Genomic DNA, 57,463 nt, shown 5'->3' on the forward strand with positions numbered 1-57,463 from the left:
AGCTTCTACCGCGACAGCGAGCCGTGGATCGCCGCGGCCGCGGTGACCAAGTACGGGCACCCGGAGCGCGACCGGGCGCTGCTCGAGGACATCTCCCCGCTCGCCTCGGCGGAGAGCATCGACGTCCCCCTGCTGGTCGTGCACGGCGAGCACGACACCAACGTGCCGATCGGTGAGGCGCACCAGATCGTCGCGGCGCTGCGCGAGCTGGGCCGGCCGGTGGAGTACCTGGAGCTGCCCGGCGAGGGACACGTCTTCCGCCGCGCGTCCTCCCGCAAGGAGCTGGCCGCCGCGATCACCCGCTTCCTGCACGACCGGTTGCGGCTGGGCTGACTCGTCCGCCGCGCCGCGCCGGCCCTACAGAACCACCGCCCGTCCCCCCGCCTCACGCGCGGGCGCGGCGCGGGGCGCTACCTACCACCGGCGCCGAGTTGATGAGGGAGTGCTCGAAAGCTGCGGCCGCATCAGCCGGTCGAGCCCGCGGTCGGAACGGTCCGGACGTTGAGCAGCAGTGTCGTCCCCGGGGAATCCCCGCCCACCACTGTGCCGAGCGCCTGGCCGCCGATCCAGCTCGCCACGGTGCTCGGGCTCGCAGCCGGGTGCGTCTCCAGGTACAGCGCCGCTGCGCCGGCGACGTGCGGGGCGGCCATCGACGTCCCGTCGAGGCTGTGCACCCCACCGTCGAGCCAGGTCGAGGTGATGTCGACACCTGGAGCCACGACGTCCACGCACTCCCCGCGGTTGCTGAAGGTCGCCAGACCGTCGTCGACGTCACTGGCGGCGACGGTGACCGCGGTAGCCACCGAGCTCGGTGACGACCCACATGCATCCGCTTTGCTGTTGCCGGCCGCCACCGCGACGAACATGCCGGCGTCGACGAGCGCGGTGACGGCTTCGTCCAGTGCCGTGGACTTCGGGCCGCCGAGGCTGAGGTTGACCACCGACGGGCTGGAGGCGTTCTTCAGCACGTAGTCAAGGCCGGCGATCACGCCGCTGTAGGAGCCGGAGCCGTTGCAGTCCAGCACCCGGACGCTGCGCAGCTCCACCTGCTTGGCGACCCCGTGGGCGGCCCCACCGATCGTCCCGGCCACGTGCGTGCCGTGGCCGTTGCAGTCCCCGGCCCTGGCCGGCTTGCCGCCGGCGTTGTCGTAGGCGAGCTGCGCTCGGCCACCGAAGTCCGGGTGAGCGACGGAGATCCCGCTGTCGACCACGTACGCAGTGACCCCGATCCCGAGCCCGGGGTAGTGGAAGTGACGATCCAGCGCGGTGGCGTCGTCCGCGTCGATCCGATCCAGGCCCCACAGGGTGCCGTCGGCCGGCAGCACCTGCACCCCGCTCGAGGGTTCCGGCTCTGTGGTGGGCTCGGGGTCGGGTGTCGGCTCGGGCTCGGGTGTCGGCTCGGGCTCGGGTGTTGGCTCGGGCTCGGGCTCGGGCGTCGGCTCCGTCGGCTTGCCGCCGCCGGGCTTGTCCGGCTTCGCCATCGGACCCACGGTGGCGACCCGGTCGGGCTCCACCCCGCGCACCGCCCCGTGACGCCGGAGTGCGTTGACCTGCCCCGCGGTCAGGTCGGCCGCGAACCCGTCGAAGACCTCGTCGTAGACGAAACGGGGTGAGATCGACAGGCCGCGCGCGAGGCCACGCGCATCCGCACCGGGCTCGAGGCGGACGAGGTAGCTCCGCTGACTCGGCTGATCGTCCGGCGGCGCCGCCTGCGCGACTCCCGAGAGCGCGCCGGTCAGCAACCCGGCGCTGAGCACGCCGGCCACCGCGGTCCTGGTCCGTGATCTCACGTCTCCCCCACTCCGGTCGATCGCAGCAGGGACCACCGCGAGTGACGGCAGCGTAACGGTGGGGCGCCATGCGGGCCGGTTGCGACACTGACCGTTCAGCCCGCCGGTCACGAATCCTCGGACGCCTGCCGATGACAGACGGCATGACCAACCAGCCATCCGTCACCGTCGAGGCCGCGCACGCCGCCGCGGCGGCCGCCATCGAGAAGCTGTACGACGAGGCCATGAGCCACATCGACGCGGTGGTCCGCTCCATCGGCCTCCCGGCCGAGGAGTCGCCGGTCACGGCCGAGGAGCAGCCGGTCGAGCCGCAGGAGGACGACGCGACCGCCGAGCCGGCGACCGCGGAGCTCCCCCACCCGACGGAGTCGCCGGTGGCGGCTGCGGCCTGACCGGTGGTCCTCCGACCACCGTTCGACCCCCCACTCCGGCCGAGCCATCCCGAGCGCGTCCGACCGCCGCCGGCTCGCTCACCGGAGCACCCTCAGACGCCGAGGTGCGCCAGCGCCTGCACCACCAGCGTCGCCTGCCCGTTCATCAGCTCGGCGAGCACGGCCGGGTGCCGGGCCTCCAGCGGCGAGAACCAGGTCAGCTCCAGCGCGTCCTGCTGCGGCGCGCAGTCCCCCTCCACCGGCACGACGTAGGCCAGCGACACCGCGTGCTGCCGCGGGTCGTGGAACGGCGTGACCCCCGGCGTCGGGAAGTACTCGGCGACGGTGAACGGCTGCGGCGCCGGCGGCACCCGCGGCAGCGCCAGCGGGCCGAGGTCCTTCTCCATGTGCCGCAGCAGCGCCGCCCGGATCCGCTCGTGGTACAGCACCCGCCCCGAGACCAGCGCCCGCTTGATCTGCCCGTCCTCGCCGGCCCGCAGCAGTAGCCCGACGGCGATCACCGTGCCGTGGTCGTCCACCCGCACCGGCACCACGTCGACGTACACGATGGGCAGCCGCTCGCGCGCGGCGTCCATCTCCTCGCGGGAGAGCATGCCGCCACCGGTCGCCGTCGTCACCTCGGTCATGGGAACTGTCTAGCCGATGCCGCCACTCCCACGGCACCGGATCGGCCGAAAGACGGGGTGGTCCCGGTCACGCCGGCAGCGGCGCGAGCGCCCCCTGCCTTTACCGCCGGCGAGGAGCCGGGCGGGCACCGCTGCTGAGCGGCCGCCCCCCGCGGCAAACGCCGGGTGACGAGAGCGCGACCTGCCGGTGGACGGGGAACGACGTACCGTTCGGGGCGACCGTCGTCACACCGGGGGGACCATGCCGCTGCTCAGCCCGATCACGTGGGCCGGCAGGGCGGCCCGGGGAGCCACGAGCGCGGCGGCGCTCGCCGCCGTTCCCGTGGTGTTCGGCGCCGGCCTGCTGGGCGGGACGGCCGCGGTCACCGCCCAGGCCGCGCGGGCAGGGATCCGGGGTTCGGTGCACCTCGCGCACGACGCCGCCGTCACCGGCACCCGCGCCGTCGGCACGTTGGTCACCGGCGCCGATCCGCTCCCCGGCGGCCACCTGCACGACCTCGTCGACGCCGCACGCGGCATGCTCGAGCCGCCGCTGGCCCGCCACACCCGACGGGTGTGGGGCGACCGCGACCGACTCCAGATCGAGGTCGAGCAGCCCGCCGACGACGACCCCCCGGAGACCCGGCGGGCGCTGCGCAGCCACCTGGAACGCCTCGAGGGCGTCGAGTGGGCCACGGTGAACGACGTCGTCGGCCGGGTGCTGGTCGCCGTCGACGAGCGCCGGGTCACCGTCGAGGACGTCGTCGGCGTGGTCACCGAGATCGAGCAGGCGCGCGGCGGAACGGGCGTCTTCCCGCAGCGCCCCGACCACCCGGCCGACCTCGAGCCGCTGCTGGCGGCCGTCCTCGCCGCCGCCGTCGACACCGCGGCGCTCGGCGTGGCCACCGCCGCGAAGTACCTGCCGATCCCCGCGGTGCACCGGCACGCCACGCTGCTCATGTCGCTGCTGGACACCCAGCAGTGGCTCAAGCGGGCGCTGTCCGACCGCATCGGCCCCGTCGGCACCGACCTGGTCTTCGAGGGCACCGGCGCCCTGCTGCACTCCCTCACCCAGAGCCCCACCGTTCCGGCGCTCAACGCCGCGGCCGCGGCCCAGCGGGCGCTGGAGATGCGCGCCCGCCGCCAGGTCTGGCGCCGCCGCGAACGGGAGCTGTGCCGCCCCGAGCCGGACGACGACCGGGCGCCCGAGCCACCGCCCGGCCCGCGCCCCGGCACGGTGCCGCGCGGCCCGGTCGAGATCTACCGCGACCGCCTGGCCCCCACCGAGCTCGGCGCGGCGCTCGGCCTCCTGGCGCTCACCCGCCGCCCGGGCCGCTCGGCCGACCTGCTCAAGGCGCTCACCCCCAAGGCCGCCGTGCTCGGCCGCGAGTCCTTCGCCGCCACACTCGACCTGCTGCTCTGCCGCTGCGGCATCCTCCCGATGGACGGCTCCGCCTACCGCCGCCTGGACCGGATCGACACCGTCGTCGTCGACGGCGCCGCCCTGTGCACCGGCCCGCCGGTGGTGGTCGAGGCGACCGCGGAGGCCGACGGGTGGGACGACGCCGCCGTCTGGTCCGCCGCCACCCGCCTGCTCACCGGCGACGCCGACGGCCTCCGGCTCGGCCCGCCCCGCAGCACCGGCCACGCCCCCGGCGGCGAGCTGCGCAGCCTCCTCCAGGGCCGCCGCCGGGTCGGCACCGTCACCGTCGCGCCGGAGCTCGACCCGCACGCCGAGGCGTTGCTCACCACGGCCGGCGAGGCCGGGCTGCGGCTGCTGCTCACCCCGCACGTCGGCGCCGGCGAGCTCGCCGGCCTCGCCGACGAGGTCGCCCCGGCCGGCGCGACGCTCGTCGACACCGTCCGGCAGCAGCAGACCGAGGGGCACTGCGTGCTCCTGGTCTCGGCCACCGACGGCCCGGCGCTGCTGGCCGCCGACGTCGCCGTCGCCCCGGTGCTCGACGGCCGGGCTCCGGCGTGGGGCGCCGACCTGGTCACCTCCTCCGGCCTGGCGGACGCCTGCCGGGTGGTCGCCGCCGTTCCCGCCGCGGCCGCGGTCAGCCGCCGCGCCGCCGGCGCCGCGCTCACCGGCAACGTGCTCGGCGCCCTGCTCGCCGCCGTCGGCAGCCCCCGCTACGGCCAGCGCCGCGCGACGACGCCGGGCAAGTGGGCGACCGTGTCCACGATCGTGACCGGGACGGTGGCCGCCGTCCGGGCCGCCCGCCGTCCCGTGCCGGCGGCCACCGCGCACACCCCGTGGCACGCGCTGGACCCCGACGACGTGCTGCGCCGGCTGGCCGACCTGCCGGGCGAGCCCGCGGCCCCACCCCGGCGGACGACGGCGCGCCGCATCGCCGCGCTGCCCGCCGTCCGGGGCCCGGCGCGGTTCGCCCGCACGGTCGCCGCCGAGCTCGCCGATCCGCTCACCCCGGTGCTGGCCACCGGGGCGGCGGCCACCGCGGTGCTCGGCGACGTCACCGACGCGGTGCTGGTCGGCAGCGTCACCGGCATCAACGCCGTCGTCAGCGGGCTGCAGCGGCTGCGCGCCGAGACCGCCCTGGAGACGCTGCTGCTCGAGCAGAGCCGCTGCGCGCGCCGCGAGACCGGCGGCGGTCAGGAGGAGGTGCCGGCCACCGCCCTGCGCGTCGGGGACGTCCTCCTGGTCGGGCCCGGCGACGTCGTCGCCGCCGACGCCCGGCTGCTGGAGGCCGAGGACCTCGAGGTCGACGAGTCCGACCTCACCGGCGAGTCGCTCTCGGTCGCGAAGTCGGTGGCGGCGACGCCGGGAGCCGAGGTCGGCGACCGCACCTGCATGCTCTTCGACGGCACCACGGTGCTGGCCGGCCGCGGCCGCGCCGTCGTCGTCGCCGTCGGGGAGGCGACGCAGGCCGGGCGGGCCGCGCGCGCCGCCGGGGGTGCCGCCCCGCCGGCCGGCGTCCAGGCCCGGCTGGCCGAGCTGACCCGCGCCGTCCTGCCGCTCACCCTCGCCGGCGGCGCGGCCGTCACCGCGCTGGGCGTGCTGTGGGGCCGTCCGCTGCGCGAGTCCGTGGCCGCCGGGGTGGCGATCGCGGTCGCCGCGGTGCCCGAGGGCCTGCCGCTGGTGGCGACGGTGGCCCAGCAGGCGGCGGCCCGGCGGCTGTCGCGGCGGGGCGCGGTGGTGCGCAGCGCGCGGGTGCTGGAGGCGCTCGGCCGGGTGGACACGGTGTGCTTCGACAAGACCGGCACGCTCACGGAGAACCGGCTGCGGGTGGCCCGGCTGCACCCGCTGGAGGGCACCGACGACGAGCTGCTCCGGCTGGCCGCCGCCGGCATGGGCAACGGCGACGACGGCGCGCACGAGACCGACCGGGCCGTGGTGGAGGCGGCCGGGCAGGCGTGGGACGCACCTCCCGACGCCGGCCTGCCCTTCGCCGCCGGTCGCGGGTTCTCCGCCGCCGTCCGGGAGGGCCGCCTGATCGTCAAGGGCGCCCCCGAGGTGGTGCTCCGCCGCTGCGCCGGCCCCCCTGACGTCCGCGACCGGATCCGGCAGCTGGCCGGCGAGGGGCTGCGAGTGCTCGCCGTCGCCGACCGCGCGGTCGACGGCACACCCGACGACCTCGACGAGGCCGCCGCGGACCTCACCCTGCGCGGCCTGGTCGGGCTGGCCGACACCCTGCGGAACTCCTCGGTGCGCGCGGTCGAGCAGCTGCGGGCCGCCGGTGTCCGGGTAGTGGTCGCGACCGGGGACCACCCGCAGACCGCGAGCGCGATCGCCGCCGAGGCCGGGATTCCCGACGCCGACCGGGTGGTCACCGGCGCGCAGCTGGCCCGGGCGTCGGACACCGAGCGCGCCCGCATGGTCGCCGACACCGCGGTGTTCGCGCGGCTCTCCCCCGAGCAGAAGGTCACCCTGGTCTCGGCGCTGCGCCGGGCCGGGGCGACGCTGGCGATGACCGGCGACGGCGTGAACGACGCCGCGGCGATCCGGCTGGCCGACGTCGGCGTCGGCGTCGAGGGCGCCGAGTCACCGGCCGCCCGCACCGCCGCCGACCTGGTGCTCACCGACCTGGACCTCACCCGGCTGGTCGACGCCATCGCCGAGGGCCGGGCCATGTGGTCCCGGGTGCGGGACGCGGTGTCGGTCCTCGTCGGCGGCAACGCCGGCGAGGTGGCGTTCACCGTGCTCGGCACCGCCGTCGGCGGCCGGGCGCCACTGGGCACCCGCCAGCTGCTGCTGGTCAACCTGCTCACCGACATGTTCCCCGCGCTCGCCGTCGCGGTCGCCGCACCCCGGCAGGTGCCGCCCGGGAACGACGACGGGCCGCTGGCCGGTCATCCGCTGGCGGCCGTGCTGCGGGCCGGCCCGCACCGCGGCTTCGCCCGGGAGGTCCGCCGCATGGTGCTCGTCCGGGGCGCGGCGACGACGGCCGGCGCCACCGGCGCCTGGGTCGCCGGCCGGCTGACCGGGCCGCTGCCCGGCCGCGCCAGCACCATGGGCCTGGCCGCGCTCATCACCACCCAGCTCGCCCAGACCGCGTGGTCGGGACGCCGCAGTCCGCTGGTGCTGGCCACCGTGGCCGGCTCCCTCGCCGTCCTCGTGGCGATCGTGCAGACGCCGGGGGTGAGCCGGTTCTTCGGCTGCACGCCGCTGGACCCGGGATCGTGGGCGATGGTGCTCGGCTCGGCCGCCGTCGGCGCCGCGGGCGCCGAGGTCGTCCCCGCGCTGATCGCCCGTCGGACGGCGGCCGGTCGCTAGACCGGGACGCCGGCCGGGGCGAACCGGGCCACCAGCTCCGCAACCGGCTGCGGCCGGCCGTAGAGGTAGCCCTGCGCGAACGGGCAGCCCAGGGTGGTCAGCACCCTCGCCTGCTCCTCGGTCTCCACGCCCTCGGCGATCAGCACCAGGTCCAGGGCGTCGGCCAGCGCCATGACGCTGCGCAGCAGCCGCGCCCGCCGGGTCGAGGTGGTGATCGAGGAGACGAAGGAGCCGTCGAGCTTGAGGTAGTCGGTGGGCAGCGTGTCCAGCCGGGCCAGCGCCGAGTAGCCGGTGCCGAAGTCGTCGATCGCCACCCGCAGCCCGTGCTCGCGCAGCACGTGCAGGGCCGCCACGGAACGGGCCGACTCGGCCTCCACCAGGCTCTCGGTCACCTCCACCACGGTCTGCCCGGCCGGCCAGCCGGTCGCCGCGAGCGTGGCCAGCACCCGGCCGGGGAAGTGGGGGTCGTCCAGCTCCCGCCCCGACACGTTGACCGTGAGGAACAGCCTCCGCCCGGTCGTCTCGGACAGCGTCCGCGCGTCCCGGCACGCCGCCGTCCACACGAAGGCGCCGAGCGGCCCGACCAGGCCCTCCGCCTCGGCGACGGGTACGAACTCCGCCGGCGCCACCGGCCCGCGCTCGGGGTGGTCCCAGCGCACCAGGGCCTCGACGCCGGCGACGGCGCCGTCGGCCGGGGTGACGATCGGCTGGAGGTGCACCGACAGACCGCCGTCGCATCCGCCGGCGAGCGCGGCCGCGAGGTCACGCGCCATCGGGCTGCGCCCGCCGGCGTCGAGCTCGCTGCGCCCGCGGCCGAAGCTCTTCACCCGGTACAGCGCGGCGTCGGCCCGCCGCATCAGGTCGGCCGGTGAGTCGCTCAGCTCGAACTGGGCCACGCCCACCGACGTGCCGATCTCCGGCAGCGCCGCCCGCAGGCCCTCGGCGCAGGCCAGCGCCCGGTCGCCGTCGTGCCCGGGCAGCAGCAGGGAGAACTCGTCACCGCCGTGCCGGGCCAGCACCGCGCCGCGGGGCAGCGACGGACCCCACACGGCCGCAACCGCCCGCAGCATCTCGTCGCCGGCTGCGTGGCCGCGGGTGTCGTTGACCGCCTTGAAGTGGTCGAGGTCGAACAGCGCCGCCGACAGCGGCTCCCCGGTGCGCAGCGCCGTCCGCACCGCGGCGTCGAGCGCCTCGTCGAAGCCCCGCCGGTTCATCAGCCCGGTGAGCGCGTCCTGCGCCGCGCTGGCCGCCCGCCGCGCGAGGACACCGACCGCTCCGGCCGAACCGACGACGAGCAGCCCCAGGACGAGCGCCGGCCCGATCGCGACGTCGCCGCGCAGCACGACGACGACCGCCCCGATGACCAGCAGCTCGGTGAGGAACCCGAGCGCCCACAGGAGCGGGAAGAACAGGAACGCCTCCATCGACGCGCACGTCATCAGCGCCAGTACCGCCACCGCGCCGTGCGCGCTGGGCGAGGCCAACGCGACCAGGCCGATGCCGACGGCGCCGACGACCAGCAGCACCTGGAAGAAGATCCGCGGCACCCGGCAGCCCCAGTGCATCACGGCCAGACCGACCAGCGCGGTGACCGGCCCCATGCCGACGACCGCCGGGTGCATGTCCCGGAGGCCGCCCGGCGTGCCGAGCACCAGGGCGACGGCAGCCAGACCCCCGGTGGCGGTGAGCAGCCCGGCGGTCCGGGCGACCATCCGCGGGGTGGCCACCTCGGGGGCCAGCCGGCTGATCTGCATGGGGAAGACGTCGACCTCTGGTAGGCGGAACTTCAGCGGCCGGGTCGCGGGCGCGCCGGCGCACCCCCGTCGGGGTGAACCGGCGCACCCCGGGGACGACCCGAGCGGCTCAGCCGCCGGCGACGCCGCCCCGCCACAGGACCAGCTCTGCGATCGCGGTCGGTCCAGGGAGGACGGCGCGCCGGGGGCAGGCCCAGGCAGCAGGAAGCCCCGGGCGGCACCGGGCTTCGAGCAGATCCCAGCCGGGATCAGACCGTCGTCGGCGTCCGGTCGGCGGGGCGCCGGCGGACCGAGCGCACCGTGCGGACGGCGGCGCTGCGGGCCAGCTCTCGGATCGGGCCGGTGTCCCACATCTGCCGCGGCTCCTCGACGACGGCCGGCTCGGCCGGGGACTGCTCGACCTGCCGCTCGCGTTCCGCCCGGGCCGCGACCTCGGCCAGCGCCGCCCGGCGCCGCGTGAGGATCGCCTCCTTCTGCCGGTCGACGCGCTCCTTCTCGGCGAGCACCAGCAGCTCCTCCTTCGCCTGCGCCACCGTCCGCCGCGACTCCTGCGCCATCTCCTCGAGGTCGACGTCGCCGGAGTCGCGCAGCGCGGCCAGCCGGTCGTAGGCGGTGGGCGGGCTGAAGTTCAGCAACAGCTTCATCAGCACCGGCAGCACCTCGACGCACATGAACAGCAGCGAGAGCATGAACTGCGCGGCGGCGAGGGTGCCGTTGCGATCACCCAGCCGGTCCAGCGCCTCCAGCCGCAGCAGGATGCCGCCCGAGCCCTCGTTCCGGGCGTCGAAGGCGGCCTGCAGCCGGTCGAGCTCCGCGGTCAGCCGGGTGAGCTCGGCCCGGTCGCCGTCCAACGACGAGCCGGCCAGCTGCGCGCTGCGCCCCTCGGCCGCGCCCACCGCCGCGACGGCGGCGTCGTAGTCCGCGCGGGCCGTAGCGGCGACGGCCGCCTGCGCGTCGGCGGCGGCGCGGGCCTGGGCGTAGGCCTCCCCCGTGCCGGCGTCACCGGTGCCGCAGGTGCCGTCGAGCTCGCACTGGGCCTTCGCGTCGAGCTCCCGCGACAGCGCCGTCGCCGCGTCCAGCGCCGTCTGCTTCTCGGCCGCCGTGCCGCGCAGCACCGCGAGGCCGGCGTCGGCCGCTCCCCCGCTGGCGACGATCGCCTCCTGCGCGGCGATCCGCTCCTCCAGCGCGGGAAGTCCGGCGAACCGGGTGTCGGCCTCCAGGCTCTGCCGGTGCGCGTCGGCGGCCTCGGCCTGCATCGACACGATCTCCGCGTCGATCTCCTTGTGGAACACCTGCAGCGTCAGCGGCGTCGCGACGACGACGCCGAGCACCAGCGCGAGACCGACACGGGGCACGGCCATCGCCAGGTTCCGCTTCAGCGACGCGTCGTGCGCCATCCCGACGAGCAGCATCCGGTCGAGGTTGACCACGACCGCGCCCCAGCCCAGGCCGACGAGCAGGGCCAGCGGCCACCACACGCCCAGCGCCATCGCGACGGCGAACGCGGCCGACACCGCGGCCAGCGCACCGGTGCTCACAAGCACGCCACCCAGCGCCACGAACCGGGGACGTGCCCCGGGCGCGGCCGCCAGCACGTCCGGACGTGCGCCGGCCAGGACGGCCAGTCCGTCGCCGATCCGCCCGCGTCGTCGCTCGCTCATGCAGTGCCCCCCGGGCGGCGGGGATCTGGAGGACCGCCACCCACCACCCCTTATCGGCAGGCCCGGGAGGGCACCGGCACCGTGACCGATCTCGCTACCGGCGCCCGGGGTGTCGGGGGGTCAGCCGACGTCGCCGGTGCCGTCGCCGCCGGAGCCACCGTCCGCGCTGCCGGCGCCCTGGTCCTCGGTGTTGTCCTGCAGGCGGGTGTTCTCGTCCTCGTCGCTGCCGCCGGCGGCCTGGTCCTCCGTTCCGTCGTCGAGGACGGTGTTGTCGTCCTGGTCGATGCCGCCGGTGCCGCGGTCGACGCCGTCGGCGTCCTCCTCGCCGCCGTCGACGGGGTCGGGGCTGCCGACCTCCTCGTCCTCGAAGACGGCGGGGACGCCGCCCTCGTTGACGTCGACCTCGTCGTCGCCGCCGCAGCCGCTGAGCCCCAGGCCCGCGGCCAGCACGGCGCCGGCGACCATCCGTGTGCTGCTGCGCATGTCTCCTCCTCGACGGGTATGTGCTCTCCCCATCGATGCCCGGACGGCGGGGAGGGCCGGGCCGACGGGGGCAGATGACACGGCTTCGACATGTACGCGGCGGCGGCCCGGCTCAGCGAGCGGCGCCACCCCTGGCCGCCGCCGTCCACCCCGACTCCCGCCCGGTCCGGCCGAGCAACCGGTCGAACGCCAGGGCGCCGGCGATGACCGGCGCCGGCTCCGCGGTCGTCGGGCCCAGGGCCACGGTCGTCGTCTCCATGCCACTCGGACCGCCCCGCCGTGTGGAAGTCATCGGCCGGGGCAAGGAGCGGGGGTGAGCGATCCTTTCGACCTGCGCCGGTTCGTCGACGCGCAGGCCCACACCTACGACCAGGCGCTGACCGAGCTGCGCGCCGGCGAGAAGCGCACCCACTGGATGTGGTTCGTCTTCCCGCAGATCGCCGGGCTCGGCCGCAGCGGCATGGCGCAGCGGTTCGCGCTGTCCGGACTCGCGGAGGCCCGGGCCTACCTGGCGCACCCGGTACTGGGCCGCCGGCTGGTCGAGTGCGCCCGGGCGCTCACCGCGCTCGACACCGAGGACCCGGTACGGGTCATGGGGTCGGTCGACGCCCAGAAGCTGCGCTCGTCGATGACGCTCTTCGCGCATGCCGCGCCCGACCAGCCGGTGTTCCGCGAGATCCTCGACCACTACTTCGGGGGCGCCGAGGACGAGGCGACCACCAGCCGCCTCTGACGCGGGCGTGTGAGCCGGTGCCGCACCGGGCAGGCACCACCGGTGACCGAGACCAAGAGCGGCTCCGGCTACGTCGAGGCGGAGTACTCACGCGACTCCCAGTACATCTCCGACCGCATCACCAGCGACGGCTCCGGCCGCTGGCCCGTGGAGCCCGGGCGCTACCGGCTGATCGTCGCCCGGGCCTGCCCGTGGGCCAACCGCGCGGTCATCGTGCGGCGGCTGCTCGGGCTGGAGCCGGTCATCTCGATGGGCATGTGCGGCCCCACCCACGACGAGCGCAGCTGGACCTTCGACCTCGATCCGGGCGGCCGGGACCCGGTGCTGGGCTACGAGCGGCTGCAGGAGGCCTTTCTCGCCCGCGACCCGGAGTACCCGCGCGGCATCACGGTGCCCGCGATGGTCGACGTGCCGAGCGGTGCCGTCGTCACCAACGACTTCCCGCAGATGACGCTGGACTTCTCCACCCAGTGGACCGCCCACCACCGCGAGGGCGCCCCCGACCTCTACCCCGAGCCCCTGCGGGACGAGATGGACGAGGTCATGGAGCGGATCTACACCGAGGTCAACAACGGCGTGTACCGCTGTGGGTTCTCCGGCTCGCAGCGCGCCTACGACAAGGCCTACGACCGGCTGTTCACCGCGCTGGACTGGCTCAGCGAGCGCCTGGAGAACCGGCGCTTCCTGATGGGCGGGCAGATCACCGAGGCCGACGTCCGGCTGTTCACGACGCTGGCGCGGTTCGACACCGTCTACCACGGCCACTTCAAGTGCAACCGGCAGAAGCTGAGCGAGATGCCGGTGCTGTGGGCCTACGCGCGCGACCTGTTCCAGACCCCGGGGTTCGGCGACACGATCGACTTCCCGCAGATCAAGGAGCACTACTACGTCGTGCACGCCGACATCAATCCGACGCAGATCATCCCGCAGGGCCCCGACACCTCCGGCTGGCTGATGCCGCACAACCGCGAGCAGCTCGGCGACCGGCCGTTCGGCGACGGCACTCCGCCCGGCCCGGTCGCCCCCGGCGAGGAGGTCCCCGCCGAGCACGGCCCCGGCGGCATCGGCCACCGCTGACCTGTGGACAACCCGGATCCGCGGTCCGGGACCTGACACGGTGACGGGCATGACGACGCCTCCGCTCACCGACGCCCGTGTCCGCTCCGCCGACGACCTCACCGACCGCTGGTCCGCCGTGCTCGGCTCCGCCGAGTTCGGCGCCCGCAGCCTGTGGCTGACCTGGTTCGGCGCCGACGGCCGCCAGCTGCCGGTGGTGGTCCCCGTCGACGACCTGCCGCTCGCACCGGACCCCGCGCTGCTGGTCGGCCTGCGGGAGGTGCACGGGTCGGTCCTCGGCGACCAGTTCGGCGGAGCCGGCCACCTGGCCCTGGCACTGTGCCGGCCCGGCGGGCCGGCGATCACCGCGGACGACGACGCCTGGGCCGAGGCGCTGCGGTCGGTCCTGGACGACGACCGGGTGGCCGGCACCTGGAGCCTGCACGTCGCGGCGTCGGGAACCGTGGTGCCGCTGGTCGAGGCACCGCCGGTCGGCAGCCGCTGAGCAGGCGGGTCAGATCCGGTGGCGGGCGATCCACTGGGCGGCGATGACGTTGCGCTGGATCTCGTTCGTCCCCTCGGCGAGGATCATCAGCGGCGCGTCGCGGAAGTACCGCTCGACGTCGAACTCCTTCGAGTAGCCGTAGCCGCCGTGCACCCGCATCGCATCCAGCGCCACCTGCATCGCGGCCTCGGAGGCGAACAGCTTCGCCATCCCGGCCTCCAGATCGGCCCGCACGCCGCCATCGAGCTTCTCGGCTGCGTCCGCGGTGAGCAGCCGGGCGGCCTGGACCTTCGTGGCCATGTCGGCGAGCAGGTTGCCCACCGACTGGTGCTTCCAGATCGGCGTGCCGAAGGACTCCCGCTCCTGGGCGTAGCGAGTCGCCGCGGCGAGCGCCGCCTGGGCGACCCCGACCGCCCGCGCGGCGACCTGGATCCGGCCGACCTCCAGGCCGCGCATCATCTGCGCCCAGCCCCGGCCGGGTTCGCCGCCGAGCACGCTCGCGGCCGGAACCCGCATGGCGTCGAAGGTGAGTTCGCAGGCCTCGATGCCGCGGTAGCCGAGCTCGGGGATCTCCTCCGAGACCGTCAGCCCCGGACCGGGCTCGACGAGCAGCACGCTCACCCCGGTGTGCGCCGGCACGGCGTCGCGGTCGGTGCGGCACAGCAGCCCGAACAGCTGCGCGTGCTGGGCGTTGGAGATCCACGTCTTGCTGCCGGAGATCTCGTACTCGTCGCCCACCCGGTGGCGTGCGTGCGCATCGCCTGCAGGTCGCTGCCGCCGCCGGGCTCGGTCAGCGCCATGGTGGCGCGCAGCCCGCCGCCGGCCATCCGGGGCAGGTACCGCTCGCGCTGCTCGGGGGTGCCGACGGTGGCCAGCAGGTAGGCGATCACCGAGTGACCGCCGATCGCCCCGGCGAGGCTCATCCACCTGCGGGCGAGCTCCTCGGTCACCCGCGCGAAGCAGGCGGTGCTGACCGCGCTGCCGCCGTGCTCCTCGGGCACCAGGAGGCCGAAGAAGCCCAGCCGCTCTATCTCCTCGATGAAGTCCTCGGGATAGCGGTCGGCCTCCTCGAACTCGGCGACGCGCGGACGCACCCGCCGGTCGACGCAATTCGCGGTGAGCGCGACGATCTCCCGCTCGTGGTCGGGCAGCGCGGTCACGCCATCGCCTTCAGCTGCTCGATCGCGCGCAGCCGCTGCGCGTGGTCGGCGGCAAGCGGGGAGGCGTTGAGCGTGGTGACGCCGGCGTCGGCGAAGGCGGCGACCCGCTCGGCGACGTACCCGCGCGGGCCGACCAGCGAGATGCCCCGCACGAACTCCTCCGGCAGCGCGGCGGCGGCCTCGTCCTTGCGGCCGGCCAGGTAGAGGTCCTGCACCGCGGCGGCCTGCTCGGCGTACCCGTAGCGGCCGGCGAGGTCGTTGTAGAAGTTCCTGCCGCGGGCGCCCATGCCACCGACGTAGAGCGCCAGCTGCGCCCGCACCCGCTGCAGCGCGACGGCCTGCTCGTCGGCGTCCTCGCTGATCAGCAGCTGGGTGTCGGCGACGATCTGCAGCGGTCCGAGGCCGGCGTCCCGTCGCGCCGCCCCCTCCGCCAGGGCGGAGCCGAACGCCGTCGCACTGCCCTCGGGCAGGAAGAAGGTCGGCTGCCAGCCCTCGAAGAGCTCGGCGGCCAGCGCCACGTTCTTCGGGCCGATCGCGGCGAGCACCATGGGGATCCGGGGTCGCACCGGCTGGTTGATCAGCTTGAGCGGCTTGCCCAGCCCGCTGCCGCCGCGCTCGGGGGTGAGCGGCACGTCGACGTACCTGCCGTGGTGGTCCAGCCGCTCGCGCCGCCAGACGGTGCGGCACACCTCGACGACCTCCCGGGTCATCGCCAGCGGAGCGGTGTACGGAACGCCGTGGAAGCCCTCCACCACCTGCGGGCCCGACGCCCCGATGCCGAGGGTGAAGCGGCCGCCGGAGACGAAGTCGAGACCGGCGGCGGTCATCGCCAGCAGCGCGGGGGTGCGCGAGTAGATGTTGAGGATGCCGGAGGCGATCTCCAGCGTGCTCGTGCGGGCGGCCAGGTAGCCGAGCTGGCTGACGGAGTCGAACGAGTAGGCCTCCGCCACGTAGACGACGTCGAGGCCCACCGCCTCGTACTCGGTGATGACGGCGGTGGTCCGGTCGAACCCCCCGCTGTAGGAGATGGGCATGCCGATGCGCACGGGGGCTCCTGTCGCCGGGAAAGCGGGTCAACCGCAACGTAGGCGAGGCGGCGCTACCGCGGGACGGCGACCCAGCCCTCGGACTCGCGCAGCGGCGTCTTCAGCACCTTGCCGCCTGCGTTGCGCGGCAACGGACCGCCGATGACCCGCACGAACTGCGGGCACTTGAAGTCGGCCAGCCGCTCGCGGGCGAAGGCGCGGAGTGAGGGCACCAGCTCCCCGGCGTCGACCCCCGGCCGGGGCAGGACGACGGCGCCGACCTTCTCCCCCATCACCGTGTCGGGAACGCCGACGACGGCGACCTCCAGCACGTCGGGGTGCTCGGCGAGGGCGTTCTCCACCTCGACGCTGTACACGTTCTCGCCGCCGCGGTTGATCATGTCCTTGGCGCGGTCGACGATCCGCACGATGCCGTCGGTGATCGTCGCGAGGTCACCGGTGTGCAGCCAGCCGTCGACGAAGGTCTCCGCCGTCCGCACCGGGTCGCCCCAGTACCCGGCGACGACGTTGGGGCCGCGCACCAGCAGCTCCCCCACTCCCGTTGCCGGGTCCGGGTCGTCGAGGTGGACCTCGTTCACCGGCGTCGGGAACCCGACGGCGTCGGCGTGGGTCTCGGCGTACTCGTGCGGGAGGAAGGTGGCCAGGGCCGAGGTCTCGCTGAGGCCGAAGCCGTTGCCGAGCCGGGCGTTCGGGAACGCCGTCCGGAGCCGGTGCACCAGCTCCGGGGCGATCGGCGCGCCGCCGTAGCTGAGGGTGCGCACGGTGGAGACGTCGGTGGTGGGCAGTGCCGGGTGGCGCAGCACCAGCTCGTAGATGGTCGGGACGCTGGTGAGCAGCGTGATGCCGTGCTCCGGGATGGCGGCCAGGAACGCGGTGGCGTCGAAGCGGGGCATGAGCACCGAGGTGCCGCCGAGGGCGATCTGGGTGAGGAACTGCGAGTTGCAGCCGGTGACGTGGAAGAGCGGCACCGAGATCAGCGTGGCGTGGGACACCTCCGGGTCGCGGCTGAGCTCGCGGCAGCGGAGAACCGACTCGATGTTGCTGAGGAAGTTCTCGTGCGTGGTCATGGCGCCCTTGGGGCGGCCGGTCGTGCCGCTCGTGTAGAAGAGCGCGGCGACGTCGGTGTGCGCCGGGTCGGGGAGCTCCCCGGGTTCGCCGTCGGGCAGCGGCTCACCGGGGCGGACGACGTGGGCGGCGCCGCAGTCGGCGAGGATGAAGTCCGCCTCGGCCGGGGCCAGGCGGGTGTTCATGGGCACGACGACGGCGCCTGCGAGCTGGGCGCCCCAGAAGGCGAGCACCCAGTCGAGACCGTTGGGCAGCTGGACGGCGACCCGGTCGCCGGTGGTGACGCCGGCGGCCCGGAGGCCGCCGGCGACGCGCCGCGCCCGCTCCCACAGCGCGCCGTAGGTGAGCTGGCCGCCGCCGAGCTCGACGATCGCAGTGCGGTCAGCGCGCGCCACCGCCTGGGCCTGCAGCACCTGGACGATATTGACGGGGAGGCCGGTGTAGCGGCGGATGCCGTCGGCACCGACCTGGATGCCGCTGCTGTCGAAGGGGTGCTCCCCCACCGCCGCGTTGCCCGTGCTCATGCGTCCCCCGTCCGGTCGTCCGACGCTCGGATTGTGCGCCGGTGAGCCCGGTCTCGTCCGAGGGGGCCGTCACCCGATCCGGCGGAACGAGGCCGGTTGTCCACAGCTGCGGAACCGGATTGGCCCGCACCCTGCGTAATCTCCCGCTGTGCGTGATCTCCGCGGGGGCCTGGTCCGGACGACGGTCGCTCTGTTGCTCGGTTCTGCGGTGCTGTCCGGGTGCGCGGAGAAGCAGGAGGCCAGCACCACCCTGCCGACCACCGAGGCGGCTCCGACCTCGGGCCTGCCCGCCCTCGGGCCGGCCGACTTCCCGGTCCCCGACGAGGCCCGCACCAAGGACGCCGCCGGCGCAGAAGCCTTCTTGCGCTACTGGATCGAACTGCTCAACCGCCAGCGAGCCATTCCGTCCGGAGACGCCCTCCGCGACCTGGGGCCAGAGTGTCAGAACTGCCAGCGCATCGCTCACAACTACGACGAAGCTGCGGCTGCGGGTTACCGCTATGAAGGCGGAGACGTGACGATCAATGCGCTCGCAGAACCGGATGTTGAGGGCGATGAGGTCATCATCAGTTTTGGAGCGAGACGCGAACCCGTGACCCTCCTGGAAGCAGACGGATCCGTAATCGACGCGCAATCAGACGTCGCACCCAACCTGGGTTCGGGAATCATCCTGCTCTGGTCGGAGCCTGACCGGTCATGGATGGTCAGGGGGTTCGATCTCGGATGAAGTGGACTATGGTCCGCGCTCTGGCCATTGCCTCATGCGTCGTCATCGCGTTTTTCGCCTGGACGTTTCCGGCGCAAGCTTGCCTGTTCGACTCCTGCCCCGACACAGGCTTGGACGGTGGCGCAGCCACCGTCGGCTACACCGGTATGGCTGTCGCAGGCTTGGTCGCAGGCTCTCCCGACGGAGTCGTTGATTACGCATGGAGACTGCGGCATCTGTGCGTTCTATCGGACGAGCGAGATGGTGGCTGCTCGGCTCAGGACTTCCGAACTTGCCCGCAACAACCGGGCCGGGTCTTTCAGTACCTGGTCGTACAACAGCGACCCCTAGTCCGTGCCGATGGCACTGCAGTCGTGCCCGTACCACCTGGCTCGGCGCCAGGCACCCCTCTGGGCAGCTGGGAGGACGTTCGGCAGGGCTGCATCGACATCACCCCGCTGAACCCGCCGCCATCGCCGGGCGAGGTGTTCAGCTACTTCCAGCGCCTGCCGCTCCCGGAGCTCACCACCCGGCACCAGCCACCCGGCGACGGTCTGACCGGTCTCCCCGTCATCTTCTACACCGACTCGCCCACCACCCAGACCTTCACCGTTGACATCCGCGGCTTCACCGTCGTCATCGAAGCCACCGCCGAGCAGTTCACCTGGCACACGGGCGACGCCGCCGGCTCGATCACCACCACCGACCCCGGCGCGCCCTATCCCGACCAGACCATCGAGCACTCCTACCGGTCCGGCACCTACACCGCCTCCCTCACCGTCACCTGGGGCGCCACCTTCAGCGTCGACGGCAGCGCGGAGACCGACGTCCCCGGCACCACCACCACCAGCGGCCCACCCGTCACCTTGGACGTCCTCCAGGCCCGCACGGTCCTCACCAACCCCTACGACTGACCTGCGAAAACTGTCGGTGGTCAGCTCTACGGTGCAGGTGTGTTCGTCGGCGAGCCACCCCGTGTGCCGGAGGACGGCGTGCCGATCCCGGAGCTGCCGGACGCCGTCGCACCCGGCCTGACCGACCTCGAGCTGGTCGCCGACATCTGGGCCGCTGACGCACGCGAGGCCCGCCACGCCGCCGAGCGCGCCCAGGCGATCGCGGCCCTCGCCCGGCGCCGCTCCATCGAGCGTGACCGCGACTTCGGCCCGCTCGGCGGCCCGGGGCTCGACAGCCGGCTGCGGCGATCGCCGGTGCTCACGCAGGTCAGCGAAACGTTCGTGTCCGAGCTGGCCCTGATCCGGGGCTGCACGGAGGCAGAGGCCGAGTCCCTCGCGGTCGAGTCGATCCTGCTGACCACCCTTCTCGTCGGCACGTGGAGCGCGCTCTACGCCGGCGAGATCGACGTGCGCAAGATGCGCGCCCTCGTCGACCTCCTCGGCACCGCCAAGCCCGCAGTCGTCGCGGAAGTGGAGCGACGGGTGCTGCCCCACGCCGGCCGGCTCACCGTTCCGCAGCTGCGCCACCGGGTGCGTCGGGCTTTGGCCCGCCTGGATGCCGAGGCCCTGGACAGGCGCCGGGAGGAGGCGGCCCGGCGTGCCGACGTCAGCACACGCCCCACCGGCGACGGCATGAGCCAGCTCCTCATCGACCTGCCGATCCACCAGGCCGCCGCCTGCGCCGACGCGGTCGACCAGTACGCGCAGATGCTCCGGGCCGATGGCGACCGACGACCCATCGGCGTCATCCGAGCGTCCGTCGCGGCTGACCTGATCCTCCGGCCCTGGGACACCTCACGCCCCGCGGTGACCGCCCAGCTCGTGGTGCATGCACCGTTGCGGTCGTTCCACGAGCCCGATCCGACGGGCGCGACGTTCCAGCCGGGCGCGGAGGTGGCCGGCGAGGTCGTCACGGCCGCGCAGTGCCGGAAGCTGCTCCGCGAACTGGAGCTGCTCGGGGTCGGCGCCTCGCCCGCCGGTGGCTCCGTGCAGGTGGCCATCGGCGACCCGGTCGAGGGCCGGCTCCTCGCAGTCGTGACCCGCAACGAGCTGCGCCGCGCCGCCGGCAACCCTCGTCGGCGGACCCTGCGCCGCGGCTCGGTTCGGACGAGATCCCGAGCCACCACGAGCGACGACCCCGGTGGAGGCACCACTCCCGGTAGGGGAAGGGGCACGGACACCACCACCGGCACCGGGCTCGACACCGGTGCCGGCCTCGGCCCACCGACTGCCACGGCCGCCTACCGACCGACTCCGTCTCAGACCCGCTTCGTCCGGGTCCGCGATCGGCACTGCCGCATGCCCGGCTGCCGTCGGCGCGCGGCGCGGTGCGACATCGACCACGGGGTCGCGCACGCCGACGGCGGACCGACCGCCTGCTGGAACCTCTGCTGTCTCTGCCGGCGCCACCACCGGATCAAGACCTTCGCCCGCGGGTGGCGCTTCGATCTGCTGGACGACGGCCGGCTCGTCGTCCGCACGCCGAGCGGTGTCTCGCGGGGGACCCGGCCCCCGAGCTGGTGCTACGACCCGGAGCCCGATCCGCCGTGGCTGGACGAGGAGCACCCACCGGACCAGCTGCGCTGCTGAACCTCGAACTCGGCGGAACCGGCGCGTCCGGAACCATTCCCAACCGCGACCGTCGCGAGGACAGTACGGAGAGCGGCGACGCCGTCCATGGCTCGCCTGCTCGCGAGAGGAACCGTCGCATGTACGCGCGTTCGACCACGATCTCCGGCATTCCGGCCAACATCGACAAGGGCGTCGTCTACGTCCGCGACCGCGTCCTCCCCGCCGTCATGGGGATGGACGGCTTCATCGGTCTCTCCATGCTGGCCGACCGGCACTCCGGCCGCTGCATCGTCACCACCGCGTGGGAGGACAGCACCGCTCTGCACAACAGCGCCGACCAGGTGAAGGCGATGCGGGCCCGAGCCGCCGACATCCTCGGCGGCCCGGCCGTCGTGGAGGACTGGTCGATCGCCGTGCTGCACCGCTCGCACCACGCCCCCGAGGGCGCCTGCGCACGGGTCACCTGGACCCGTGGCCGACCCGAACGGCTGGAGCGGATGACGGATGCGTTCCGCATGAGCATCGTTCCACGGCTGGAGGACATCCCCGGCTTCTGCTCCGTCAGCATGCTCGTCGACCCCGCCGAGGGCCGTGCGACGACCACCGTGACGTACGACAGCCGCGAGGCGATGCGCCAGGCTCTGGACCGCGCCACCGAGCTGCGCCAGGAGTTCACCCGGCACATGTCCGCCCAGGTGGTCGAGGTCGCCACCTTCGAGCTGGTCGTCGCCCGCCTCCAGGTGCCCGAGACGGTCTGACATGCGCCGGCACGCACCGGGGCGTCCGCCCCAGCCACCGCACCGGTTTCCCCTCCACCGCGCCCGGGCAGCCCGTCACCATGGCTGAACACGACGCCGTCGTCATCGGCAGCGGCATCAACGGCCTGGTCGCCGCCGCGCTGTTGGCCAAGGACGGCCGGGACGTCGGCGTCTACGAGCGCAACCCCCGGCTCGGTGGCGCCATCCGCACCGAGACCGACACCCCCGCCCCCGGGTGGACGACCGACCTGCTCTCCTGCTGGCACCCGCTGTTCGTGGGCGGCCCCGCCTACCCGCTGCTGCAGGACGACCTGGCCGCCCGGGGCCTCGTCTACCGCAACACCGACCTGCCGGCCGCGGCCGTGCTGGGCGACGGCTCCACCGCCGTCCTGTCCACCGACGCCGACGCGACCGCCGCCGACTTCGACCGGCTCTCCCCTGGTGACGGCGACGCCTGGCGGGCCTTCCTGGAGGACTTCGGCAGCCGAGCCGGCATCGCCTTCGGTGCGCTGGGCACCGAGCTGCTCACCCTCGACGGCCTCAAGCTCGCCGCCCGCGCCGCCTGGCAGCTCGGGCCCAAGGGCCTGCAGCAGTTCGGCGCCGAGGGGCTGGAGTCCGCACGATCCTGGCTGAGCGGCACCTTCCGGTCGCCCGCCGTGCACGGCCTGCTCTCCCCGTGGGTCGGCCACGAGGGCCTCGGCCCCGACGACACCTTCAGCGGCTTCATCAACAAGGTGATCGCGCTGGCCCTCGTCCAGGGCGGCTGCCCCGTTCCCGAGGGTGGCGGGATCCGCCTGGTCGACGCGCTGTCCTCGATCATCACCGACGCCGGTGGCACCGTCCGCACCGGCGCCGACGTCGTCGCCGTCGAGGTGATCGGCGGGCGGGCCCGGGGCGTACGGCTGGCCGACGGCGAACGGATCGGTGCCCGGGAGGCCGTGTTCGCGAGCGTCACCCCGCAGTCGCTCTACCTGGACCTGCTCGACGGCGTCGGCAGCGTCCCGGACCAGGTGCGCGAGACCGCCCGCGGCTACCGGTACGGCCGCGGCGACATGCAGATCCACCTGGCGCTGTCGGAGCCGCCGCGGTGGGCCGACGACGGCGACCGGCTCTCCCGCACCGCCATCGTGCACGTCTCCGACGGCATGGACGCCGTCAGCCGCTCGGTCAACGAGGCCCAGCGCCACCTGCTGCCGGCCCGGCCCACGATCGTCGCCGGGCAGCCGGCCGCCCTCGACCCGACCCGGGTGCCGGACGGCGCGGGCGTGCTGTGGCTGCAGTTGCAGGAGACCCCCGGCCGCCCACAGGGCGACGCCGCCGGGTCCATCGACGTCGGCGACGGCACCTGGACCGATGACCTGCGCGAGCGCTACGCCGACCGGGTCGTCGAGCAGCTCGGCCGGCACGTGACCAACCTCGACGCCGCGCTCGTGGCCCGCCGGGTGCTCTCCCCCGCCGACCTCGAGTCGTGGAACCGGAACCTGGTCGGCGGCGACCCCTACTCCGGCGCCTGCACCCTCGACCAGTTCCTCATCTGGCGGCCCACGGCACGCACCCGCGGCCACCGCACCCCCGTGCCGGGTCTGTGGCACATCGGCGCCTCCACCCACCCGGGCCCGGGGCTCGGCGGGGGCAGCGGGTACCTCGCCGTGCAGCAGCTCGGCAAGCGGTCCCGCCGGCTCCTCAGCCGTCGCTGAGGACCACCGCCGCACAGCCGGGCGACCGACCGTGCGGCGGTAAGACGGTCAGCCGACCCGGGTCAGTGCCGGCCAGAGCCCGTCCGGCCCGTCGGCCAGCAGCCCCGACGCCAGCACCCGCGACCACACCAGCTCGCTGCCGGCCTCGTCCCGCCACGACCACAGCCGCCGGGTCAGGTGGTGCAGCTTGTGCTCCTGGGTGAAGCCGATCGCGCCGTGCACCTGGTGGGCCAGGCGCGCGACGACCTCCACTGCGGCACCGGCACGGACCTTCGCCGCCGCCGCCGCGAGGACGACGTTCTCCCCACGGTCGAGCGCCTGCACCGCGGCGTCGGTCAGCGCCGTCACCGCGGTCACCTCACCGGCCATCTCGGCCAGCTCCATCTGGATCGCCTGGAACTTGCCCAGCGGCCGGCCGAACTGGTGGCGCTCGCCGGCGTACTGCACGGTCCAGGCGAGCACCTGCTCCAGCGCGGCGGCCAGCTGCACCGCCCGCGCCAGCGCGTATCGTGCCCGCACCTCGTCCGCCTGCGCCGGGGTGAGCAGCGCGCCGACGGCACCGGCCTGGTCCAGCACCAGCGTCCCGCGCGGCTCGCCGGCCAGGTTGAAGGCGTCGGTCGCCGGCAGCGACGAGGCATCGACCAGGGCCAGGACCGAGCCCTCCAGACCCGCCGGTGCCGGCGCCAGGACGACGACGGACGAGGCCGCCCCCGCCCACGGGACGTCGGGAACCGTGCCGGAGAGGGTGAACCGGCCGGGGCCGTCGCCGTCGTCGACCGGGTGCACGGTCACCGAGTCGGCGATCGCAAAGGTGGTCGGCTGCTCGGGCGAGGGCAGCTCGAGGTCCGCGGCCACCAGCGCCGGCCCGGCGACCAGGAGCTGCTCGGCCACCGGCACCGCCGCGGCACCGGCGGCCAGCGTCCGGACGATCGCCACCGCGTCGGCCAGCTCCCCGCCCGAGCCACCGGCCTCGTCGGGCAGCCCGACGCCGGTCAGCCCGGCCTCGGCGAGCGCCGTCCACAGCCCCTCGTCCCAACGCCGGTCGGCGGTCAGCACGAACGGCTCGTGCGAGCCGAGGATGTCCCGGACGGTCTCGACCACCAGGTCCTGATCGGTCGCCATCAGCGCAGCCCCAGCCCTCGTGCCACGATCCCGCGCAGGATCTCGTTGGTACCGCCCCGCAGCGTGAAGCCCGGCTGGTGCAGCTGCGCCTCGGCCAGCGCCCGGGCCAGCGGATCGGGCGAGTCCAGCGACGGCGCCACGTCGACGACCTTCCGGATCTCCTCGATCACGTCGGCCTCGAACGTCGTCCCGACGTCCTTGACCAGCGCAGCCGGGATGTTGGGCAGCTCGCCGCGGTCCAGCGCCGCCGCGATGCGCAGCGACATCTGGCGCAGCGCCAGCACCCGCGCCGACAACCGCCCGAGGACGGCGAGCTGCGCGGGGTCACCCGACTCGGCGACCCGGCGGCCGAACTCGGCGACCAGCGGGTACGTCGAGAGGAACCGCTCCGGGCCCGACCGCTCGAACGCGAGCTCGGCGGTCACCTGGTGCCAGCCGTTGCCCTCCTCGCCCAGCAGCATGTCGCCTGGGACGACGACATCGTCGAACACGACTTCGTTGAAGTGGTGCCCGCCGTCGAGGATGCGGATCGGGTTGATCGTGATGCCGGGCAGCGACAGGTCGATCAGCAGCTGCGACATGCCGGCGTGCCGGTTCGCCGAGTCCGACGGGGAGGTTCGCACGAGCACGATCCCGTAGTGGGAGTGGTGCGCGTTCGACGTCCACACCTTCGCGCCGTTGACCACCCAGTCGCCGTCGCCGTTGCGGGTCGCCTTCGTGCGGATCGAGGCGAGGTCCGAGCCGGAGTCCGGCTCGCTCATGCCGATGACGAAGTAGCACTCCCCCGCGACAATGCGCGGCAGGATCTCCTGCCGCTGCTTCTCCGTGCCGTAGGTGAGCAGGTTCGGCCCGGACTGCCGGTCGGCGATCCAGTGCGCGGCCACCGGGGCGCCCGCGGCGAGCAGCTCCTCGGTGACGGCGTAGCGCTCCATCGCCGAACGCTCGTGGCCGCCGTACTTCTTCGGCCAGGTCATCCCGAGCCAGCCGTGCTCACCCAGCTTCTTCGAGAAGTCCGGGTCCACACCGGACAACCAGGTGTCCACGTGCGTGCGGAACGTCCCGGCGGCCAGCTCGGCGGCGAGGAACTCGCGCACCTCCGCCCGCACCTGCTCCGCCGCCTCGGACCGCGGAGCAGGTGCCAGTGTCAACGAGTTGCTCATGCGACTCCCCAGGTGTGGTCGTGCCCACTGCGGTTGTACAGGGCGGAGGAACCGCACCGCCCGCCGGGTGCCGGCGGACCAGGGATCGCGACGTGCTCGCGGCCGCCGTCGAGGTCTGGACCGGCTGCGGCCACGACCACACCCCGTGGAAGGCGACCGCGGGCTCCTGCGACCGGCTGAGCTCAGCCCTCGCGCTCGTCCTCCGGGCCCGGTCCGCGGGTCAGCTGGCGCAGCTCGGTGACCACCTCGGTGGCCACCGTGCCCAGCGACGTCAGGGCATCCGACACCAGCCGGCGCACCCCCGGAACGTCCAGGCCCATCGCCGCACCGATCCCGGAGCCGGTCTCCAGCCCGCCGAGCTCCCCGGTGGCCGGGGCCCGCTCGGCGAGCTCGGGCGACCAGCGCATCGCGTCGCCGGACAACGACCAGTCACCGGTCGCGCCGTCGATCGCGTCGGTGACCGGGTTCGTACGAGCCGACGAGTCCATGACCGCCTCCTGCCGGGGTCGGCTCCATGGTGACCCGAAACGGCAGCGGCCGGAAGCGGTCGCTGCGTCAGACGCGCGTCAGCGCCAGCATCGCGATGTCGTCGGCCCGGTGCACCCCGGTCAGCTCGGCGAGCAGCCGGTCGCACAGCTCCTCCGGATCCGCCGTGCAGGCCCGCGCCGCCACGTCCCTCAGCCGGTCCAGCCCCGCGTCGATGTCGGCGCCGCGGCTCTCCACCAGCCCGTCGGTGAACAGCAGCAGCGTCGCGCCCACGGGCAGCACGCCGCTCCACTCCTGCGCCGGTGCGGGCGGCGCGCCCAGCATGCGGGTCGGCCGAACCGGCAGGTACTCCGCGGTGCCCGCCGTGCACAGCAGCGGCGGGAGGTGCCCGGCCGAGGCGATCTGCAGCTCACCGGTAGCCGGGTCCAGCGTCGCGAACAGCGTCGTCGCCATCCGCTGCAGCTCGAACAGCTCCCAGTTGTGCTGCAGCCGGTCGATCAGCACGGCGGGCGAGGGGCGGTCGGCCGACATCGCCCGGATCACGCTGCGCAGCTGCCCCATCGTCGCCGCGGCGGTGATGTCGTGGCCGACGACGTCGCCCACGACCAGACCGACCCGGTCGCCGGGCAACCGGAGGACGTCGTAGAAGTCACCGCCGACGTCGACGCCCTGGGTCGCCGCGACGTAGCGCACCGCCATGGACAGCGACGGCAGCCGCGGCGGCGACGGCGGCAGCAGGCTGGCCTGCAGCGTGTGGGACGTCCGCTCCTCGAACTCGAACCGCTGGGCCTTGTCGACCACCTGGGCGAGCTGCAGCGCGAGCTGCTCGGCGACGTCCACGTCCGCGGCGGTGAACGGCTTCCGGTGCCGGTCACCGGCGAACGTCACCACGCCCAGCCGGCGCCCCTCGACGACCATCGGCACGCTGACCAACCCGACGATCCCCAGCTGCCGCGCGACGTCCCGGTCCCTGCCGTCGGCGGGCACCGCCTCGAACAGGTCCCGGGCCTCCGCGGCGTCGCACACCCACTGCGTCCGGCCCTCGCGCAGCGCCCGGGCCGCCGGGTGCATCGGGGAGCGCGCCGGGACCTGGCCCTCCCGCACCCGGTCGAGCAGCGGCTGGCGGGCAGGGTCGCGGTGCCGCGCGACGGGGCGGGCCATGCCGTGCTCGGTCACCAGGTCGATCACGCAGACGTCGGCCAGCCCGGACACCACCAGCCCGGCCAGCCGTTCGACGGTCTCGGTGACGTCCGCCGCGTCGGCCATGAGCCGGGACGCCTCGAGCAGGAACGCCGACCGCTCCCCCTGCGAACGGGTCTGCTCGTACAGCCTCACCCGCTCCAGCGCCTGGCCGGCCTGCCGGCCCAGCGTCCACAGCAGGTCGACCTCGGCCGGGGTCAGCGGCTGGTGCTGCCCGGGCTCCTCCAGGCTGATCAGATCGCCGCGGCCCGGCACACCCCGCGCCAGCACCAGCACACCCAGCCGCTTGGAGTCCGCCGACACCGGCACGACCACCAGGTCGGTCAGCCCGTCGGCCGCCATCGCCGCCGCCAGCTCCGGCTGGTCGGCCCGCAGCCGGGGGTCGAGCACGATCGAGCGCAACCCCTGGGCCAGCTCCAGCGCCAGCCGGCTGCCGGCCGCCTCGCGCAGCCGCCGCAGCAGCTCCAGCGACAGGCCCTCGGCCCGCACCGGACGCAGCGCGGGCAGCTCCCGCGGGTCGTCGGCCTCACCGTCGACCATGACCAGCGCCGCACCGGCGGCCCGCATCGCCGCCCGGCCGCGCTGCACGATCACCATCGCGACGTCCTCGGGCGTCATCGCGGCCGCCAGGTCGAACACGACCTTCTGCACCACCCGCGACCGGGCCTCCGACTCCTCGGCCAGCCGCTGCGCCGCCAGCAGCTCGCGCTCGTACCGGCGCCGCGCGGTCGCTTCGAACAGCGTCGCCCGCACCAGCAGCGGCGCCCCGTCGTCGTCCCGCACCTCGACGGCGTTGAGCAGGCACGGCAGCAGGGACCCGTCGATCCGGGTGATGTCCATCGCGATCTCGCGCACCGCGCCCTGCATGCGCAGCAGCGGAACCAGGTGCGTCTCGTAGAAGACCCGCCCGCCGACGTTGAGCAGGTCGTGAATCCGGCTGCCGAGCAGGTCTTGCGGCAGCCGCCCGGTCCAGGCGCAGAACGTCCGGTTGGCCTTCACGATGCGGCCGTCGGGCAGCGTGGACAGGTAGCCCATGGGCGCGTTCTCGTAGAGGTCGGCCGGGTCCTCGTCGAGCAGGCGGTCCAGCCGGCTCGCCGGGTCGCGCGCGTCCTCGGGGCCGGTCATGCCCCACCGTCCCCGGCGGTCACGGCGTCAGGAACGCACGGATGGCGGCCGTCGTCTCCTCCGGCGCGGACAGCTGGGGCACGTGGCCGGTGGCCCGCAGGCGCACCAGCACGCTGCCGGCGACCGCACGGTGCACGAACTCGCCGACCACGTCCGGCGCGATCGCGTCGGCGCTGCACTGGAGCACCAGCGTGGGGACGTCGATGCCGCAGAGGTCGGCGCGGTTGTCCGACAGGAAGGTGACCCGCGCGAACTGCCGCGCGATGTGCGGCGCGGTCCGGCAGAAGCTGTTCGTCAGCTCCTCGGCCAGCTCCGGTCGCTCCGGGTTGCCCATGATCACCGGCGCCATCTGCGTCGACCAGCCCAGGTGGTTGCTGTCCAGCGCATCCAGCAGGCCCACGATGTCGCTGCGGCTGAACCCGCCGACGTAGTCGCCCTCGTCGATGTACCGCGGGCTCGGGCCCACCATCACCAGTGCGCCGAACAGCTCGGGCGCCCGGTGGTAGGCCAGCACCCCGATCATCGCGCTGACCGAGTGCCCCACGAAGACGACGTCGGAGAGCTCGAGCTCGCGGCAGATCTCGACGACGTCGGCCGCGTACCCCTCCAGCGAGTTGTACTTCTCGGGGTCGTAGGCGGACAGGTCCGACTGCCCGGAACCGACGTGGTCGAACAGCACCACCCGGTGGTCGACGGCGAAGTCCGGGGCGACCAGGCGCCACATCGTCTGGTCGCAGCCGAAACCGTGGGCGAAGACGATCGGACGCCCTGCCGACGGCCCACTGAGGCTTATCCGGTTGCGTGCCACAACGCTGCCCACCCAGCCGACCGTAGCCGAACGAGCGCCCGGTGTCGCCGGCCCCCGCGCCGTGCGGAACCGCTTGGCGCAGAAAACGGTCCGGCGCGCGTCCCCGTCGGCGTTCCCGCCGCTGCCGCCGTCCGTTCCCCGTTGTCCCCGTCCCGTCGCGCCGGCTCCCGGCCGGGGGCTCCGTCGCCGTCACGGCGCCCCGGCCGGGCGGCCACCTACCAGCGCGTGCTGCACCCACTGGCGCGCTGGGAGCTGCGCACGCTCGCCGACGTCGTCACGTGGGCGCCCGACGACGACCGTCCCGCCGTCGCCGCCTGGACGACCGCCCCCGGGCTGCTCCTCCGGCGGCTCGGCGGCCGACGGTCAGTAGCGGGACGTGCCGCACTCGCGGCAGCGCTTGCGCGGGGTGACCGCCTGCCCGTGGCAGTTGTCGCAGACCCAGGTGGTCTGCTCCTTCGTCGTGGTCCGGTCCTTCGTCGCCGTGCTCATGGCCGCCCCCTTCGGAGTGTGTGTCCCCGACGGTAGGCAGCCGGAATGTCCGCGAGATGACGGCGGCGTTGACTTTGGGCGGAGGCTCACAGCCCGTCTGCCGTGCCCCCGGAAGCCGCGCGGACGATAGTTGTCCGCCGGAACTCACGACGGAAGCGATGGGCATTGACGACAGCTCGACAGGCGCCGACGCAGGACGCCGAACTCGCGGCGGAGCAGACCTACGTCTCCGGCCTGCACCAGCGGCTCGACGAGGTGCGGGCGCGCACGGTCACCCGCCTCGAGGAGGCGCTGGCCACGGTGCCGCACAACCCGCAGGCGATCGGTGAGCGGGAGGCGGCGGTCGAGCTGCACTCCCAGCGGATCGTCGCCCTCGACGCCGCCGACAGCGGGCTGTGCTTCGGCCGGCTGGACCGGCACGACAGCGAGGTGGCGCGCTACATCGGCCGGATCGGGCTGAACGCCGACGACGGCCGCGAGGAGCCGCTGCTCGTCGACTGGCGCGCCCCGGCGGCCCAGCCGTTCTACACCGCCACGCCGCTGCACGACCTCGGCGTCCGGCGCCGCCGGCACATCCGTACCCGCGGCCGCACGGTCGTGAGCCTGACCGACGAGACCCTCGACCTCACCGATCCCGACCTGGTCCAGCGGTCCGGGCTGGCCGGTGAGTCGGTGCTGCTGGCGGCGCTCAACGCCACCCGCACCGGCCGGATGAACGACATCGTGCGCACCATCCAGGCCGAGCAGGACCGGATCATCCGCGCCGACCACCGCGGGGTCCTCGTCGTGCAGGGCGGTCCCGGCACCGGCAAGACCGCCGTCGCCCTGCACCGCGCCGCGTACCTGCTCTACACGCACCGGGAGCGGCTGGCCCGCAGCGGCCTGCTGATCGTCGGTCCGTCCCCGACCTTCCTGACCTACATCGCCGACGTGCTGCCCTCCCTCGGCGAGACAGGCGTGGTGCTCACCGACCTCGGCGGGCTGCGGCCCGGGCTGCAGGCGCACGCCGCCGAGCGCCCGGAGGTGGCCGTGGTCAAGGGGCGGCTGGCGATGGCCCACGTCGTCACCGCCGCGGTGCGCGACCGGCAGGCCGTGCTCGACAGGCCGGCGGCACTGACGATCGACGGGACTCCCCTGCGCTTCACCAAGGCCGACGCCGCCCGTGCCCGCAGCCGCGCCCGAGCCGCCTCCCGGCTGCACAACGAGGCCCGGCCGGCGTTCGCGCACGCGGTGATCGACCTGGTCGCCCGCAAGTACGCCGACAAGCTGGGCGAGAACGTGCTGGGCGGTGGCAACCTGCTCGAGGAGGGCGACGTCGCCGCGCTCCGCCGGGAGGTGGCCGCCGAGCCCGCCGTCCACTCGCTGATCGACCGGCTGTGGCCCCGGCTCACCGCCGAGCGGCTGCTCCGCGACCTGTTCTCCTCGCGCCAGCGGCTGGAGGCGGCCACCCGCGGGTGGTCCGACGCCGACCGGGCGCTGCTGCTCCGGCCGCCGTCGGCCCCGTGGACCCCGGCCGACGTCCCGCTGCTGGAAGAGGCCGACGAGCTGCTCGGCGTCGACGACAGCGCCGAGCGCACCGCCGCCCGCCGGGAGCGGCAGCGCCGGCTGCGGGACGCGCAGCAGACCCTCGACCTGCTGCACGGCTCCCGCTCCACCGACTGGGAGACCGAGGACGAGTCCGAGGAGCTCTCCGCCGGCGACCTGCTCGACGCGGAGGGCCTGGCGGAACGGCAGGAGGAGCGGGACAGCCGGTCGACGGCCCAGCGGGCCGCGGCCGACCGCACCTGGACCTACGGGCACGTGATCGTCGACGAGGCGCAGGAGCTCTCCGCCATGGCCTGGCGGGTGCTGCTGCGCCGTTGCCCCACCCGGTCGATGACGCTGGTCGGCGACGTGGCGCAGACCGGCTCGGCCGCCGGCGCCTCCAGCTGGGCGGAGGTGCTCGAGCCGGCGCTCGGCCCACGGGACATGCGCGGCTGGCGCATGGAGGAGCTGACCGTCAACTACCGCACGCCCGCGGAGATCATGGACGTCGCCGCGGAGCTCCTCGCCGCGGGCGGGGCGGCTGCGTCGGCGGCCCGGTCGGTGCGCTCGACCGGCGAGCGGCCCTGGGCCCGCCAGGTGGCCGAGGAGGAGCTGGTCGCCGCGGTCGCCGACGCGGCCGCCGAGCTCGACGCCGCGGAGGGCACCCTCGCCGTCGTCGTCCCCCGCAGCCGGCTCGACGCGGTCACCGCCGCCGTCCGAGCGGCCGTCCCGTCGGCGTCGGCCGACGGCGACCTGACCGCCGGGCCCGTGGTGCTCACCCCCGGAGGCAGCAAGGGCCTGGAGTTCGACTCGGTGCTCGTCGCCGACCCCGCCGGGGTCCTCGCCGAGGGGGTCCGCGGGTACAACGACCTGTACGTGGCCCTCACCCGCGCCACCCAGCGGCTCGGGGTGGTCCACCCCGGCGAGCTGCCTCGTGAGCTCAAGGGGCTCGACCCGCGCTGACCCGGCCGGTCAGGTGGTCGTTCTCCGGGACGTCGGAACGGGTCAGGACCCGCCGCGGACGGTCAGCACGACGCCGCTGGCCGGCCGGGCCGGGATGCGATGCAGCGCGATGGTGAGGTCCTGCTCGGGCACCTCGTAGTCGAGCCGGGCCAGCTCTCCCGCGAGCGCCGCCAGCAGCGCGACGGTGATCTGCTCCCCCGGGCAGCGGTGTCCGGTGCGCGGGTCGCCACCGCCCTGGGGCACCAGCTCGAAGGCGCCGATGTCCCGGCCGAGGAACCGCTCCGGTCGGAAGGCGTACGGGTCGCCCCACAGCTGGGGGTCGTGGTTCTGCCCGTAGAGGTCGAGCAGCACCATGGCGTTCGCCGGGATCGTCAGCCCGTCGAACTCCACCTCGTGCGGTGCCCGGCCGCCGATGAACGGCGCGAACGGGTAGAACCGGCGCACCTCGTGCGCCCACGCCTCCGCGAAAGCCGGGTCCCCGCTCGCCAGCCGCTCGCGGTGCTCCGGCCAGCGCACGAGCGCGTGCCCGGAGAAGGCCAGGAACCAGGCGACCGCCGTCGTCGGCCGGATGATGTTCAGCAGCTCCACGGCGGCCACGTGCGGCGGCAGCTGCGTGCCGTCGGCGTCCCGGTGCCGCGACACGACGTCGACCGCCGAGCCCTCCGCGACGACGGCCTGGCCGCTGCGCACGTCGCAGACCAGCTGGGCCAGCCACTTCTCCCGGCGGCCGCGTGCCCGGCGGGCGCGGACGTGCCGCGGCCCACCGGTGGCGAACCCGTCGACCATCGCGACGAGGTCGCGGGCCAGGCCGGCCACCTCGTCGTCGCGCACCGGGATCCCCGCCCACCGGGTCACCGAGCCGGCGATCACCCGGCTCGCCTCGTCGAGGACGACGATCCGCGGCCGGTGCGACCACGCGCGCGCCGCGTCCTCCCAGGCCGCGGTCGCCTGCTTCACCAGGGAGGCGATGCCGTCCTCCCGCATGAGCAGCGCGACGAACGTCGCCTTGCGGACCCGGTGCATCTCGCCGTCCAGGTTCTGCACCGCCCCCTTGCCGAACAACGTGCCCTGCACCGGCTCGGGGATGGCGTGCGACCGGCGCACGTGGTCCTCGTCGTAGAGGAACCGCGCGGCGTCGGGGCCCTGGATGCCGTAGGCCGGCATCCCGCCGAGCCGGGTGGCGACCGTGCGATTCCCCGCGCGCCGCCGCTCGTCGGGGAGCCACGCGTAGCCCTTCGCGAGCAGCTTCAGGCCGTTCTCGAGTCGAGGCATGCGCGTCTGCCTGCCCAGCGGGCGCCCCGGGCAACCGTGCTCAGCCCGGCCGCTGCTCCTGCACCCGTTCGTCGCGGGGCCGGGTGGGGATGTCCGGCGGCGGGGCGTCGCCGTCGGCCGCGGAGCTGCCGTGGCCCAGCCGGCGCAGCAGGCCGGCGACCTCGAGCGCGGCCGTGGACGACGCGTCCTCCGGAAGCGCCTCCGCGACGCACCGCAGCGCGCCGGCGAGCGCCTGCTCCTCGTCGTTGAGCAGACCCCGGTAGGCCGGGTCCAACAGGTAGCCGGTGGGCGGCGTGGACAGGCAGCCGATGAGGTCCAGCAGCACCTCCAGCCGCCGCGCGGCCTCCGCCGGCTCGCCGTCGGCGGGGCACATCGCCACCGTCTCGACGTCCTGCTCCCACAGCCGGGCGCGGGCCACGTCCTCCCGCAGCGCCAGCACCGTGCCGGTGCGCCGGGCGGTGCCCGATCCCTGGGTCTTCAGCGCGGTGCGCACCTGGTGGGCGATCCGGATGAGGTCGTCGTCGAGCATCGAGGTGCCCACGAAGAGCACGTGCCGGGTGAGCAGCAGCGAGTGCAGCACCCCGGCCAGCGCCGCGCCCTGGTTGCCGAACTGCAGGTACTCCTCGCGGGTCAGCACGACGCTCTCCGGGTGCGCGGCGTCGCCGTGCAGCTTCAGCAACCAGGGCGCTCCGGGGCGGGCCTCCTCGTACGGCAGCACCGTCACCTCCCGGCCGACGTCCGTGGCGGCCAGCTCGACCAGCGGGTCGTAGTTGGTGGTCACGAACTCCTGCACCGGAAGGCCGGCGATCAGCGCGTGCGCCAGCGCGTACGAGCCCGGCCCGAAGCGCTCGGCGACGAACGCCGCCATCTCCTCCGGCCCCAGCTCGCGGGACAGCAGCGCCGCGGAGTCCTGCGGCGGCAGCCGGGCCAGCCCCTCGCGCAGGCCGTCGTCCAGGCCCGAGCGGGTGGCCAGCTCGTCGACCAGCTGCGGCCAGGTCGGCAGCCCCGCCGCCGCGCCCACGCCGGCGCCGATGAACAGCGCCAGCTGGCCACGCCGCGCCCGCTCCCCCAGGTCCTCGGCCAGCTCCCGCAGGTTCCCGGGCAGGTTCCAGCTGCCGTCCTCCCCGCGGCGCACCCGCTGGGCGGCGGCCAGGTCGCTCGGCCCGCGCAACACCAGCGCGACGTCGAATTCGTGCTCCTCGGCGGCCTCCCGCAACACCGGCAGGAGCTGCTGCAGCAGCGCCCCGCGCTGACCGGCGGCACCGCCCCAGCCGGTGCCCAGGGCGGGCAGCCCGACCAGCCGCCGCGCCCGCCCGTGCGCGGGCTCGGGCACCTCGCGCCGGGCCACGGCCGCCAGGGCCTCCCGGGCGCCGTCGAGCAGCCAGGGCAGCCCGCGCCCACCGTCGTCGACGGTGTCGACCAGCCAGGCCCGGCGGGAGTCGCCCCCGGGGACCCGCAACACCCGCTCGTCGCCGGACCACGACATGCCGATGCAGTCGCCCTCCGCCTGCCGGTCGGTGATCAGCTCGTCGGGGAACAGCGGGGCCCAGCTGCGGGCCACCCGCAGGGAACGGTCGGTGGGCACCAGGACGTCGTCGCAGGACATCCGCGTGAGGTCGGCGCCGACGACGAAGACGTGTCCGCTCACGCGCCGCCCCTTACCCAGGGCTCCGCGGACATGCGCGAGGCGCCGACCGGCGGGCAGTTCGCCGGCGTCGGGGTCAGGAACCGCAGCCGCCGGCGCCGCAGGCGCAGCCGCCGCAGCCCGAGCGCACCGGCTCCGGGGCGGGAGCGGCGGCGACCGCGCGCAGGTTGACCGCGCCGATGAGCAGCGGGACGCCGAGGACGGCGACGGCCAGGGCGGCCACGACCGTCGCCACGCCGGCGGCACGGTCCCAGTCCTGCGCGAGGCCGGTGACCACCAGGAGCCCGGTGACCAGCACCGACCAGAGGAGCAGCGCCAGGCCGCCGCGCCGGGCGGTGCCCCCGCGGACCAGCAGCCCCGCTGAGGTGGCCAGCAGCAGCACCGGAACGCCCACGAGCAGCACCGTCGCCGCCAGCGACGCCGAGGCGGCCGCCACGCCCAGCCCGGCGGCACCGACCGCGACGGCCCCCGTGCCCAGCGACCGGGCCCGGCCGGCGAGCTCGCCGTCCACCGCCCCCGAGCGCGCACCGCGCAGCAGAACCGCTCCGCGCACGGCGAGGAAGAGCCCGAGCGCACCGAGCAGCAGGCGGGCACCGGCCGCCTCCCACACCACCGCGAGGACCGCGACGGCGACCATCCCGATGCCCAGGGCCAGCCACCGCGGCCACGTCCGCCGTGCCACCTCGGGGGTCGCCATGCCCACCGTGCCGGCCGAGAGGATTCCGGTTCCGTTCGCCACGGAGCCAGTGTCCCTCACCCGCGCCACCGCTCGGGGAGGCACCGGACCGGAGGTCGTGCCACGCTGATCATCTCCGCGCTCCACGCGGCCAGGACCGAGGTCAGGAAGGCACCGGAGATGAGCGTGCAGGGCAGCGCCCGGCCGGCCGCGGGTGCGGCCGGACGGGCCGGGAACAGCGACGGGCTCGAGCAGCTGGCCCGGGTCGGGTTGATCGCCTACGGGCTGGTGCACCTGCTCATCGCCTGGCTGGCGCTGCAGCTCGCGTGGGGCAGCGGCCAGGGCCAGGCCGACCAGTCGGGGGCCCTGGCGACGCTGGCCGACCAGCCGCTGGGCACCCCGCTGCTGTGGGTGCTCGCCGTCGGGTTGCTCGCCCTGGCCGTCTGGCAGGCGGCCGAGGTCCTGCGGTGGCGGCACGGCTGGTCGGCGTCCGGGAAGACCCGGACCAGGGCCCTGGAGAAGACGGCCAAGTCGGTGGCCAAGGCGGTCGTCTACATCGCGCTGGCGGTGCTGGCGATCCGGTACGCCACCGGGGGCGGGCAGTCCGGCGGCGGTTCCCAGCAGCAGGCCGCCGCCGGCGTCCTCGGCTGGCCCGCCGGCCGCTGGCTGGTCGGAGCCGCCGGGCTGGTCGTCGTCGGCGTCGGCGCCTACCACGTCTGGAAGGGCGTCACGAAGCGCTTCCTCAGGGAGATCGACCTCAGCGGCTGCTCCGCCACGGCCACCCGCCTGGTCACCCGGCTGGGGCAGGCCGGCTTCCCCGGCAAGGGCGTCGCCCTGGGTCTCGTCGGCGGTCTGCTGGTCTGGGCGGCGGTGACCTTCGACCCCGCCAAGGCCTCCGGTCTGGACGGCGCCCTGCACACCGTCCTCACCGCGCCCGCCGGGCCGGTGCTGCTGACGCTCATCGCCGTGGGCATCGCCGCCTTCGGTGCCTACTGCTTCGTCCGCGCCCGGTACCCCGAGCGCACGTGAGCCCGCCGGCACCCTCGGCCCGGTCCCTGGCACACCGGCTGCACGACCTCGTCGACCGCATCCGCCGGGTCACCGACTCCCCGGTGCTCACCCACCTCGCCCGCGCCGGCCTTCTCGCCTACGGGGTGATGCACCTGCTCATCGGCGTGCTGGCGCTGCGCATGGCGATGGGCCTGCGGGGAGCCGACGCCGACCAGACCGGTGCGCTGCTCACCGTCGCCGGGGGGCCCGGTGGGCGGCTGCTGCTGGTCGCGATCGGCCTCGGCATGCTCTCCCTGGCCGTCTGGCAGGCCGCGGAGGTGCTGCTGTGGTGGCACGGCTTGCTGGACCCCGCCCACCGGGTGCACACCGCCGTCGTCTGCGCCAAGTGCCTGGCCAAGGGCGCCGTGTACGGGTTCCTGGGGCTCACCGCGCTGCTGTTCGCACTCGGCCTGGAGTACGAGGCCGACGAGCGGCTGCGCGACCTCACCGAGGAGACGCTGCTGATCCCCGGCGGGGCGCTGCTCGTCGGCGCCGTCGCCGCCGGGGTGGTCGCTGTCGGGATCTACACGTTCGTGCGGGGCTGCACCGGCGGCTTCATGCGCGACATCGACCTGCCCGCGGCTCCCGACCGCTGGGAGCCGGTGATCGAGGTGCTCGGGCGGATCGGCTACCTGGCGAAGGGCATCGCCTTCGGGCTCGTCGGCGTCCTGCTGTGGCGCGCGGCCACCTCCTCCGACGTCTCCACCGCCACCGGCCTGAACGGCGCGATGACCGCGATCGCCGGGGTGAGCGCCGGGCCGTGGCTGCTCACCGGGGTCGCGGCCGGGTTCGGCGCGTTCGGGGTCTACGCCCTCGCCCGCGCGCGATACCCCGACCGCGACCCGTCCAGCTAGGCCTTCGGACCGCCGGCGACGTAGATGACCTGGCCGGAGACGAACCCGGCGCCCTCGCTGACGAAGAACGACACGGTGTGCGCGATGTCCTCCGGCTGGCCGGCGCGGGCGACCGGGATCGCCGCCGCGCGCTTGGCCACGTAGGGCTCCCACTCCTCGCCGATCCGCTCGGCGGTCGCCTTCGTCATGTCGGTGGCGATGAACCCGGGTGCGATGCAGTTGGCGGTGACGCCGAACTTGCCCAGCTCGATGGCGAGGGTCTTGGTGAAGCCCTGCAGACCGGCCTTGGCGGTGGCGTAGTTGGCCTGCCCCCGGTTGCCCAGCGCCGAGGTGCTGGACAGGTTGACGATCCGGCCCCACTTCTGGTCGATCATGTGCTTCTGGGCGGCGCGGCTCATGAGGAACGAGCCGCGCAGGTGCACGTGCATGACGATGTCCCAGTCGTCGTCGCTCATCTTGAACAGCATGTTGTCGCGGGTGACGCCGGCGTTGTTCACCAGCACCACCGGCGGGCCCAGCTCCGCGACGATCCGGTCGACGGCCGCCTGCACCTGCTCGGCGTCGCCGACGTCGGCCCCGACGGCCAGCGCCCGGCCGCCGGCGGACTCGATCGCCTCGACGGTGCCGCGGGCGTCGTCCTCCTTGAGATCGAGAACGGCGACGGCGAAGCCGTCGGCGGCCAGCCGCTGGGCGGTGGCGGCACCGATGCCGCGGGCGGCCCCGGTGACGATCGCGACGCGTGCGGTGGGCTCGGACATGCAGAACTCCTCGGATGGAAGGGGACGGGTGGCCCCGTCCGGAGGCTCACCGCGAGGCTGCGGGCGGTGAGTGGGACGGGATCCTTCTTCAGACCCGCTCGAACAGCGCGGCGAGGCCCTGGCCGCCGCCGATGCACATGGTCTCCAGCCCGTATCGGGCTCCGCGGCGGTCCATCTCGCGCAGCAGCGTGGCGAGGATGCGGCCACCGGTCGCGCCGACGGGGTGGCCCAGCGAGATGCCCGAGCCGTTCACGTTGGTCCGCTCCCAGTCGGAGTCGGTGAACCCCCACTCCTTGGCGACGGCGAGCACCTGGCTGGCGAAGGCCTCGTTGAGCTCGATCAGGTCGAGGTCGGCGAGCTTCACGTCGGCCAGCGCGAGCGCCTTCGCCGTCGCCGGGACCGGGCCGATGCCCATGGTCTTCGGCGGCACGCCGCCCACGCCGAAGGACACCAGGCGGGCCAGCGGGCGCAGGCCCAGCTCGGCGGCCTTCTCCGGGTGGGTGACGATCGCGACGGCGGCGCCGTCGTTCTGGCCGGAGGCGTTGCCGGCGGTGACCGTGGCGTCGGGATCGTTCTTGCCCAGGATCGGGCGCAGCTTGGCGAGCGTCTCGACGTTCGAGTCGGGCCGGATGTGCTCGTCGCGGTCGACGACCGTCTCGCCCTTCCGGTGCTTGACCGTCACCGGCACGATCTCGTCGGCGAACCGGCCCTCGGCCGTGGCGGCGGCGGCGCGCTGGTGGCTGCGGACGGCGTACTCGTCCTGCTCCTGGCGGCCGATCCCGTACTCCCGACGAACGTTCTCCGCGGTCTCCAGCATGCCGCCGGGCACCGGGTGGTTCTGCCCGCCGGCGGTGACCCGGCCGCGGGCCAGCCCGTCCTCGAGCAGCACGCCGGGCCCGGGCTTCACCCCCCAGCGCATGGCGGTGGAGTAGAAGGGCGCGTTGCTCATGGACTCCGCGCCACCGGCCAGGACGACGTCGGAGGCGCCGGACTGCACCTGCATAGCCGCGTAGATGACCGCCTGGAGCCCCGAACCGCACCGCCGGTCGACCTGCAGCCCGGACGCGGTCACCGGCAGGCCCGCGTCGAGGGCGGCGACCCGGCCGAGGGCCGGGGCGTCCATGGTCGGGTAGCAGTGGCCGAGCAGCACGTCGTCCACCGACTCCGGCGGCAGGCCGGTGCGCTCCACCAGCGCCCGGATCACCGTGGCCGCGAGCTCCTGGACGGGGACGTCGCGCAGCGAGCCCCCGAACCCGCCGACCGGCGTCCGCAGGGGCTCGCAGATGACCGCATCCCGCACGTGGTCCTCCTCGTTCGTCCGCTCCAGGCGCACGGCCGGCGCCGGCGCAGCACCCCGAGTCTGCCCGCCGGACGCGCGTTCCGCGCCTCCGGGCCCCCCGAGGAACGCCGGCGCGCCCGGGCGGAGGAGCTCAGGAGGCGGTCGCGCCGACCTGCTCGCCGCCGAGCAGGTTCCACAGCCCGGTGATCTGCAGCGGCCGGATCACCGCGCGGGTGGCGGCCAGGACGCGGAGGCGGCCACCGGCGGCCAGCGCTCGCCGGTGCGCGGCGGCCAGGGCGCACAGCCCGGCGGAGTCGAGGAAGGTCACGGCGGTGAGGTCGACGACGACCTCCCGCGGCGCGGCGTCGACCAGCTGGTCGAGGACGGCGCGGACCTGCGGTGCGGAGGTGCAGTCGATCTCCCCAGCCGCGGTCAGCCGCGGCAGGGACGCGGTGCCGGAGATCTCCAGGGAGACCGGCGCGGTCGTGGGGACCTCGAAGCCGGCCGTCGCCGGGGCGGACGGGGTGGTCGAACGGTCGAGCGAGGATGCGGTCACGGGGTGCCTCTCGGGGCGGGTGCCGGACCAGTGAGCCTGCGCACGCGAACGACACGACGACCAGCACTGGCAGAACACGGCTGTGGATCGAACCGCGTCCCCGACCGTAGGGATCCGCGGCTCCGTGCGCAAGGGTCACGGGGCAGGCCCCTCTCCGCCGCCACCTGCGACGGAAGACAGGTGGGGGATGTGACGAGCCTCCTCCGTCCCCCCCTCGACCCCGGCGGATACTGGCGGGCGTGACCGAGTTCCGCCCGTCGTCCCGACGCCCGTCCCCGCTGGTGCTGGTCGCCGTCGTCGTCGGCGCCGCCGTCGCGGTCGGCGCCTTCGTGCTGCTGGACCCGATCGTCGCCGCGGCCGTCGCCATCACGGCGGTCACGGCGGTGGGCGTGGTCGCCGCGGCCAGCAACTGGGACTCGCACGCGACCTTCGAGGAGCGCGAGCTGGCCCGGGCCCGGCGCCGCCAGGAGAAGTGGGAGCGCAACGCCGACGCCCGCGCCAAGGACCGGGCCCGCTGGGAAGCCCACCAGGCGCGCAAGGCCCGGAAGGCCGCCGGCGTGACGGGCACCGACCGCTCCGGCCGCTGATCCGGCGGCCGCCCCTTCCGCACGGCTCCGCCCCGGCCGCCACGTCCGCACCGCGCCGGCACCGACCGCGGCTCCTCAGCCCCCGACCGCGTCTTCGGCCGCCAGGTCGTCGGCGCGGTCGGGGTGCGCGAAGGCCTCCGCGAGCGCCTGGCGCACCGACCAGGCGCCCGCGCGCCAGGCCAGCGCACGGCCGAGGGCACCAGGTGTGCCGTCGACGTGGTCGGCGTCCTCCCCCGGCCACCACACCACCGGTCGGCCGGCCACGGTCAGCGGCTCGTGCACGGCCACCTCGCCGTCGAGGCCGTTCCGGCCGAGCCGGGAAGCGGCCGTCGCGGCGCCGGGCACGTCCCCCCAGCGGAGCCGCCGCACCGGTTCGCTCGTGACCTCCGCCCGCACGAGCTCGGAGGCCAGCGGGAGGTCCAGCAGGTCGGCGACCGGCCCCGGCGCGCCGCCGGCCGGCACCACCGGCAGGTCCAGCAGCGGGATCAGGTGCGGCGCGTCCAGCACCACCCCCCGCGCGACCACCCGTCCCGGGGCGACCCGGACGCGCGCCGGCGGCTCCACGTCCAGCCCGTCCAGGACGGCGGCGAGCCGCGCGTAGACGGTGGCGAGGACGCCGGGGCGCACGGTGCGGGCCGGGTCGCCGAGCCGGTCCAGCAGGTCGACGGCGGCGTCGGGGTCGGCGAGGACGTCGTCCAGCGACGCCGGCGGGCGCAGCAGCCCGAGCAGCGGCTCGGCCAGCGGCGCCGGCTCGTAGAGCCCGGCCAGCTCCGCGCTGCCCGGGTGCGCCAGCCGACCGGGGCGCCGGCCCGCCACCACCGGATGGGTCAGCAGCCACCACCGCAGATAGCCCGGCGCCGACACCCCGCCGACGACGACGTCGGCCCACGCCTCGGCCGGCGCGGCGGCCAGCAGGACCAGCGCTCCCGGCCAGTCGGCCACCAGCTCGAGATCCCGCACGGCCACCAGCGGCGGCCAGACCGGCGGAGGCCCGGGTGGCAGCCGGTCCAGGACGGCGTCGGCCCACTCGTCGGCGCCGTCGACGTCGAGGTCGTCGGGGTCCTCGCCGCGCACCAGCGCGAAGCCGTCCAGCACGCCCACGGCGCGCAGCGCGTCGACGTCGGCGCCGGCCGCGAACCCCGGGTCGAGCAGGCCCAGCGCGCCCTGCTCGAGGACGGCGGCCAGCGGTGACCCCGGCAGCAGCAGCTCACCCGCCGGGGCGAACCCGCCGTCGGCGTCGGGCAGGGCGAGCTCGGCCAGCCACGGCAGCTCCCGGGCCGCCCCGGGCGCGGCGGCGGCCAGCGCGAGCACCGCGTCGGCCAGCTCCTCGGGGTCCGCAGCGAAGGCGTTCCGCTCCTCGGCGGCGTCCAGCGACTCCTCCACCGCGGCCCGCACCGCCGGGTCGCCCAGCACCGCCTCCGCCGTCGCCGGGCGGGCGCCGAGCCGCTCCAGCAGCCGCCGCGCCGCGGATGGCGCCACGGCCGCGGGAGCGACCAGCCGCAGCGGCAGGGCGCCCAGGCGCTGCACCGGGAGCCCGGGGTCGGGCAGCAGGACCCCGGCCGGACCGTGCGCGGTCCGCCCGTCGGCCAGCGGCACCGGCAGGGCGGCGAGCGCCTCGCGGTCGGCGTCGGCGAACGCGGCGTACAGCTCCGCCCACCAGCCCGGCGGGCGGTCCAGCCCGCGCACCGCCTCTTCCACCTCGGCCGGCCCCGCCCGGCCGACCCCGAGCGCGACGAGCGCGGCGCGGCCGTCGCGGCGCGACCAGTCGGCCGGCAGCAGCCCGGGCAGCGCCCCGGTCAGCGCGGCCACCCGGGCCTCGTCGGCGTCGTCGAGGACGACCGCCCGGGCCGGGACCTGCCGGAGCTCCGGCTGCCCGGCGACCGGCAGCCACGCCCTCGTCCGCAGCCGGCCGAGCACCGCCGTCGCCAGGGCGGCGTCGAGCTCGGCGCCGGCCGACCCGATCCGCGGGACGAACGCCAGGAGCGCCGGATCGGCGGGGAGCGCACCGACGAGGTCGACGAGGGTCTCCGCGGCGGCCGCGACCAGGACGTCGGTGACCGGACCGGGTAGCACGTGCCGGCGGTCGGGGCCGAGCGGGAACGGCGCGATGAGGCGCAGCGGCAGCGCGAGGGGCTCGTCGCTGGGCGTCGGGGCGTGCACCACCTGGCGGCCGGGCAGCGGCAGCGGGCGGCCGGGGCACCCGTCCGCGGCGTCGTCCACGGGCACCGCGCAGGTGACCGTCCAGGCCCGGCGGTCGCGCTCCTCGACGGGACGGCCGGCCAGCAGGTGCTCCGGCAGCGTCCCCGACCGTTCCGCCACCGCCCAGCGGGTGACGGCGCCGTCCTCGGTCAGCCGCACCTCCGGCGGGGCTCCGCTGCGCGTGACCTCCCGGCGGACCCCGTCGACGAGCACCTCCAGCGCGCCCAGCCCGGGCAGGGCGAGCAGCAGCTCGGCCGAGAGGTCGCGCAGCGCGGCGGCGACCTCGTCGCACACCCCCGGGCGCAGCGGCAGCACCACCTCGGTGTCGAACCCCTCGGGCGGCTCGCCCCCCGCCGGCCAGGGCAGCCGCAGCACGGGCACCGCGCCGTCCCGGCGGGCCAGCTCACCGGCCAGGGGGCGCAGCGCGTCCACCTCGGTGCGGGTGCCCGCGGCGCTGAAGCGCACACCGCCGGTCCGGGACACCACCACCGGCTCGTCGCTCACCGTCAGCACGGCGGCGAACCCGACCCCGAAGCGGCCGACCGTGCCCGCCTCGTCCCGCTTCGCCGAGGCCCGCAGCGTGGCCAGGCCCAGCACCCCGGCGGCGTCCAGGGGTGCACCGGTGTTGGCCGCGCGCAGGGTGCCGGCGGCCAGCTCCAGCCGCAGCCGCCCCGGCCGGCCGGCCCGCACGGCGGCATCCGCGGCGTTCTGCGCCAGCTCCACGAGCACCCGATCGCGATAGCCGCCGCGGACCAGGTCCTCCTCGGCGTTGGCGTCCTCCCGGAAGCGCGCCGGCGACGCGGCCCACGCGTCGAGCACCCGGCGGCGGAGGTCGGCCGTGCCGAAGGGATCGCCGCCGGCGGTGCTGTCGGCCATGTGCCGGACCTTAGGGCCCCGTCCCCGGGGGCCGGCGCTCCTTCCGGGTGAGGCGAGGGTTCGAGCCGCCGGAGAACGGGCACGGTGCCGCCCAGGGACGGACCGGCGAGCGGTGCCGGCAGGGGAAGGCGGTCGTGGTGGCGCTCTGGCAGTCCGCGCGACCGCCGCACGCCTTCACCGAGGTCTGGTGCCAGCAGCTGAGCTCCCTCGGTGAGCTGGCCGGCCTGCGCGCCCGGCTGCGCGCCTCCATGACGGGCCGGCCCGCGGTGCTGCACCCCGAGCGCGACCACTGGTCCGAGCGCCTGGTGCTGATCGCCGACGAGCTCACCTCCAACGCGCTCCGCCACGGCGGCGCCCCGGTGGCGGCGGTCCTCGGCCGCGCCGGCGACGAGTGGCTCATCGCCGTCCGGGACTCGAAGGCCGACGTCGCGCCCACGCCGGCGCAGGGCCGCGACCCGGGGTTGGGCGGGTTCGGGCTCTACCTCGTCGCCGATCTCTCCGTGGCGCACGGCTGGTTCGCCGATCCGGGGATGAAGACGGCCTGGGCCGTCATCGACGGCCGGGCCGGCACCGCCTGAACCCGTCCGGGCGACCCCCGGCCCGGTGTCTGTGACTCCCCGGTAACGTGCGTTTCCATGTCGCTCGCCGAGCAGATGGACACGGTCACCGACGCCGCGGGCACGGTGGACCGGCACCCCACCACCGAGACCTTCGAGTCGACGGCGCCGGCCACCGGTGCGGTCGTCGGCGTCTTCCCCGTGCACGACGAGGCCGCCGTCGGGGAGACCGTCGCACGGGCCCGGACCGCCGCCGCGCAGTGGGCCGCGCTGGGCTTCGACGGCCGGAAGGAGCGGCTGACGGCCTACCGCGGCTACCTGGCCCGGCGCATGCACGAGCTCGCCGACCTGGTGCACCGGGAGAACGGGAAGCCGCACGCCGACGCCATCCTCGAGATCTCGCTGTCGGTCGACCACCTCGCCTGGGCGGGGAAGCACGCCCGCCCGATCCTCGGGCCGCGCAAGGTCCCCTCCGGCATGCTCGCCGCCGACCACGCCTCCTACCTCGAGTACCAGCCACTGGGCGTGGTCGGTGTCATCGGCCCGTGGAACTACCCGGTGTTCACGCCGATGGGCTCGATCGCCTACGCGCTGGCCGCCGGCAATGCCGTCGTCTTCAAGCCCTCGGAGTTCACCCCGGCCGTCGGCGCCTGGCTGGCCGCCGCCTGGCGGGCCGCCGTCCCCGACGTCGCCGACGCCTTCCAGGTCGTCACCGGCCTCGGCGCCACCGGGGCGGCGCTGTGCCGCGTGCCCGTGGACAAGATCGCCTTCACCGGGTCGGCCACGACCGGCCGGAAGGTGATGGCCGCCTGCGCCGAGACCCTGACCCCGGTGCTCCTGGAGCTCGGGGGCAAGGACGCGATGATCGTCGACGACGACGCCGACGTGGCCGCCGCAGCCGACGCCGCGGTCTGGGGCGCGATGAGCAACGGCGGGCAGACCTGCATCGGCATCGAGCGGGTCTACGCCACGTCAGCGGTCTACGGCCGGTTCGTCGCCGAGGTCACCGCCCAAGTGCAGAAGCTGCGCCCCGGCTCCGACGACGAGGCCGCCTACGGCCCGATGACCATGCCCTCGCAGATCGACGTCGTCCGGCGGCACGTGGCCGATGCGACCGCGGCGGGCGCCCGGGTGGTCACCGGCGGCACCGACGACGACGCCTTTCCCGGCGAGGGCTACGTCGCCCCCACCGTGCTGCTCGACGTCCCCGAGACGTCGGCGGCGGTGCGCCAGGAGACCTTCGGGCCGACGCTGACCATCACGGAGGTGGCCGACGCCGAGGAGGCGCTCGAGCGGGCCAACGCGACCAGCTACGGGCTGGCCGGCGCCGTCTTCTCGACGTCCAGAGGCCGCGCCATGGACCTCGCCCGCCGCATGCGCAGCGGCATGACGTCGATCAACTCGGTGCTCACCTTCGCCTCGGTGCCCGCGCTGCCCTTCGGCGGCGTCGGCGAGTCCGGCTTCGGCCGCATCCACGGCGAGGACGGACTCAAGGAGTTCACCCGCGCCAAGGCGATCACCCGCCGGCGCGTACCGCTGCCGGTCAACCTGATGAGCTTCGGCCGGCCGGCCAACGCCGCCGACGCCCTGGCCCGGGTCATGGGCATGGTCCACGGACGGCACCGGTGAGCGGAGGCACGGGCGTGCGCGAGCTGCGCGACGAGTACGACGTCGTCGTCGTGGGAGCGGGCTCGGCCGGGTGCGCGCTGGCCGGCCGGCTCAGCGAGGACCCGTCACTGCGGGTGCTGCTGCTGGAGGCCGGGGGCTCGGACAAGCTGCTCGAGGTGCAGATCCCGGCCGGGATGTACAAGGTCTGGCGCACCCGCCGCGACTGGAACTACACGACCGACGAGCAGCCGGGCCTCGGCGGCCGGAAGCTGTTCTGGCCGCGCGGCAAGCTGCTCGGCGGCTCGTCGTCCATCAACGCGATGATCTACATCCGCGGGGCGGCCGCCGACTACGACGAGTGGGCCCGGCTGACCGGCGATCCGTCGTGGTCCTACGAGCAGGTGCTCCCGCTGTTCAGGCGCATGGAGGACAACTCCCGCGGCGCGGACGAGTGGCACGGGACCGGCGGTCCGCTGCGGGTCGAGGACCTCCGCTCTCCGCACGAGTGGACGACGGCCGTCGTCGAGTCCGCCGTGGCCACCGGCTACCCGCGCAACGACGACTTCAACGGCGCCGCCCAGGAGGGCGTCGGCCGGTACCAGGTGACCCAGAAGCGCGGCCGCCGCTGGTCCTCGGCCGACGCGTACCTGCACCCGGCGATGAAGCGGCCGAACCTCACCGTCCGCACCGGCGCGCTGACCACCCGGGTGCTGGTCCAGGGCGGCCGGGCCACCGGGGTGGAGTTCCGCTGCGCCGGGAAGCTGCACACCGTCCGGGCCGCCCGCGAGGTCGTCCTCTCCGGCGGTGCGGTGAACTCCCCGCAGCTGCTGCTGCTCTCCGGCATCGGCCCGGCCGACCACCTGCGAGAGGTCGGCGTCGACGTCGTCCACGACCTGCCGGGCGTCGGTGGCGGGCTGCAGGACCACCCCCTCGTCCCGGTCGTCTGGAACGTGCGGTCGGGGAGGTCGCTGACCCACGGGGACTCGCCGTCGGGCTACGCGCGCTGGTTCGGCGCCCGCCGGGGGCCGCTGACCTCCAACCTGGCCGAGGCCGGGCTGTTCACCCGGTCGGCCCCCGGCCTGCCCGGGCCCGACCTGCAGATGCACTTCCTGCCGGTGAAGTTCTGGAAGCAGGCGGCGGTCGACCCCGACGTCGACGCCTTCACCGCCGCCGTCGTGCTGGTGCACGTGCACTCGCGCGGCTCGGTGCGGCTGCGCTCGGCCGACCCCACGTGGGCGCCGGCCATCGACGCCGGCTACCTCACCGACGACCGCGACCTCGACGCGCTGGTCTCCGGCGTCGAGAAGGCCCGGGAGATCGCCGGCGCCGCGCCGCTGGCCGACGTGCTCGCCGACGAGTGGTCGCCGGGGGGCACCGTGCGCGGCCGCGAGGCGCTGCGCCGATCGGTCAGGGGAACCCTCGAGTCGCTGTACCACCCGGTGTCCTCCTGCCGGATGGGCACCGACGAGGAGGCCGTGGTCGACCCGCAGCTGCGGGTGCACGGCGTCGCGGGCCTGCGCGTCGTCGACGCCTCGGTCATGCCGACGCTCGTGCGGGGCAACACCAACGCACCGACGATCATGATCGCCGAGCGCGCGGCCGACCTGATCCTCGACCGCACCCCGGCCGCGCAGCTGACCGCCGCCCGCTGACGCTCACGCGGTGCTGCGACCGACCTCGTAGATGAACCGGCCGGCGCGCTCCTGCGCGTCGAGGTGGTCGGCGACGGCGCGGGCGACGTCCGGCTCCGCCGAGACCGCGAGGAGGTGGGGCGAGTAGACGTCGAACCAGCAGCCGAACCGCTCGAGCTCGTCCTGCAGCTCCTGCACGCGCTCGTCCCGCGCCAGATCGGGCCAGTCGGGGAACCACACCCGGTAGGTGTGCCGGCCGGCGTCGCGCAGCGGGCGGACCGCGACCAGCGGGCCCTCGGCGGTCGCCACCACCTCCACCTCGTCGCCGAGGTTCAGGTCGTAGGCGAACACCGGCACCGCGGCGACCACGGCACGGCCCTCCCCCGACGCGTGCGCGCGCAGGCCCTCCCAGGCCGCCTCGCCCTCCCCGCCGGGATAGACGGCCACCCACACCGTCTGCGGAGCGGTCGCGGCCTCCGGGTGCACCTCGACGGCGCCGTTCCGCCGGCGCGTGACCCTGGCGGGGTGCTCCAGGTAGCTCGTGGACACCGGCCCAGCCTAAGGACGCACCACCCTCAGCCGTGGGCGGCGTCGGCCGCGGCTGCCTCCGGAGCGGTGGGCAGGCTGGTCCCCGGTCGCGGCGAGGGGTTCCGGCGGATCGAGATCGACGCCGCCGCCGCCAGCAGGCACAGCCCCCCGGCGAGGAACCAGGCGAGGTCGTAGGAGCCGGTGACGTCGCGGATCACCCCGCCGCCGAACGCGGCGACCGCCGAACCGATCTGGTGGGAGGCGAACACCCAGCCGAAGACGACCGGGGCACGGGCCCCGAAGTGCTCCCGGCACAGCGCCAGCGTCGGCGGCACGGTGGCCACCCAGTCCAGCCCGTAGAAGACGACGAACGCAACCATGCTGACGTGGAGCTCGGGCCCGAACAGCGGCGGCAGCAGGAACAGCGAGAACCCGCGCAGCCCGTAGTAGGCCAGCAGCAGCACCCGCGGGTCGACCCGGTCGGTGAGCCAGCCGGAGAAGACGGTCCCGGCGATGTCGAAGACCCCGACGACCGCGAGCAGCCCGGCCGCCGTCGTCACCGGCATGCCGTGGTCGTGGGCCGCGGGGATGAAGTGCGGCTGCACCAGCCCGTTGGTCGACATGCCGCAGATGAAGAAGCCCAGCGCCAGCAGCCAGAACGGCCGGGCGCGCGCCGCCTCGCCGAGGCCCCGCAGCGCGACGCGCGCCGCTCCGGCCCGCACCGGCTCGGGGTCGTCGGCCGCCGTTCCGCCGTAGGGGGCGACGTCGAGGTCGCGGGGCCGGTCGCGCAGCAGCCAGGCCACCAGCGGGAGGACCGCCAGCGCGGCCGCCGTCGTCCCGAGGGAGGCCGCCCGCCAGCCCCAGGAGGAGTCGATCCAGGCCACCAGCGGGAGGAAGACCAGCTGCCCGGCCGCCCCGCCGGCGGTCAGCACGCCGGAGACGAGACCGCGCCGGGCCACGAACCACCGGCCGGTCACGGTGGCGACCAGCGACAGCGCCATCGAGCCGCTGCCCAGCCCGACGAGGACGCCCCACAGCAGGACCAACTGCCAGCTCGTCGTCATGAAGACGGTCAGGCCGCTGCCGAGCGCGACCACCAGCAGCGCGCCCATCACGACGCGGCGGATGCCGAAGCGCTCCATCAGGGCCGCCGCGAAGGGCGCGGTCAGCCCGTACAGCGCCATGTTGACCGCGACCGCGGCCGAGATGGTGGAGACCGACCACCCGAACTCCGCCCGCAGGGGATCGATGAGCACGCCCGGCACCGCGCGGAAGGCGGCGGCCCCGACCAGCGCCAGGAACGTCACGGCGGCCACCCACCACGCCGGGTGGACGCGGTGCACACGCGGCGCGGCGGAGACGGTCACGGCGGACAGCATGGCTGACCGGCCGTCGACCGGACGAGCGGCCCGACGGCCGATCCGCCCACGCGCAGACGAGCGGCACCACGACCTCGATGCGCCAGCACCTGCACGCGCCGTCGGGTCGCGCCGCTCGCCTTCCGCCGCACCGACCGAGAGCCGGTCGCTCACCCGATGTGACCTGACACTCCCTCCCGGTGGGACCACACGGCGGCCGGGTCTGGTTGAGTGGGGTGTACCGGCGCCGCCCTCGCTCATCCGGAGCGGCAGGAATCGACGTCGGGCTGAGGCTGCGCCACCTTGGTGCGCCCGGCTGACCGACGTCTCGCCGACGATGCGAGCCCGCCCTGCCTCCGTGCAGGTGCGCCGGCGCTCGCGCTCGCCGAGGTGGTGGTGCGGCCACTCGATCGTCGAAGGACTCCATTGACCTCCACCCAGAACACCCCCGCCGCCTCCGAGGGTGGCGCCCGCCGCCGTCGTGGTGGCCGTGGCCGCGGCACCCGCCCGGCCGGCGAGCAGAACCAGAACCGCCCGGCGCCCGCCGCCGTGCCCGCGCCCGTCGTCGTCCCGGTCGGGGCAGACGCCACCGTGCTGCCGACCGACTCCACCTTCGCCGACCTGGGCGTCCCCGCCCCGATGGTCGAGGTGCTCTCCGCCAGCGGCATCACCGCGCCGTTCCCCATCCAGGTCGCGACCCTGCCCGACAGCCTCGCCGGCCGGGACGTCCTCGGCCGGGGCCGCACGGGCTCGGGCAAGACCCTCGCCTTCTCCATCCCGCTGGTCGCCCGGCTCGCCGCCTCCGACACCCGCCGGCAGGCCCGCAGGCCGCGCGCGCTGGTGCTGGTCCCGACCCGCGAGCTGGCCAACCAGGTCTTCGCCGTCGTCGACCCGCTCGCCCGGGCGCTCGGCATGTCGGCGACGACGATCTTCGGCGGCGTCGGCCAGAACCCGCAGGTGCAGGCGCTGGCCAAGGGCGTCGACATCGTCATCGCCTGCCCCGGCCGGCTCGAGGACCTGATCGGCCAGGGCCACGCCGACCTCGGCTCGATCGAGGTCACCATCCTCGACGAGGCCGACCACATGGCCGACCTGGGTTTCCTGCCCGGCGTCAAGCGGATCATGGACCGCACCCCGGAGGTGGGGCAGCGGATGCTGTTCTCCGCCACCCTCGACAACGGCGTGGACGTGCTGGTCAAGCGCTACCTGACGAACCCGACCACCCACTCGGTGGACCCGGCCGTCGCCCCGGTCAGCACCATGACCCACCACGTCTTCCGCGTGGACGCCGCGGACAAGGGCAGGGTCGTCCAGGAGCTGGCCTCGGGCCTGGGCCGCAGCGTGCTGTTCACCCGGACCAAGCACCAGGCCAAGAAGCTGGCCAAGCAACTCACAGCAGCCGGTGTGCCGGCCGTGGACCTGCACGGCAACCTGAGCCAGAACGCCCGCGAACGCAACCTCGAGGCGTTCAGCAGCGGTGCGTCCCGGGTGCTGTGCGCCACCGACATCGCCGCCCGCGGCATCCACGTCGACGACGTGGCGATCGTCGTGCACGTCGACCCGCCGACCGAGCACAAGGCCTACCTGCACCGCTCGGGCCGCACCGCCCGCGCCGGCGCCGAGGGTGCTGTCGTCACCATCGCCACGCCCGACCAGGCCGGCGAGGTCCGCACCCTGGCGCGGCAGGCCGGGATCACCCCCGAGGTGTCGGCCATCAAGCCCGGCGCCCGGGAGATCACCGCGCTGACCGGTCCGGCCGCTCCCTACGTCGAGCCGGCGCCGGTGGCGGAGCCCCAGCAGCAGGGCGGTGGCGGCGGTCGCCGTCGCAGCGGCGGTGGCTCGGGTCGCGACTCCTCCGGCGGCGCGGCGTCCTCGGGCGGCCGTAGCAGCTCGGGCAGCGGCGGCAAGTCCGGGGGCTCGGGTCGCGCGTCGGGCCCGGCGCGCACCCGCGCGGAGCTCGCGGCGCGCGCCGGCTCGTCGTCGGCCGCGTCGTTCAGCTCCCGGTCGCGCCGGGGCCGCTGACCCTTCCCGGGTCGACGGTTGGCCGGCGGGCCGATGGGCACAGCACTGCCCGTCGGGTCGGTCGTCCCGCCCGCGCGGGCGAGGGACAGCGCCCGCGCCGCCGCACCACACCCGGAGGAGGCCCCGTGTCCCGACCGCCCCACCCCACGTCCCGCCGGCGCCAGGTCGCGACGGCCACCTGCGCCGTCGGGCTGCTCCTGCTGGCCGGCTGCGGGGGGAACGGCTCGTCAGAGGACGCCGTGGTGACCGACGCGGCGCAGACGCTGCCGACCCAGCCCGGCGACTCCGGGGGCGGCGGATCGGCCCCGGCGACCCCGACCGGGGTCGAGGGCGACGTCCTGACCGAGACGGTGACGCTCGAGGACGGGGGCATCATCATGCCCACCCGGCTGGCGGCCGGCCCCTACGAGATCGAGGTGGTCAACGAGGGCGGGTTGGCGCACGACCTGACCGTCGAACGCGACGGGGAGCAGGTGGCGAGCACCGACCCGATCCAGGCGGGGCTGACCGGCACCCTCACCGTCACCCTGGAGCAGGGCCAGTACGTCTTCTACTCCGCCCAGCGCGACGACCGGGGGCAGGGCATCGAGGTCACCGTCCAGGTGGAGTGACCACGGGTCACCCCGGTCCGGCACCGCGGGCCACCCGCCGAGCACACGGGTGGAGTGGCGGAACGTCTTCCGCCACCCCACCCGGCTCCCTGCACCCCACCGGCGGCCGAGGCCGCCGGAGTTCCTAGTTGCCGCTGGCGAACGCGGCGTCGAAGGCCGCCGACGGCGGGTCGAAGGCCAGCCGGCGGACGAACTGCAGGGCCTCCGGCGCACCGACCAGGCGGTCCATGCCGGCGTCCTCCCACTCCACCGAGATCGGCCCGGCGTAGCCGATGGTGTTGAGCATCCGGAAGCAGGCCTCCCACGGGACGTCGCCGTGCCCGGTCGAGACGAAGTCCCAGCCGCGCCGGGGATCCGCCCACGGCAGGTGCGAGCCCATCCGGCCGTTGCGCCCGTTGCCGACCTGCTTCTTCGCGTCCTTGCAGTCGACGTGGTAGATCCGGTCCTTGAAGTCCCAGAGGAAGCTCACCGGGTCGAGGTCCTGCCAGACGAAGTGCGACGGATCCCAGTTGAGACCGAACGCCTCCCGGTGCCCGATCGCCTCCAGGGTGCGCACCGTCGTCCAGTAGTCGTAGGCGATCTCCGACGGGTGCACCTCGTGCGCGAACTTCACGCCGACCTCGTCGAAGACGTCGAGGATCGGGTTCCAGCGGTCGGCGAAGTCGCGGTAGCCGTCCTCGATCATCGACTCGGGGACCGGCGGGAACATCGCCACGGTCTTCCAGATCTTGCTGCCGGTGAAGCCGACGACGACGTCGACGCCGAGCTTCGCGGCCGCCCGGGCGGTCAGCTTCATCTCCTCCGCCGCGCGCTGCCGGACGCCCTCGGGGTCGCCGTCGCCCCAGACGCGGGGGTGCACCATGCCGCGGTGCCGCTCGTCGATCGGGTCGTCGCAGACCGCCTGGCCGTTGAGGTGGTTGGAGATCGCGAAGACCTTGAGGCCGTGCTTCTCCAGCAGCGCGAGGCGGTCGGCGACGTAGGAGTCGTCGTTCGCGGCGCGCTCGACGTCGAGGTGGTCGCCCCAGCAGGCGATCTCCAGACCGTCGTAGCCCCATTCGGAGGCCAGCCGGCACATCTCCTCGAAGGGCAGATCGGCCCACTGGCCGGTGAAGAGGGTGACGGGACGGGGCATCAGGCGTCTCCTAGGTGAGGGTGCGTGGGCGGCCTCGTCCTCCCTACCGCGCGCGTGCGAGCGGTGGGGAGGACGAGGCCCTCTCTCATGAGGGGATGTCGGTCCAGGCGGACTTGCTGGCGGCGCTGCGCTCGACGGCGTCGAGGACCCGCTGCACCTGCAGCCCGTCGGCGAACGACGGGGCCGGATCCTGCCCGGCCGCGATCGCGGTGACCAGGTCGACGACCTGGTGGGTGAACCCGTGCTCGTAGCCCAGCCCGTGCCCGGCCGGCCACCAGGCACCGACGTAGGGGTGCTCGGGCTCGGTGACGATGATCCGGCGGAAGCCCGCGGTCTCCGCCGGCTCGCTGCCGTCGAAGAACTGCAGGACGTTCATGTCCTCGAAGTCGAAGGCCAGGCTGCCGGCCGAGCCGTTGACCTCGATCCGGATGCCGTTCTTGCGGCCCAGGGCGAACCGGGTCGCCTCGAAGACGCCCAGGGCACCGCCGGTGAACCGCCCGAGGAAGACCGCGGCGTCGTCCACGGTCACCTGCCCGGTGCCCTCCCCGCCCACGCCGGACAGCGATCCGGACGCCGCGGGCAGCGGGCGCTCCTTCACGAAGGTCTCCAGCGTCGCGCTCACCCCGGTCAGCGCCTGGCCGGTGATGTACTGCGTCAGGTCGACGACGTGCGCGCCGATGTCGCCGAGCGCCCCGGAGCCGGCCTTGTCCTTCTCCAGCCGCCAGGACATCGGGGCGGACGGGTCGGCGATCCAGTCCTGCAGGTACTGCGCCCGAACGTGCCGGATCTCGCCGAGCCGGCCGTTGGCGACGAGCTTCCGCGCCAGGCCGATCGCGGGAACCCGCCGGTAGGTGAAGCCGACCATCGACCGGACGCCGCGGGTGGCGGCCTTCGCCGCCGCCTCGGCCATCGCCTCGGCCTCCGCGACGGTGTTGGCCAGCGGCTTCTCGCAGAGCACGTGCTTGCCGGCCTCGAGCGCGGCTATCGCGATCTCGGCGTGGGTGTTCCCGGGCGTGCAGACGTCGACCAGGTCGACGTCCTCGCGCGCGATCACCGCACGCCAGTCGGTCTCGGTGCTCGACCAGCCCAGCTTGCCGGCGGCCTCGCCGACCTTGGCGGCGTCCCGCCCGGCCAGCACGGTCAGCTCGGGTCGCAGCGGCAGGTCGAAGAAGTGGGGGGCGGTGCGCCACGCGTGCGAGTGCGCCGCGCCCATGAAGGCGTAGCCGATCAGGCCGACGCCGAGGGTGGGGGTCATCTGCTTCTCCCAGCGGGGGTGGGGCAGCGGGGGAACGCGCTCGCTCCCCCGCTGCTCCGGCGGATCAGGACTCGAACGCGCGGTCGATGTAGTCCTCGACGTTCTCGGCCGTGACGACCGGGGCGTTGAGCACGATCTCCCGCGGCACCTCGGGGGAGACCAGGTCCGACATCGACTTGCCCTGCGCGATCAGCCGGGCCAGGCGGATGCCGTCGGCGGCCTGGGTGTGCGGGTAGATGACGGTCGCCTGCAGCACCGAGTCCCCGGACTGGATCTCCCGCATCGCGTTCGCCGAGCCGGCGCCGCCGACCATGATGAACTCGTCGCGGCCGGCGTTCTGGATGGCGGCCAGCACGCCGACACCCTGGTCGTCGTCGTGGTTCCACAGGGCGTCGATCTGGGGCGCGGCCTGGAGCAGGTTGGCCGAGGCCTCCTCGCCGCCCTCCACCGTGAAGTCCGCCGCGACCCGGTTGTCGACGTCGAGGCCGCAGTCGGCCAGCGCGTCGGCGAAGCCCTGGCTGCGCTCCTGGGTGAGCGGCAGCGAGTCGATGCCGGCGATCTCGGCGACGACGGCGTCGGGGTTGTCGCCCACCTGCTCGCAGATGTACGTGCCGGCGGAGACGCCCATGCCGTAGTTGTCGCCGAGGACGGTGGCACGGGCGGCGAACGGGCTGTTGAACTCGCGGTCGACGTTGATGACCGGGATGCCGGCCTCCATCGCCTGCAGCGCCACCGGCGTCATGGCCGCGCCGTCGAAGGGCAGCAGCACGATCGCGTCGACACCCTCGTTGATGAAGGTCTCCACCTGGCTGATCTGGGTGCTGACGTCGTTGGTGCCCTCGGCGATGATCAGGTCGATGTCCTCGTACTCGCCGGCCGCGTCCTGCGCCGCCTCCGAGATGCCGGCCATCCAGCCGTGGTCGGCGGCCGGCGCCGAGAAGCCGATGCGGACGGTCTCGCCGGTCTCGTCGTTGGAGCTGGCCACGGTGTCGCCACCGCCACCGCCACCGCCGGTGCTCGCCGGCTCGTTGCTGGTGCAGCCGGCCACGAGGGCGCCGGCGCCGGCCAGGGCGACCGCGGTGGACATCAGGCGACGGTAGGGGCGCTGCCTCGCTGCAGACATGTATCTCTCCTCGGTGTGCCCGTCCGGCGGGTCGCCGGCGGGTGCTTGTGGGATGGGACGTCGGGTGGTCGGGATCAGGGGGTGGGGCCGGCGCCGGGGCGGTCGCCGCCCGGCGCACCGGGGACGCTGGAGCCGCCCGACACCGCGCCGGCCGGGGTGCCGCCGGCGACCGGGCCGCCGGACGACGATTCGCCTCGGCCGGAGCGGAAGCGGGACAGCCAGCCGGGCCCGTCCCCGCGCCCCTCGGCCAGCCGCGTCTGCAGCAGGACGGCGAGCACGATGATCACGCCACGCGCGACGGCCTGGACGGAGCTGGACAGGTTGTTGAGCGTGAAGACGTTGCCGAGCGTGGTGAAGATCAGCACGCCCAGGACGGTGCCGACGATCGTCCCGCGACCACCGGTGAGCAGAGTTCCGCCGATGACGACGGCGGCGATCACTTCGAGCTCGAGGAGCGTGCCGTGGGTCGAGCTGCCGGTCGTCGTCCGCGCCATGAGCATCACCGCGGCGATGCCGCAGGTGATCCCCGACAGCACGTACAGCTTGAGGGTGTGCCACTGCACGCGGATGCCGGCCAGCCGCGCGGCCTCGGCGTTGCCGCCGACGGCGAAGGTGTGCCGGCCGAACGTCGTCCGGTTGAGCAACACCCAGCCGCCGATCGAGACCAGCGCCCAGATGACCACCAGGGTCGGCACGCCGAGGACGTCGCCGGTGAAGAAGTCGAGGAAGCCCTGGTTCTGCACGATCTGGGTCCGCCGGTTGGCGATGATCTCGGCCAGGCCCCGGGCCGCAGCGAGCATGGCGAGGGTGGCGATGAAGGCGACGATCCGCCCGTAGGCGATGACGATGCCGTTGACCAACCCCGCCCCGGCGCCCACCGCGATCGCGGTGAGCACCATGACGATCCAGTGGAAATCCCCGGCCATCTGCTGGGTGGCCAGCGTCGTGGCCCACACCGAGCTGAGAGCGACCAGCGCGCCCACCGAGAGGTCGATGCCGCCGCCGATGATCACGAACGTCATGCCGATGCTGACCACGCCGATGACGGCGGCCAGCCGCAGGATGGTCAGGACGTTGTCGATGTCCACGAACCGTTCCGGCGCGGTGACCGCGCCCACGATGCACAGCAGGGCCAGGGCCACGACGAGGCCGAGCTGGCGCCCCGCCGGCCCGGCCATGAGACCGGAACCCTTCCCGTTCGCGCCCGCGGGTGAGCGGTCCTTCGGCGGCGCGGGTGCGTCTGCGCCCCCGGTCGTCGCGGTGCTGCCGGTCATGCCACGTCCCCTTCGTGCGGCTGTGCGGTGGCCTGCTGCCGGTCACCGCGCTGGAGCGGGCCGACGGTTCCCTCCATGACGAGGTCGAGCACGGTGTGCTCGTCGAGCGCCTCGGCCGGTTGCTCGGCGACGACCGAGCCGTCGGAGATCACCAGCACCCGGTCGGCGAGGCCGAGGACCTCCGGGATCTCGCTGGAGACCACGACGACGGCGACCCCGCGGTCGGCCAGGTCGCGGATCAGCGCGTAGATCTCCGAGCGGGCACCGACGTCCACCCCGCGGGTCGGCTCGTCGAGGAGCAGCACCCGGCAGTCGCGCAGCAGCCAGCGGGCGAGCACGACCTTCTGCTGGTTGCCGCCGGACAGCGTCCGCACCTCGCGGGTGACGTCGGCGGGTCGGACGTCGAGGGCGCGGACCTGCTCGTCGGCGGCGTCCTTCTCGGCGCTGGCGGAGAGGAAGCCGCCGCGGGCGAAGCGGGCCAGGCTGGCGATGCTGATGTTGCGGTAGACGGCGTCGCCCAGCAGCAGCGCCTGGCTCTTG

General features: G+C 74.9%; 50 protein-coding genes (2 of these 50 only partly in view). 20 read left to right on the forward strand and 30 right to left on the reverse strand.

The annotated features are described in order from the left end of the window. A protein-coding gene (locus ACI791_RS10730) for a S9 family peptidase (RefSeq protein ID WP_456586038.1) crosses the window boundary here: on the forward strand, positions 1-333 show its end. It extends 1,593 nt beyond the left edge of the window; only the last 333 of its 1,926 coding nucleotides appear in the window; its start codon lies beyond the left edge, outside the window; its stop codon occupies positions 331-333. A gap of 131 nt (positions 334-464) precedes the next feature. On the opposite strand, the gene ACI791_RS10735 is transcribed toward ACI791_RS10730, so the two are convergent. After that, positions 465-1,766, reverse strand: coding sequence for a S8 family serine peptidase (locus ACI791_RS10735; RefSeq protein WP_456586039.1), 1,302 nt, complete (start codon positions 1,764-1,766; stop codon positions 465-467). 167 nt (positions 1,767-1,933) lie between these two features. Between ACI791_RS10735 and ACI791_RS10740 the strand changes: the two genes are divergently transcribed. After that, complete coding sequence (locus ACI791_RS10740) at positions 1,934-2,182, forward strand: hypothetical protein (RefSeq protein ID WP_456586040.1); 249 nt, start codon at positions 1,934-1,936, stop codon at positions 2,180-2,182. Positions 2,183-2,274: 92 nt separating this feature from the next. Here the strand turns inward: ACI791_RS10740 and ACI791_RS10745 are convergent, their stop codons facing one another. Then, a complete protein-coding gene (locus ACI791_RS10745) occupies positions 2,275-2,808 on the reverse strand; it encodes a DUF4916 domain-containing protein (RefSeq protein WP_456586041.1) in 534 nt (177 codons plus the stop codon). A gap of 241 nt (positions 2,809-3,049) precedes the next feature. Here ACI791_RS10745 and ACI791_RS10750 point away from each other — a divergent pair, with 241 nt between their 5' ends. Beyond that, positions 3,050-7,522, forward strand: a complete 4,473-nt coding sequence (locus ACI791_RS10750) for a cation-translocating P-type ATPase (RefSeq protein ID WP_456586042.1) — start codon at positions 3,050-3,052, stop codon at positions 7,520-7,522. Here the strand turns inward: ACI791_RS10750 and ACI791_RS10755 are convergent. From ACI791_RS10755 to ACI791_RS10770, 4 genes are all read right to left on the reverse strand, one after another. Next, positions 7,519-9,276 (reverse strand): putative bifunctional diguanylate cyclase/phosphodiesterase, encoded by a 1,758-nt coding sequence (locus ACI791_RS10755; RefSeq protein ID WP_456586043.1) that lies wholly within the window; start codon positions 9,274-9,276, stop codon positions 7,519-7,521. The two genes, ACI791_RS10750 and ACI791_RS10755, sit on opposite strands and share 4 nt — an antisense overlap. Positions 9,277-9,524: 248 nt before the next feature. Beyond that, positions 9,525-10,937 carry a DUF4407 domain-containing protein gene (locus tag ACI791_RS10760; RefSeq protein ID WP_456586044.1) on the reverse strand — a complete coding sequence of 471 codons (1,413 nt, stop codon included), beginning with the start codon at positions 10,935-10,937 and terminating at the stop codon, positions 9,525-9,527. Between the two features lie 120 nt (positions 10,938-11,057). Further along, positions 11,058-11,420: a hypothetical protein gene (locus tag ACI791_RS10765; RefSeq protein WP_456586045.1), complete on the reverse strand. Its 363-nt coding sequence runs from the start codon at positions 11,418-11,420 to the stop codon at positions 11,058-11,060. 112 nt (positions 11,421-11,532) lie between these two features. Further along, positions 11,533-11,679 (reverse strand): hypothetical protein, encoded by a 147-nt coding sequence (locus ACI791_RS10770; protein WP_456586046.1) that lies wholly within the window; start codon positions 11,677-11,679, stop codon positions 11,533-11,535. Positions 11,680-11,733: 54 nt separating this feature from the next. On the opposite strand from ACI791_RS10770, the gene ACI791_RS10775 reads away from it, so the two are divergent. Genes ACI791_RS10775 through ACI791_RS10785 form a run of 3 tightly spaced genes read left to right on the forward strand, consistent with a single transcriptional unit; the run spans position 11,734 to position 13,714 of the window. Beyond that, entirely contained in the window at positions 11,734-12,153 is a 420-nt protein-coding gene (locus ACI791_RS10775) for a DUF1810 domain-containing protein (protein WP_456586047.1), read from the forward strand. Between the two features lie 42 nt (positions 12,154-12,195). Continuing rightward, a complete protein-coding gene (locus ACI791_RS10780) occupies positions 12,196-13,230 on the forward strand; it encodes a glutathione S-transferase family protein (protein ID WP_456586048.1) in 1,035 nt (344 codons plus the stop codon). A gap of 49 nt (positions 13,231-13,279) precedes the next feature. Next, on the forward strand, positions 13,280-13,714 hold the full coding sequence (locus ACI791_RS10785) for a hypothetical protein (protein ID WP_456586049.1): 435 nt from the start codon (positions 13,280-13,282) through the stop codon (positions 13,712-13,714). A gap of 9 nt (positions 13,715-13,723) precedes the next feature. Here ACI791_RS10785 and ACI791_RS10790 read toward each other — a convergent pair whose 3' ends face one another. From ACI791_RS10790 to ACI791_RS10805, 4 genes are read right to left on the reverse strand one after another with little or no spacing between them, the layout of a single operon-like run. Beyond that, on the reverse strand, positions 13,724-14,434 hold the full coding sequence (locus ACI791_RS10790; RefSeq protein ID WP_456586165.1) for an acyl-CoA dehydrogenase family protein: 711 nt from the start codon (positions 14,432-14,434) through the stop codon (positions 13,724-13,726). Further along, entirely contained in the window at positions 14,332-14,874 is a 543-nt protein-coding gene (locus ACI791_RS10795) for an acyl-CoA dehydrogenase family protein (RefSeq protein WP_456586050.1), read from the reverse strand. The genes ACI791_RS10790 and ACI791_RS10795 overlap by 103 nt, the downstream gene beginning before the upstream one ends. Further along, positions 14,871-15,920 (reverse strand): LLM class F420-dependent oxidoreductase, encoded by a 1,050-nt coding sequence (locus ACI791_RS10800; protein ID WP_456586051.1) that lies wholly within the window; start codon positions 15,918-15,920, stop codon positions 14,871-14,873. Before ACI791_RS10800 ends, ACI791_RS10795 begins: the two co-directional genes overlap by 4 nt. A gap of 53 nt (positions 15,921-15,973) precedes the next feature. Then, on the reverse strand, positions 15,974-17,509 hold the full coding sequence (locus tag ACI791_RS10805) for a class I adenylate-forming enzyme family protein (protein ID WP_456586052.1): 1,536 nt from the start codon (positions 17,507-17,509) through the stop codon (positions 15,974-15,976). Between the two features lie 148 nt (positions 17,510-17,657). On the opposite strand from ACI791_RS10805, the gene ACI791_RS10810 reads away from it, so the two are divergent. The 5 genes from ACI791_RS10810 to ACI791_RS10830 all read left to right on the forward strand — a co-directional run bounded on the left by ACI791_RS10810 (position 17,658) and on the right by ACI791_RS10830 (position 23,195). Beyond that, complete coding sequence (locus ACI791_RS10810; protein WP_456586053.1) at positions 17,658-18,236, forward strand: hypothetical protein; 579 nt, start codon at positions 17,658-17,660, stop codon at positions 18,234-18,236. 353 nt (positions 18,237-18,589) lie between these two features. Continuing rightward, positions 18,590-19,129 (forward strand): hypothetical protein, encoded by a 540-nt coding sequence (locus ACI791_RS10815; protein WP_456586054.1) that lies wholly within the window; start codon positions 18,590-18,592, stop codon positions 19,127-19,129. Between the two features lie 39 nt (positions 19,130-19,168). Next, the gene (locus tag ACI791_RS10820; protein ID WP_456586055.1) at positions 19,169-20,758 is read left to right on the forward strand and encodes a DUF222 domain-containing protein; all 1,590 of its coding nucleotides are present in this window, start codon (positions 19,169-19,171) and stop codon (positions 20,756-20,758) included. A 119-nt stretch (positions 20,759-20,877) separates the two neighbouring features. Beyond that, positions 20,878-21,498 carry a hypothetical protein gene (locus ACI791_RS10825; protein ID WP_456586056.1) on the forward strand — a complete coding sequence of 207 codons (621 nt, stop codon included), beginning with the start codon at positions 20,878-20,880 and terminating at the stop codon, positions 21,496-21,498. Between the two features lie 80 nt (positions 21,499-21,578). Further along, the gene (locus tag ACI791_RS10830) at positions 21,579-23,195 is read left to right on the forward strand and encodes a phytoene desaturase family protein (protein ID WP_456586057.1); all 1,617 of its coding nucleotides are present in this window, start codon (positions 21,579-21,581) and stop codon (positions 23,193-23,195) included. Positions 23,196-23,243: 48 nt separating this feature from the next. On the opposite strand, the gene ACI791_RS10835 is transcribed toward ACI791_RS10830, so the two are convergent. From ACI791_RS10835 to ACI791_RS10860, 6 genes are all read right to left on the reverse strand, one after another. Beyond that, the gene (locus tag ACI791_RS10835; protein WP_456586058.1) at positions 23,244-24,317 is read right to left on the reverse strand and encodes an acyl-CoA dehydrogenase family protein; all 1,074 of its coding nucleotides are present in this window, start codon (positions 24,315-24,317) and stop codon (positions 23,244-23,246) included. Next, on the reverse strand, positions 24,317-25,477 hold the full coding sequence (locus ACI791_RS10840; RefSeq protein ID WP_456586059.1) for an acyl-CoA dehydrogenase family protein: 1,161 nt from the start codon (positions 25,475-25,477) through the stop codon (positions 24,317-24,319). Before ACI791_RS10840 ends, ACI791_RS10835 begins: the two co-directional genes overlap by 1 nt. Before the next feature lie 182 nt (positions 25,478-25,659). Further along, the gene (locus ACI791_RS10845; protein ID WP_456586060.1) at positions 25,660-25,965 is read right to left on the reverse strand and encodes a hypothetical protein; all 306 of its coding nucleotides are present in this window, start codon (positions 25,963-25,965) and stop codon (positions 25,660-25,662) included. Between the two features lie 67 nt (positions 25,966-26,032). Beyond that, positions 26,033-28,288: a SpoIIE family protein phosphatase gene (locus ACI791_RS10850; protein ID WP_456586061.1), complete on the reverse strand. Its 2,256-nt coding sequence runs from the start codon at positions 28,286-28,288 to the stop codon at positions 26,033-26,035. Positions 28,289-28,307: 19 nt separating this feature from the next. Continuing rightward, entirely contained in the window at positions 28,308-29,108 is an 801-nt protein-coding gene (locus ACI791_RS10855; RefSeq protein WP_456586062.1) for an alpha/beta fold hydrolase, read from the reverse strand. Between the two features lie 351 nt (positions 29,109-29,459). Next, the gene (locus tag ACI791_RS10860; protein ID WP_347057433.1) at positions 29,460-29,585 is read right to left on the reverse strand and encodes a hypothetical protein; all 126 of its coding nucleotides are present in this window, start codon (positions 29,583-29,585) and stop codon (positions 29,460-29,462) included. Positions 29,586-29,750: 165 nt separating this feature from the next. Here ACI791_RS10860 and ACI791_RS10865 point away from each other — a divergent pair, with 165 nt between their 5' ends. Next, complete coding sequence (locus ACI791_RS10865) at positions 29,751-32,072, forward strand: helicase (protein ID WP_456586063.1); 2,322 nt, start codon at positions 29,751-29,753, stop codon at positions 32,070-32,072. A 42-nt stretch (positions 32,073-32,114) separates the two neighbouring features. Here the strand turns inward: ACI791_RS10865 and ACI791_RS10870 are convergent, their stop codons facing one another. The 3 genes from ACI791_RS10870 to ACI791_RS10880 form a co-directional block, all read right to left on the reverse strand. Then, entirely contained in the window at positions 32,115-33,344 is a 1,230-nt protein-coding gene (locus tag ACI791_RS10870; protein WP_456586064.1) for a cytochrome P450, read from the reverse strand. Positions 33,345-33,384: 40 nt separating this feature from the next. Then, positions 33,385-34,992: an SIR2 family protein gene (locus tag ACI791_RS10875; protein ID WP_456586065.1), complete on the reverse strand. Its 1,608-nt coding sequence runs from the start codon at positions 34,990-34,992 to the stop codon at positions 33,385-33,387. Between the two features lie 73 nt (positions 34,993-35,065). Next, on the reverse strand, positions 35,066-35,728 hold the full coding sequence (locus tag ACI791_RS10880) for a hypothetical protein (RefSeq protein ID WP_456586066.1): 663 nt from the start codon (positions 35,726-35,728) through the stop codon (positions 35,066-35,068). 117 nt (positions 35,729-35,845) lie between these two features. Here ACI791_RS10880 and ACI791_RS10885 point away from each other — a divergent pair, with 117 nt between their 5' ends. Together ACI791_RS10885 and ACI791_RS10890 are read left to right on the forward strand one after the other, a co-directional pair. Further along, a complete protein-coding gene (locus ACI791_RS10885; protein ID WP_456586067.1) occupies positions 35,846-36,694 on the forward strand; it encodes a DUF1206 domain-containing protein in 849 nt (282 codons plus the stop codon). Further along, positions 36,691-37,569 carry a DUF1206 domain-containing protein gene (locus ACI791_RS10890; RefSeq protein WP_456586068.1) on the forward strand — a complete coding sequence of 293 codons (879 nt, stop codon included), beginning with the start codon at positions 36,691-36,693 and terminating at the stop codon, positions 37,567-37,569. The genes ACI791_RS10885 and ACI791_RS10890 overlap by 4 nt, the downstream gene beginning before the upstream one ends. Here the strand turns inward: ACI791_RS10890 and fabG are convergent. The 3 genes from fabG to ACI791_RS10905 form a co-directional block, all read right to left on the reverse strand. Further along, complete coding sequence (gene fabG, locus ACI791_RS10895; protein WP_456586069.1) at positions 37,566-38,327, reverse strand: 3-oxoacyl-ACP reductase FabG; 762 nt, start codon at positions 38,325-38,327, stop codon at positions 37,566-37,568. The two genes, ACI791_RS10890 and fabG, sit on opposite strands and share 4 nt — an antisense overlap. Before the next feature lie 88 nt (positions 38,328-38,415). Further along, positions 38,416-39,627, reverse strand: a complete 1,212-nt coding sequence (locus ACI791_RS10900; protein WP_456586070.1) for an acetyl-CoA C-acetyltransferase — start codon at positions 39,625-39,627, stop codon at positions 38,416-38,418. Positions 39,628-39,757: 130 nt separating this feature from the next. Beyond that, entirely contained in the window at positions 39,758-40,162 is a 405-nt protein-coding gene (locus ACI791_RS10905) for an STAS domain-containing protein (protein WP_456586071.1), read from the reverse strand. 239 nt (positions 40,163-40,401) lie between these two features. Between ACI791_RS10905 and ACI791_RS10910 the strand changes: the two genes are divergently transcribed. After that, entirely contained in the window at positions 40,402-40,749 is a 348-nt protein-coding gene (locus tag ACI791_RS10910; RefSeq protein WP_456586072.1) for a hypothetical protein, read from the forward strand. Between the two features lie 75 nt (positions 40,750-40,824). Here the strand turns inward: ACI791_RS10910 and ACI791_RS10915 are convergent, their stop codons facing one another. Then, positions 40,825-43,824, reverse strand: a complete 3,000-nt coding sequence (locus tag ACI791_RS10915) for a sacsin N-terminal ATP-binding-like domain-containing protein (RefSeq protein ID WP_456586073.1) — start codon at positions 43,822-43,824, stop codon at positions 40,825-40,827. Positions 43,825-43,961: 137 nt separating this feature from the next. Here ACI791_RS10915 and ACI791_RS10920 point away from each other — a divergent pair, with 137 nt between their 5' ends. The 3 genes from ACI791_RS10920 to ACI791_RS10930 are packed head-to-tail and all read left to right on the forward strand — an operon-like array spanning position 43,962 to position 47,641. Then, complete coding sequence (locus tag ACI791_RS10920; protein WP_456586074.1) at positions 43,962-44,402, forward strand: ATP-binding protein; 441 nt, start codon at positions 43,962-43,964, stop codon at positions 44,400-44,402. 57 nt (positions 44,403-44,459) lie between these two features. After that, positions 44,460-46,010 (forward strand): aldehyde dehydrogenase family protein, encoded by a 1,551-nt coding sequence (locus tag ACI791_RS10925; RefSeq protein ID WP_456586075.1) that lies wholly within the window; start codon positions 44,460-44,462, stop codon positions 46,008-46,010. Continuing rightward, on the forward strand, positions 46,007-47,641 hold the full coding sequence (locus tag ACI791_RS10930; RefSeq protein WP_456586076.1) for a GMC family oxidoreductase: 1,635 nt from the start codon (positions 46,007-46,009) through the stop codon (positions 47,639-47,641). The genes ACI791_RS10925 and ACI791_RS10930 overlap by 4 nt, the downstream gene beginning before the upstream one ends. Positions 47,642-47,644: 3 nt before the next feature. Here the strand turns inward: ACI791_RS10930 and ACI791_RS10935 are convergent, their stop codons facing one another. Both ACI791_RS10935 and ACI791_RS10940 read right to left on the reverse strand, forming a co-directional pair. Continuing rightward, complete coding sequence (locus ACI791_RS10935) at positions 47,645-48,169, reverse strand: DUF4265 domain-containing protein (protein WP_456586077.1); 525 nt, start codon at positions 48,167-48,169, stop codon at positions 47,645-47,647. Between the two features lie 26 nt (positions 48,170-48,195). After that, on the reverse strand, positions 48,196-49,515 hold the full coding sequence (locus ACI791_RS10940; protein WP_456586078.1) for an MFS transporter: 1,320 nt from the start codon (positions 49,513-49,515) through the stop codon (positions 48,196-48,198). Between the two features lie 417 nt (positions 49,516-49,932). Between ACI791_RS10940 and ACI791_RS10945 the strand changes: the two genes are divergently transcribed. Then, the gene (locus ACI791_RS10945; RefSeq protein ID WP_456586079.1) at positions 49,933-51,528 is read left to right on the forward strand and encodes a DEAD/DEAH box helicase; all 1,596 of its coding nucleotides are present in this window, start codon (positions 49,933-49,935) and stop codon (positions 51,526-51,528) included. A 125-nt stretch (positions 51,529-51,653) separates the two neighbouring features. Next, positions 51,654-52,139, forward strand: coding sequence for a hypothetical protein (locus ACI791_RS10950; RefSeq protein WP_456586080.1), 486 nt, complete (start codon positions 51,654-51,656; stop codon positions 52,137-52,139). A 124-nt stretch (positions 52,140-52,263) separates the two neighbouring features. Here the strand turns inward: ACI791_RS10950 and ACI791_RS10955 are convergent, their stop codons facing one another. The 5 genes from ACI791_RS10955 to ACI791_RS10975 form a co-directional block, all read right to left on the reverse strand. Next, positions 52,264-53,271 carry a sugar phosphate isomerase/epimerase family protein gene (locus ACI791_RS10955; RefSeq protein WP_456586081.1) on the reverse strand — a complete coding sequence of 336 codons (1,008 nt, stop codon included), beginning with the start codon at positions 53,269-53,271 and terminating at the stop codon, positions 52,264-52,266. Positions 53,272-53,356: 85 nt separating this feature from the next. Continuing rightward, a complete protein-coding gene (locus ACI791_RS10960; RefSeq protein WP_456586082.1) occupies positions 53,357-54,526 on the reverse strand; it encodes a Gfo/Idh/MocA family protein in 1,170 nt (389 codons plus the stop codon). Positions 54,527-54,590: 64 nt separating this feature from the next. After that, entirely contained in the window at positions 54,591-55,613 is a 1,023-nt protein-coding gene (locus ACI791_RS10965) for a substrate-binding domain-containing protein (protein ID WP_456586083.1), read from the reverse strand. A 110-nt stretch (positions 55,614-55,723) separates the two neighbouring features. Beyond that, the gene (locus ACI791_RS10970; RefSeq protein ID WP_456586084.1) at positions 55,724-56,923 is read right to left on the reverse strand and encodes an ABC transporter permease; all 1,200 of its coding nucleotides are present in this window, start codon (positions 56,921-56,923) and stop codon (positions 55,724-55,726) included. Then, positions 56,920-57,463: the 3' end of a sugar ABC transporter ATP-binding protein gene (locus ACI791_RS10975; protein WP_456586085.1), read on the reverse strand. 1,061 nt of this gene lie beyond the right edge of the window; the window shows 544 of its 1,605 coding nt (coding positions 1,062-1,605); its start codon lies beyond the right edge, outside the window — the gene reads right to left on this strand; it ends in the stop codon at positions 56,920-56,922. Before ACI791_RS10975 ends, ACI791_RS10970 begins: the two co-directional genes overlap by 4 nt.

This window comes from Blastococcus sp. SYSU DS0973, from assembly GCF_054051055.1.

Coding starts and splice junctions, on each gene's coding strand:
- ACI791_RS10760 (WP_456586044.1), bottom strand. CDS start 10,937: ATGAGCGAGCGACGACGCGGGCGGATCGGCGACGGACTGGCCGTCCTG.
- ACI791_RS10750 (WP_456586042.1), top strand. CDS start 3,050: ATGCCGCTGCTCAGCCCGATCACGTGGGCCGGCAGGGCGGCCCGGGGA.
- ACI791_RS10765 (WP_456586045.1), bottom strand. CDS start 11,420: ATGCGCAGCAGCACACGGATGGTCGCCGGCGCCGTGCTGGCCGCGGGC.
- ACI791_RS10965 (WP_456586083.1), bottom strand. CDS start 55,613: ATGTCCACCGCGGTCGCCCTGGCCGGCGCCGGCGCCCTCGTGGCCGGC.
- ACI791_RS10840 (WP_456586059.1), bottom strand. CDS start 25,477: ATGAGCAACTCGTTGACACTGGCACCTGCTCCGCGGTCCGAGGCGGCG.
- ACI791_RS10740 (WP_456586040.1), top strand. CDS start 1,934: ATGACCAACCAGCCATCCGTCACCGTCGAGGCCGCGCACGCCGCCGCG.
- ACI791_RS10785 (WP_456586049.1), top strand. CDS start 13,280: ATGACGACGCCTCCGCTCACCGACGCCCGTGTCCGCTCCGCCGACGAC.
- ACI791_RS10805 (WP_456586052.1), bottom strand. CDS start 17,509: ATGAGCACGGGCAACGCGGCGGTGGGGGAGCACCCCTTCGACAGCAGC.
- ACI791_RS10830 (WP_456586057.1), top strand. CDS start 21,579: ATGGCTGAACACGACGCCGTCGTCATCGGCAGCGGCATCAACGGCCTG.
- ACI791_RS10960 (WP_456586082.1), bottom strand. CDS start 54,526: ATGACCCCCACCCTCGGCGTCGGCCTGATCGGCTACGCCTTCATGGGC.
- fabG (WP_456586069.1), bottom strand. CDS start 38,327: ATGTCCGAGCCCACCGCACGCGTCGCGATCGTCACCGGGGCCGCCCGC.
- ACI791_RS10825 (WP_456586056.1), top strand. CDS start 20,878: ATGTACGCGCGTTCGACCACGATCTCCGGCATTCCGGCCAACATCGAC.
- ACI791_RS10745 (WP_456586041.1), bottom strand. CDS start 2,808: ATGACCGAGGTGACGACGGCGACCGGTGGCGGCATGCTCTCCCGCGAG.
- ACI791_RS10770 (WP_456586046.1), bottom strand. CDS start 11,679: ATGGAGACGACGACCGTGGCCCTGGGCCCGACGACCGCGGAGCCGGCG.
- ACI791_RS10955 (WP_456586081.1), bottom strand. CDS start 53,271: ATGCCCCGTCCCGTCACCCTCTTCACCGGCCAGTGGGCCGATCTGCCC.
- ACI791_RS10925 (WP_456586075.1), top strand. CDS start 44,460: ATGTCGCTCGCCGAGCAGATGGACACGGTCACCGACGCCGCGGGCACG.
- ACI791_RS10870 (WP_456586064.1), bottom strand. CDS start 33,344: ATGCCTCGACTCGAGAACGGCCTGAAGCTGCTCGCGAAGGGCTACGCG.
- ACI791_RS10850 (WP_456586061.1), bottom strand. CDS start 28,288: ATGACCGGCCCCGAGGACGCGCGCGACCCGGCGAGCCGGCTGGACCGC.
- ACI791_RS10860 (WP_347057433.1), bottom strand. CDS start 29,585: ATGAGCACGGCGACGAAGGACCGGACCACGACGAAGGAGCAGACCACC.
- ACI791_RS10885 (WP_456586067.1), top strand. CDS start 35,846: ATGAGCGTGCAGGGCAGCGCCCGGCCGGCCGCGGGTGCGGCCGGACGG.
- ACI791_RS10970 (WP_456586084.1), bottom strand. CDS start 56,923: ATGACCGGCAGCACCGCGACGACCGGGGGCGCAGACGCACCCGCGCCG.
- ACI791_RS10845 (WP_456586060.1), bottom strand. CDS start 25,965: ATGGACTCGTCGGCTCGTACGAACCCGGTCACCGACGCGATCGACGGC.
- ACI791_RS10915 (WP_456586073.1), bottom strand. CDS start 43,824: ATGGCCGACAGCACCGCCGGCGGCGATCCCTTCGGCACGGCCGACCTC.
- ACI791_RS10755 (WP_456586043.1), bottom strand. CDS start 9,276: ATGCAGATCAGCCGGCTGGCCCCCGAGGTGGCCACCCCGCGGATGGTC.
- ACI791_RS10835 (WP_456586058.1), bottom strand. CDS start 24,317: ATGGCGACCGATCAGGACCTGGTGGTCGAGACCGTCCGGGACATCCTC.